47 protein-coding genes (2 of these 47 cut by a window edge) are annotated in these 57,671 nt (G+C 46.7%); 41 read left to right on the top strand and 6 right to left on the bottom strand.

Annotation, left to right across the window (positions count from 1 at the left end; all coding sequences use genetic code 11):
- The 11 genes from NE638_RS07070 to glpK form a co-directional block, all read left to right on the top strand.
- Positions 1-567, top strand: the 3' portion of a protein-coding gene (locus NE638_RS07070) for a carbohydrate ABC transporter permease (protein ID WP_022426943.1). 300 nt of this gene lie to the left of the window's left edge; 567 of the gene's 867 nt are visible here — the last part of the coding sequence; its start codon lies beyond the left edge, outside the window; its stop codon occupies positions 565-567.
- Positions 567-1,385, top strand: a complete 819-nt coding sequence (locus tag NE638_RS07065) for a carbohydrate ABC transporter permease (protein ID WP_021651865.1) — start codon at positions 567-569, stop codon at positions 1,383-1,385. Before NE638_RS07070 ends, NE638_RS07065 begins: the two co-directional genes overlap by 1 nt.
- Positions 1,386-1,474: 89 nt before the next feature.
- Entirely contained in the window at positions 1,475-2,797 is a 1,323-nt protein-coding gene (locus NE638_RS07060) for an ABC transporter substrate-binding protein (protein ID WP_173722516.1), read from the top strand.
- 288 nt (positions 2,798-3,085) lie between these two features.
- On the top strand, positions 3,086-3,802 hold the full coding sequence (locus tag NE638_RS07055) for an MgtC/SapB family protein (RefSeq protein ID WP_015527451.1): 717 nt from the start codon (positions 3,086-3,088) through the stop codon (positions 3,800-3,802).
- Between the two features lie 474 nt (positions 3,803-4,276).
- Positions 4,277-5,734 (top strand): NAD(P)/FAD-dependent oxidoreductase, encoded by a 1,458-nt coding sequence (locus NE638_RS07050; RefSeq protein WP_015527449.1) that lies wholly within the window; start codon positions 4,277-4,279, stop codon positions 5,732-5,734.
- Positions 5,735-5,741: 7 nt separating this feature from the next.
- Positions 5,742-7,028 (top strand): NAD(P)/FAD-dependent oxidoreductase, encoded by a 1,287-nt coding sequence (locus NE638_RS07045; protein ID WP_119248200.1) that lies wholly within the window; start codon positions 5,742-5,744, stop codon positions 7,026-7,028.
- A 5-nt stretch (positions 7,029-7,033) separates the two neighbouring features.
- Entirely contained in the window at positions 7,034-7,405 is a 372-nt protein-coding gene (locus NE638_RS07040; protein WP_173745944.1) for a DUF1667 domain-containing protein, read from the top strand.
- 298 nt (positions 7,406-7,703) lie between these two features.
- Complete coding sequence (locus tag NE638_RS07035; RefSeq protein WP_021976755.1) at positions 7,704-8,435, top strand: glycerophosphodiester phosphodiesterase; 732 nt, start codon at positions 7,704-7,706, stop codon at positions 8,433-8,435.
- Positions 8,436-8,576: 141 nt separating this feature from the next.
- Entirely contained in the window at positions 8,577-9,695 is a 1,119-nt protein-coding gene (locus NE638_RS07030; protein ID WP_015527445.1) for an Ldh family oxidoreductase, read from the top strand.
- Positions 9,696-9,908: 213 nt separating this feature from the next.
- Positions 9,909-10,484, top strand: a complete 576-nt coding sequence (locus tag NE638_RS07025) for a glycerol-3-phosphate responsive antiterminator (protein ID WP_015527444.1) — start codon at positions 9,909-9,911, stop codon at positions 10,482-10,484.
- A 51-nt stretch (positions 10,485-10,535) separates the two neighbouring features.
- Complete coding sequence (gene glpK, locus NE638_RS07020) at positions 10,536-12,035, top strand: glycerol kinase GlpK (RefSeq protein ID WP_022426947.1); 1,500 nt, start codon at positions 10,536-10,538, stop codon at positions 12,033-12,035.
- 125 nt (positions 12,036-12,160) lie between these two features.
- Here the strand turns inward: glpK and NE638_RS07015 are convergent, their stop codons facing one another.
- The gene (locus NE638_RS07015; RefSeq protein ID WP_015527442.1) at positions 12,161-12,568 is read right to left on the bottom strand and encodes a DUF6465 family protein; all 408 of its coding nucleotides are present in this window, start codon (positions 12,566-12,568) and stop codon (positions 12,161-12,163) included.
- Positions 12,569-12,739: 171 nt separating this feature from the next.
- Here NE638_RS07015 and holA point away from each other — a divergent pair, with 171 nt between their 5' ends.
- Complete coding sequence (gene holA, locus NE638_RS07010; RefSeq protein ID WP_022426949.1) at positions 12,740-13,735, top strand: DNA polymerase III subunit delta; 996 nt, start codon at positions 12,740-12,742, stop codon at positions 13,733-13,735.
- A 3-nt stretch (positions 13,736-13,738) separates the two neighbouring features.
- On the opposite strand, the gene NE638_RS07005 is transcribed toward holA, so the two are convergent.
- Together NE638_RS07005 and rpsT are read right to left on the bottom strand one after the other, a co-directional pair.
- Entirely contained in the window at positions 13,739-14,311 is a 573-nt protein-coding gene (locus NE638_RS07005) for a M48 family metallopeptidase (RefSeq protein ID WP_173740721.1), read from the bottom strand.
- Between the two features lie 114 nt (positions 14,312-14,425).
- Positions 14,426-14,689 carry a 30S ribosomal protein S20 gene (rpsT, locus tag NE638_RS07000; RefSeq protein WP_022426951.1) on the bottom strand — a complete coding sequence of 88 codons (264 nt, stop codon included), beginning with the start codon at positions 14,687-14,689 and terminating at the stop codon, positions 14,426-14,428.
- Between the two features lie 70 nt (positions 14,690-14,759).
- Between rpsT and NE638_RS06995 the strand changes: the two genes are divergently transcribed.
- The 17 genes from NE638_RS06995 to NE638_RS06915 all read left to right on the top strand — a co-directional run bounded on the left by NE638_RS06995 (position 14,760) and on the right by NE638_RS06915 (position 36,839).
- Positions 14,760-14,978, top strand: coding sequence for a hypothetical protein (locus NE638_RS06995; protein WP_173745943.1), 219 nt, complete (start codon positions 14,760-14,762; stop codon positions 14,976-14,978).
- A gap of 4 nt (positions 14,979-14,982) precedes the next feature.
- The gene (gene gpr, locus NE638_RS06990; protein WP_015527438.1) at positions 14,983-15,912 is read left to right on the top strand and encodes a GPR endopeptidase; all 930 of its coding nucleotides are present in this window, start codon (positions 14,983-14,985) and stop codon (positions 15,910-15,912) included.
- A 23-nt stretch (positions 15,913-15,935) separates the two neighbouring features.
- Positions 15,936-17,306, top strand: a complete 1,371-nt coding sequence (locus tag NE638_RS06985; RefSeq protein WP_243113513.1) for a stage II sporulation protein P — start codon at positions 15,936-15,938, stop codon at positions 17,304-17,306.
- 82 nt (positions 17,307-17,388) lie between these two features.
- On the top strand, positions 17,389-19,197 hold the full coding sequence (gene lepA, locus NE638_RS06980; RefSeq protein WP_021651884.1) for a translation elongation factor 4: 1,809 nt from the start codon (positions 17,389-17,391) through the stop codon (positions 19,195-19,197).
- Between the two features lie 11 nt (positions 19,198-19,208).
- Positions 19,209-19,595: a hypothetical protein gene (locus NE638_RS06975; RefSeq protein WP_021651885.1), complete on the top strand. Its 387-nt coding sequence runs from the start codon at positions 19,209-19,211 to the stop codon at positions 19,593-19,595.
- Positions 19,585-20,721 carry a radical SAM family heme chaperone HemW gene (hemW, locus tag NE638_RS06970; RefSeq protein WP_173745942.1) on the top strand — a complete coding sequence of 379 codons (1,137 nt, stop codon included), beginning with the start codon at positions 19,585-19,587 and terminating at the stop codon, positions 20,719-20,721. Before NE638_RS06975 ends, hemW begins: the two co-directional genes overlap by 11 nt.
- A 155-nt stretch (positions 20,722-20,876) precedes the next feature.
- Complete coding sequence (uvrA, locus tag NE638_RS06965; protein WP_173745941.1) at positions 20,877-23,726, top strand: excinuclease ABC subunit UvrA; 2,850 nt, start codon at positions 20,877-20,879, stop codon at positions 23,724-23,726.
- 132 nt (positions 23,727-23,858) lie between these two features.
- Complete coding sequence (locus tag NE638_RS06960; protein ID WP_015527433.1) at positions 23,859-24,842, top strand: rod shape-determining protein; 984 nt, start codon at positions 23,859-23,861, stop codon at positions 24,840-24,842.
- Between the two features lie 125 nt (positions 24,843-24,967).
- Entirely contained in the window at positions 24,968-27,241 is a 2,274-nt protein-coding gene (recD2, locus tag NE638_RS06955) for an SF1B family DNA helicase RecD2 (RefSeq protein WP_015527431.1), read from the top strand.
- Entirely contained in the window at positions 27,238-27,945 is a 708-nt protein-coding gene (locus NE638_RS06950; RefSeq protein ID WP_243113512.1) for a ComF family protein, read from the top strand. The genes recD2 and NE638_RS06950 overlap by 4 nt, the downstream gene beginning before the upstream one ends.
- 147 nt (positions 27,946-28,092) lie before the next feature.
- Positions 28,093-28,527: a hypothetical protein gene (locus NE638_RS06945; RefSeq protein WP_129975786.1), complete on the top strand. Its 435-nt coding sequence runs from the start codon at positions 28,093-28,095 to the stop codon at positions 28,525-28,527.
- Complete coding sequence (locus NE638_RS06940; protein WP_021651892.1) at positions 28,524-29,633, top strand: hypothetical protein; 1,110 nt, start codon at positions 28,524-28,526, stop codon at positions 29,631-29,633. Before NE638_RS06945 ends, NE638_RS06940 begins: the two co-directional genes overlap by 4 nt.
- Before the next feature lie 42 nt (positions 29,634-29,675).
- Complete coding sequence (gene cdaA / locus NE638_RS06935) at positions 29,676-30,560, top strand: diadenylate cyclase CdaA (protein WP_021651893.1); 885 nt, start codon at positions 29,676-29,678, stop codon at positions 30,558-30,560.
- Entirely contained in the window at positions 30,541-31,842 is a 1,302-nt protein-coding gene (locus NE638_RS06930) for a CdaR family protein (protein WP_021651894.1), read from the top strand. The genes cdaA and NE638_RS06930 overlap by 20 nt, the downstream gene beginning before the upstream one ends.
- A 58-nt stretch (positions 31,843-31,900) precedes the next feature.
- Positions 31,901-32,164, top strand: coding sequence for an HPr family phosphocarrier protein (locus tag NE638_RS06925; RefSeq protein ID WP_015527424.1), 264 nt, complete (start codon positions 31,901-31,903; stop codon positions 32,162-32,164).
- A 52-nt stretch (positions 32,165-32,216) separates the two neighbouring features.
- Positions 32,217-35,120 carry a L,D-transpeptidase family protein gene (locus NE638_RS18035; RefSeq protein ID WP_173745940.1) on the top strand — a complete coding sequence of 968 codons (2,904 nt, stop codon included), beginning with the start codon at positions 32,217-32,219 and terminating at the stop codon, positions 35,118-35,120.
- 171 nt (positions 35,121-35,291) lie between these two features.
- Positions 35,292-36,839 carry a GH25 family lysozyme gene (locus NE638_RS06915; protein ID WP_147602824.1) on the top strand — a complete coding sequence of 516 codons (1,548 nt, stop codon included), beginning with the start codon at positions 35,292-35,294 and terminating at the stop codon, positions 36,837-36,839.
- A 43-nt stretch (positions 36,840-36,882) separates the two neighbouring features.
- On the opposite strand, the gene NE638_RS06910 is transcribed toward NE638_RS06915, so the two are convergent.
- Positions 36,883-37,221 (bottom strand): EamA family transporter, encoded by a 339-nt coding sequence (locus tag NE638_RS06910; protein ID WP_015527421.1) that lies wholly within the window; start codon positions 37,219-37,221, stop codon positions 36,883-36,885.
- Positions 37,214-37,564, bottom strand: a complete 351-nt coding sequence (locus tag NE638_RS06905) for an EamA family transporter (RefSeq protein WP_015527420.1) — start codon at positions 37,562-37,564, stop codon at positions 37,214-37,216. The genes NE638_RS06910 and NE638_RS06905 overlap by 8 nt, the downstream gene beginning before the upstream one ends.
- Before the next feature lie 168 nt (positions 37,565-37,732).
- On the opposite strand from NE638_RS06905, the gene NE638_RS06900 reads away from it, so the two are divergent.
- From NE638_RS06900 to NE638_RS06850, 11 genes are all read left to right on the top strand, one after another.
- Entirely contained in the window at positions 37,733-38,665 is a 933-nt protein-coding gene (locus NE638_RS06900) for a glycosyltransferase family 2 protein (RefSeq protein ID WP_129975792.1), read from the top strand.
- Positions 38,665-39,636 carry a hypothetical protein gene (locus NE638_RS06895; RefSeq protein ID WP_173745939.1) on the top strand — a complete coding sequence of 324 codons (972 nt, stop codon included), beginning with the start codon at positions 38,665-38,667 and terminating at the stop codon, positions 39,634-39,636. Before NE638_RS06900 ends, NE638_RS06895 begins: the two co-directional genes overlap by 1 nt.
- Positions 39,633-40,925 (top strand): ATP-grasp domain-containing protein, encoded by a 1,293-nt coding sequence (locus tag NE638_RS06890; RefSeq protein WP_147602825.1) that lies wholly within the window; start codon positions 39,633-39,635, stop codon positions 40,923-40,925. The genes NE638_RS06895 and NE638_RS06890 overlap by 4 nt, the downstream gene beginning before the upstream one ends.
- Positions 40,926-41,013: 88 nt before the next feature.
- Entirely contained in the window at positions 41,014-42,144 is a 1,131-nt protein-coding gene (rffA, locus tag NE638_RS06885; RefSeq protein ID WP_015527415.1) for a dTDP-4-amino-4,6-dideoxygalactose transaminase, read from the top strand.
- An 18-nt stretch (positions 42,145-42,162) separates the two neighbouring features.
- Positions 42,163-43,479 (top strand): D-alanyl-D-alanine carboxypeptidase family protein, encoded by a 1,317-nt coding sequence (locus NE638_RS06880; protein ID WP_173745938.1) that lies wholly within the window; start codon positions 42,163-42,165, stop codon positions 43,477-43,479.
- 27 nt (positions 43,480-43,506) lie between these two features.
- Positions 43,507-44,064, top strand: coding sequence for a dTDP-4-dehydrorhamnose 3,5-epimerase (rfbC, locus tag NE638_RS06875; RefSeq protein WP_173745937.1), 558 nt, complete (start codon positions 43,507-43,509; stop codon positions 44,062-44,064).
- 11 nt (positions 44,065-44,075) lie between these two features.
- Complete coding sequence (locus tag NE638_RS06870) at positions 44,076-44,882, top strand: ABC transporter permease (RefSeq protein WP_015527413.1); 807 nt, start codon at positions 44,076-44,078, stop codon at positions 44,880-44,882.
- 132 nt (positions 44,883-45,014) lie between these two features.
- Entirely contained in the window at positions 45,015-46,337 is a 1,323-nt protein-coding gene (locus tag NE638_RS06865) for an ABC transporter ATP-binding protein (RefSeq protein ID WP_173745936.1), read from the top strand.
- Between the two features lie 14 nt (positions 46,338-46,351).
- Entirely contained in the window at positions 46,352-51,991 is a 5,640-nt protein-coding gene (locus tag NE638_RS06860; RefSeq protein ID WP_173745935.1) for a glycosyltransferase, read from the top strand.
- Positions 51,967-54,414, top strand: a complete 2,448-nt coding sequence (locus NE638_RS06855; protein WP_118752906.1) for a glycosyltransferase family 2 protein — start codon at positions 51,967-51,969, stop codon at positions 54,412-54,414. The genes NE638_RS06860 and NE638_RS06855 overlap by 25 nt, the downstream gene beginning before the upstream one ends.
- A gap of 11 nt (positions 54,415-54,425) precedes the next feature.
- A complete protein-coding gene (locus tag NE638_RS06850) occupies positions 54,426-55,865 on the top strand; it encodes an ArnT family glycosyltransferase (RefSeq protein WP_243148622.1) in 1,440 nt (479 codons plus the stop codon).
- 109 nt (positions 55,866-55,974) lie between these two features.
- Here NE638_RS06850 and NE638_RS06845 read toward each other — a convergent pair whose 3' ends face one another.
- Entirely contained in the window at positions 55,975-57,222 is a 1,248-nt protein-coding gene (locus NE638_RS06845) for a D-alanyl-D-alanine carboxypeptidase family protein (protein WP_118608661.1), read from the bottom strand.
- A 181-nt stretch (positions 57,223-57,403) separates the two neighbouring features.
- On the opposite strand from NE638_RS06845, the gene NE638_RS06840 reads away from it, so the two are divergent.
- Positions 57,404-57,671, top strand: partial view of a glycosyltransferase family 2 protein gene (locus NE638_RS06840; RefSeq protein WP_022426968.1) — the 5' end (the start) only. 1,592 nt of this gene lie beyond the right edge of the window; only the first 268 of its 1,860 coding nucleotides appear in the window; it begins with the start codon at positions 57,404-57,406; its stop codon lies off the right edge, out of view.

Below are 57,671 nucleotides of genomic sequence, written 5' to 3'. Positions count from 1 at the left end.
AGGGCAAAGGGATTTTTCCGTACTGTATATGCACTTCCGATGGCTATTTCCGCAGCAGCGGCATCTGTAGTGTTCATGTTTATTTTCCACAGCTCTCTGGGTATCCTGAACAGGGCGCTCGGAACTCATATCGGATGGCTGACAGATAAGAAATATGCACTGATCGCAGTTACGATCGTTAGTGTATGGATGGCGATCGGTATGAATTTCATTTACCTTACTGCAGCGATCCAGAGTGTACCGGCTGAGCTTTATGAGAGCGTTGCCCTGGATGGAGCGAATTTCTTCCAGAAGCACCGCCATGTAACGATTCCGTCAATCTCTCCGACACTGTTCTTCCTTCTCATCATCAATGTCATCAACTCCGTACAGGCATACGCAGAGTTCAAGATGATGACCCAGGGCGGACCGGCAGAGAGTACCAACGTTATCGTGTATGAGATTTACCAGGAGGCATTTATCAACAGCCGTTTCGGTGTGGCCTGTTCAGAATCCGTAATTCTGTTTGTTATTTTGATCATCCTGACTGCACTGCAGTTTAGACTGGAAAAGAAGGTGACCTACTGATGAAAGAAAAACCATATGTAAAAGTGGCGATGTATGCGCTGAATATTATTTTTGCAATTATTATTATTGTTCCTGTTATCTACTGTTTCAATGTTAGTATGATGGATCTGAAGGAGATCTACGGCGGAAAGTTCTGGCCATCCCATCTGACTATCGAGAACTACACAAGAGCATTTCAGCTTGCACCGTTCTTTACCTTCATTAAGAACTCACTGATCGTATCCGGTGTTATCACATTTGCTCAGGTTGTCACAGGTGCTCTTGCAGCATATGCTTTTGCAATGATGGAGTTCAAAGGCAAAAAGGTCCTGTTCTATATTATGCTGGCAACCATGATGATCCCGAGCCAGGCGATCATCATCGCAAACTACCTGACTATTGCTGACTGGGGTATCCGTAATACATACGCAGCACTGATCCTTCCTAATGCAGCAGCAGCTTTTGCAGTATTCAACATGCGCCAGGCATTCCTGACACTGCCGAAGGAGATCCATGAAGCGGCAGAGATTGACGGATGTACAAATTTCAAATTCTTATATACCATCGGTGTTCCGCTTATCAAACCATCACTGGGTGCTCTGATCATCTATGTATTCCTTCAGAGCTGGAATTACTATCTGTGGCCACTGCTTGTAACTGACAGTGTAAATATGAGAACAGTTCAGATCGGTCTTGGTATGCTTCAGGGGGCTGAGGCAACAGACTTCCGACCGGTTATGGCTGGTGCTATGGTTATCCTGATTCCGTCGATCCTTGTATTTATCATTGGTCAGAAGCAGATGATCAGTGGTCTGACAGCAGGTGCTGTTAAGGGTTGATCCAATCACATAAGAGCAAGTAGCAAAAATGTTAATTTGTCCGACTTGTATTGGGGCGGGTCGGACCATTATAAAAGGAGGGTTTCTATATGAACAACAAAAAATGGATGGCGATTCTTTTAGGAGGAATCATGGCTGCATCTCTGGCAGCTCCGTGCTCAGTAAGTGCAGCTGAGAAAACAACACTTACATTCTGGCATGCAATGGGCGGCACAAACGGTGAGGTGCTTCAGCAGATCGTGGATGATTTCAACGCATCCCAGGATGAGATCGAGGTTAAAGCTGAGTATCAGGGAACCTATGATGATACCATCACAAAACTGAAAGCTGCTATGCAGAGTGACTCTGGTCTTCCGGATGTTTGCCAGATGTATGACGTAGGAACAAAGTTCATGTATGACAGTGGTGCTGTCATTCCTGTAGAAGACAAATTTGAAAGCACAGGCTATGATAAGAGCTCTGTTATGGGGGTTATCAGCAGTTACTATACCGTAGACGGCAAGCAGTATTCAATGCCATTTAACGTATCCACACCTATGCTGTATTACAACAAAGACGTATTTGAGGCAGCAGGACTTGATCCTGAAACTCCGCCGACAACTTATGATGAGGTTCTTGAGGATGCCAAGAAGATCGTAGAGAGCGGAGCAGCTCCGGTTGGTTATTCACAGGCTATTTACGGATGGTTCTTTGAGCAGCAGCTTGCAGGACTTGGTGTAACATACGGAAACAATGACAATGGACGTAAAGAGGCAGTTACAGCTGTTGATTTTGATTCCAACGGCGGTGGCCTGAAAGTATTTGATATGTGGAAAAAGCTGTATGATTCCGGATGTTTCGAAGATTACGGAACAACAACAGCAGATACTCAGACAGCATTCTTCTCCGGACAGGTTGGTATGATCATCGAGTCTACTGCTATCCTGAAAAATGCAGTTGATTCTTCTCCGTTCGAAGTTGGTACAGGATATCTTCCGAGAATCGAGCAGAATGATGAAGGCGGTGTTATCATCGGTGGTGGATCCCTGTGGCTTACAGATACAGGCAACGAAGCTAACGAAGATGCAGCATGGAAATTCATCGAGTACATCACAACTCCTGATGTACAGGCTAAATGGTCCATGGGTACAGGATACTTTGCGATCAACGAGAAAGCTTATGAGACAGAGGATATGAAGGCTTACCTCAAAGAAAACCCGAACTTCGAGACAGCTATCAACCAGCTGAAGGATTCTCCTGTAAACTGCAATACAGCAGGTGTTCTCTCAGGTGTACAGACAGAAGCCCGTCTTACATTCAACGAGATCATGCCGCAGGTATATGATGGCAAGCTTACAACTCAGGACGCTGTTGATCAGCTTGCAGCTTCTGTAAACAAAGCGATCGAGAACTATAACGAGTCTATTAAATAATCAGAATGCCCTCTGATCAGTAGATAGAGCAACAGATAGGGATACCGCCGCTGGGCGCCGGTATCCCTGCTGTTTTACATGCTGTGAGACTACAGATCATGTATATCCGGGGTATAGGATCATATGAAAAACTGCGTAGTGAGACGGACGGAGTGAGTCCGGCTGACTAGACAGCTTTCGAATGGAGTGAGTGTGGCCTGCGGCGTTCGTGCAAGGCAAAATGAAGTGATGCGCTATTGGCGTTATCACCGGCAGAAAATAATGTTACAACAGGAAAGGAGCAAATTTATGGGCGGAATTCTCGGAGCATGTAATGCAATATCGGATTATTTGCACACTTTAAATATGGGATCGACGCTGTTTCGGCTGATTCTTGCGATGTTTCTTGGATGTCTGATCGGTATTGATCGTGGAATGAAGAAGCGTGTGGCAGGTGTAAAAACACATATGATCGTCTGTATGGGGGCAACTTTGGTTATGATGACGGGCGATTTTATCCATGTATATTCTAATGGGGCAGGAATCGGAGATACTGCACGACTTGGCGCACAGGTTGTCAGCGGGATTGGTTTTCTTGGAGTGGGAACTATCATTGTGACCGGACAGAGACATGTATCCGGTCTTACGACAGCGGCCAGTCTTTGGACTTCTGCGTGTATCGGACTTGCTGTGGGAATCGGCTTTTACAGCGGTGCGATCTTTACCACGCTGGGGCTTATTCTGGTGTTCAAATATGCGAAATATATAGAGGTTTATGTGGAAGAGCATTCCAATACCTATGACGTATATATGGAGTTTGAAAATGAAGACAAGATGAGTATGGTCATAAAGAAGCTCCGGGAAGAGGACATCCTGATCTCCAACGTAGTTATCATCAAAAAGAGATCCAAAACACAGAGTGTGGTGATCCAGGCAACAATGGAGGCTGCCAAATGGAAAGCACGCCATACTGTATTTCGTGAGGTAAGACAGCAGGAAGGAGTTATTTCTGTGGAGGAAATATGATCGGGAATCGGGAATACAATGAAACTTATCATGTTTTTGAGAAAGTTAAGAGCATGTTAAAGAAAAAACGATGTATTTTACGAAAAATGCACTTGAAATATGAAGAATAGTCTGATACAATGAATACAAAGTGAAGAAGGAATCTGATTCAGCTTGCTGAATACAGAGAATGCCATTGAGAACAGAGACCGGCATGAAGACACATGGATAAGTGTGTTTTTATGCCGGCTATTTTTATGCGCAAATGTTAATGTTTCAAAAGGATTACAAGGATTACAAGGGTTACAAAGGGTTACGGCATAAAAATAATGGCATATTCACTTGAAAGATTGCTGTTCGTAAGCAGTACTCCTCGCAGAATATATACCTGCGGACGGCAATGCTTGTGTTGCAACGGATATTCTGCTGTTTCCGGCGCAGAGAAAGCCGGGGACAGTTCAGAAGATCCGCAAACAGGAAAGGAGAAACAGATCTATGTATGATGTGATCATTATCGGAGCAGGAGTTTCCGGAGCGGCAGCGGCGAGAGAGCTTTCAAGATATCGGCTGAAAATCTGCGTTCTGGAGCGAGAAGAGGATGTATGCTGTGGAACTTCCAAGGCAAACAGCGGAATCGCTCATTCCGGTTATGATGCAGAACCGGGAAGCCTTATGGCGGAACTGAATGTGAAGGGCAGCAATATGATGGGACAGCTTTCGAAGGAACTGGATTTTCCTTTTAAACAGACTGGTTCACTGACTGTCTGTACGACTGAGAATGGAATCGCCATGCTGCATAAGCTGCGTGAAAGAGGACTGAAAAACGGAGTAGAGGGACTGAGGATCCTTGACAGAGAAGAGGCACTTGCCATGGAGCCGAATCTGTCTGATCAGGTGCTGGCAGCGCTGTATGCACCGACAGCCGGAATTGTCTGTCCCTTTGAGCTGAACATTGCAATGGCAGAGAATGCATATAACAATGGTGTGGAATTTAAATTTGACACAGAAGTAAAGAACATCCGAAAACAGGAAAAAGGTTTTGTTGTGGAAACCTCAAAGGGTGATCTTGAGACAGGCTGTATCGTCAATGCTGCCGGTGTCTATGCGGATGTTTTTCATAATATGGTAAGTGAGAAAAAACTGCATATCACTCCTCGTAAGGGTGAGTATATGCTTCTTGATAAAAGTGCAGGAACACATGTGAATCATACGATCTTTGCACTTCCAAATAAGAACGGAAAAGGAGTTCTGGTAACACAGACTGTTCACGGTAATCTTCTGATCGGGCCTACAGCTACGGATCTGGAGGATCGGGAGGAAACAGCGACTACATCAGAGGGGATGGAGGAAGTAAGTGCCAAATCCCGGAAAACAGTAAAGGATATTCCACTGCGGAAGGTGATCACAAGCTTTGCAGGGCTTCGAGCTATCGAGGACGGTATGGATTTTGTGATCGAAGAGGTGGAGGATGCTCCCGGATTTATCGATTGTGCAGGAATCGCATCCCCGGGACTTACCAGCTCACCGGCCATTGGCTGTATGGTTGCTGACATCGTAAAAGAAAAATTACATCCGGAAGTAAATCCGGATTTTGATCCGGTGAGAAAAGGGATCCTGGATCCGTCAGAGCTTTCTCTGGAAGAAAGAAATGAGCTGATCAAAAGATCACCGGAATATGGAAATATCATCTGCAGATGTGAGATGATCTCTGAGGGAGAGATCCTGGATGCGATCCGAAGACCGCTTGGAGCGAAATCCCTGGACGGAGTAAAACGTCGTACAAGAGCAGGAATGGGAAGATGTCAGTCAGGCTTCTGCTCTCCCAGAACAATGGAAATCCTCAGCCGAGAGCTTGGCATTTCCATGGAGGAGATCACAAAAACAGGCGGAGCTTCCAGACTGATCGAAGGAATCAACAAGAAAATTGCAGAGGAGGGCGAGAACCATGAATGATAAGATTATGGTGAAGAGAGATATCGTGATCATAGGCGGAGGCCCTGCAGGACTGGCAGCAGCCCTGGCTGCAAAGAAAGAGGGAGCAGAGAGTATCCTGATCCTGGAACGTGATAAGGAACTGGGCGGGATCCTGAATCAGTGTATCCATAATGGATTTGGCCTTCATACATTTCAGGAGGAGCTGACAGGACCGGAATATGCGGCACGTTTTATCCGGATGGTAAAAGAGCGGCAGATCGAGTACCGGCTGAACACCATGGTCATGGATATCAGCCAGGATAAGGTGATCACTGCCATGAGCCGCCAGGAGGGAATGTATCAGATCCAGGCAAAAGCTGTGATCCTTGCCATGGGCTGCAGAGAGAGACCGCGAGGTGCACTGAACATTCCGGGATATCGACCGGCAGGCATTTATTCAGCAGGAACAGCACAGCGCCTTGTAAACATGGAAGGATTTATGCCGGGAAAAAAAGTAGTGATCCTGGGATCCGGTGATATCGGACTGATCATGGCCAGACGTATGACGCTGGAAGGCGCAGAGGTTAAGGCAGTGGCAGAGCTGATGCCATATTCCGGAGGCCTGAAGCGAAATATTGTGCAGTGCCTGGATGACTTTGGAATCCCGTTGAAGCTTAGTCATACAGTGGTTGACATAAAAGGAAAAGAGCGCGTGGAAGGAATCACTCTTGCAGAGGTAGATGAAAACAGACGCCCGATTCCCGGTACAGAGGAATTTTTTGAATGCGATACGCTTCTTCTTTCTGTTGGTCTGATCCCGGAGAATGAGCTTTCCGGACAGGCAGGTGTGAAGCTGAGCAATGTGACTTCCGGACCGGTGGTAAACGAAAGTCTGGAGACAAATGTAGAAGGTATTTTTGCCTGCGGAAATGTTCTTCATGTTCATGATCTGGTGGATTTTGTTTCGGAGGAAGCCGGCAATGCAGGAAGAAATGCGGCTCTCTATGTAAACAACAATGGAGAGGACAAAATACCGGAAGAGATAAAGATCACGCTTTCGCCCCAAAACGGAGTCCGCTATACAGTGCCGTCTGAGATCCGTATCGGTCACATGGCGGAGGAGCAGCTGGTCCGCTTCCGTGTGGGAAATGTATATAAAAATTGTTACATCCGTGCATATCTGGATGGAGAACGGATCTTTTCCAGAAAAAAACAGGTGGCAGCACCCGGAGAGATGGAACAGATCAAATTGAAAAAAGAGCAGCTTCTTTCCATTCTGGAAGGAAAACAGAAACAGGATAAACATGAACTTGTGATCCAGGTGGAGGAGTGATGAAAATGGAAAAAAGGAATCTTACTTGTATCGGATGTCCTATGGGATGCGCCCTTCTGGTGGAAATGGATGGAAAAGAAATCATTTCCGTCACAGGAAATACCTGTAAAAAAGGTGCGGAATATGCAGTGAAGGAAGTGACAGATCCGACCAGGATCGTGACAACGACCGTTCGTGTGAAGAATGGAAGCATGCCGGTGGTGTCAGTAAAGACAGCACAGGATATTCCGAAAGGAAAGATTTTTGACTGTGTGGAAGCGCTGCGGGATGTATGTGTGGAAGCGCCGGTTCAGATTGGGGACGTGATCCTGGAGAATGCAGCAGGTACAGGTGTGGATATCGTGGCTACAGGAAATGTGAAGCAGATCATACAGTGATCTGCAAAGGATATATATGGCGATCTGTATGCTTATAATATGTCAGCCCTCCGGCAGACAAAGCGAATAAAATAAACCTGAAAAGGCGGTTTTATCGCTTTGTTTGCCATGAAATAAAATATGCAAAATACACAAAAAATAATAAGAAGAAAAAGAATAATTAATTAAAAAGCAACAAAAAAACGTAAAAAAACAGACAAAAAATGTTGAAAATAAATAAACGCTATGATATAATCAGAAATATGAATTAGCAAAAATGCTCACAACGATGTAATGCATTGAATGGAGGATGATTAGAATGAAAGTATTTGGACATCGTGGTTTCAGCGGAGAATATCCGGAGAATACAATGCTGGCGTTTCAGAAGGCTGTGGAGGCTGGTTGCGAGGGGATCGAGCTTGATGTGCAGCTGACCAAGGATCTGGTTCCGGTGATCATGCACGATGAGAAGGTTGATCGTACCACAGATGGAAACGGGTATATCTATGATCTTACATATGCTGAGCTGTGTAAACTGGATTGCAGTTATCCGGATAAGTTTGCCGGAAAATTCGGCAGACTTCAGATTCCGACTCTGAGAGAGTATTTGGAGTGGATGGCAGAGGAGGAAGATCTGATCACAAACATCGAGCTGAAGAACAGTGTTTATTATTATGGTGGTATGGAAGAGAAGGTCATTGATATGATCTGCGAATATGGTCTGGAGGATCGGATCATTCTTTCCTCTTTCAATAACGCATCCATTGTATTGTGCAGACAGAGTGATGAGACTATTGCAGGAGGTTTTCTGGTAGAGAAATACGTGGATAATGCAGGGGTTTATGCAAGAACCTGTGATGTGCAGTATTATCATCCGAATCTGGAATACCTGAAGGAAGAACATGTACGCAGCTGTTCCCAGAACGGGATCGGGGTGAATGTCTGGACTGTAAACGAGGAAGAGGATATGAGAAGGATGAAGAAATGGGGAGTAAACTCCATCATCACCAATTATCCGGACAGAGGAAGAGCAGTGGCAGACGAGGATTGAAACTGTAATGCAAAGACGCTTTCTGTAAGGTACATACAGGAGGCAGGATAAATTTGAAATCTCCGGCAGGAGGGGGTCCTGCTGCAGATCTATATAAGCAAAATAAAAAAACTATAATAATGTATATGGAGGATTTTTACAATGGAGAAAGAAACAAGACCTTTTATTTCCTGGCAGCTTGCAGATGATTTTATGACTGCAGTATTTGAGAAAATGGGAGTTCCGACGGAGGATGCAAGACTTTGCGCTGATGTACTTCTGGAGAGTGACAGACGTGGAATCGAGAGCCATGGCTGTAACCGCTTTAAACCGATCTATATCGACCGTATCAAATCCGGAATCTTAAATCCAGTAACAAAGATCGATATCCTTAAAGAGACACCAACAACTGCAGTTCTCGATGCCAACGATGGTATGGGAATGGTAGCCAGCAAGAAGGCTATGGACATGTGTATTGAAAAAGCACATAAATACGGCATGGGTATGGTTGCAGTCCGTAACTCTTCCCATTATGGAATCGCAGGATATTGGACAGGTCTCGCTGCAAAAGAGAATATGATCGGTATCAGTGGTACCAACGCAAGACCATCCGTTGCACCGACATTTGGTGTTGAGAATATGCTTGGAACCAACCCACTGACATTTAGTATGCCTACAGATGAGCCGTTCCCGTTTACACTGGACTGTGCAACATCTGTTATCCAGAATGGCAAGATCGAATACTACGCACGTATCAACCATGATACTCCTAAGGGTCTTGTTATTTCCAGAGAAGGAGAGGAGCTTACAGATAGTGCAGAGATCCTTAAGAAGATCAGAAGCCAGCAGGCAGCACTTGCTCCTCTCGGTGGATTTGGTGAGACAACCGGAGGATATAAGGGATACGGATACTCTACTGTTGTTGAGATCCTTTCCGCTGCTCTTCAGTCCGGTCTCTTCCTGAAAGCTCTGGATGGTAAGGATGAGGAAGGAAAGATCCGTCCATATCATCTTGGACATTTCTTTATTGCTATCGACACAGAGGCATTTATGGGTGCAGAGGCATTCAAGAAAACATGCGGTGATATCCTGAGAGACCTGAGAGGCTCCGAGAAGGCTCCTGGACAGGAACGTATCTACACAGCAGGCGAGAAGGAATATGATGTATGGATGTATCGTAAGGATAAGGGAGTTCCGGTGACAGAGGCAGTTCAGAAAGAGTTTATCGGACTTCGCGATGAATTCGGACTTACACAGTTCAAATTCCCGTTTGAGAAATAATGTATCTGCAGAAGGGAAGTCCATAGGGGCTTCCCTTCTTTTACCAGAGAAGAAGATTGTCTGAGAATTGTAATACAGCCGGAAATAAAACAGATATATTTGGCAAATGCGTCTGGTCTTTGAAGCAATAAACTGATACAATAAGAATAATATCTTCAAATAATGCGCGGAGATAGGATGATATTGTGTGAACATTGCGGAGGAAGAGAGAAGATGAACAAAGAATTTCTGGACGCGATCGAGGCGAACCCGATCATAGCGGCTGTAAAGGATGAGCAGGGACTTCAGAACTGTCTGGGCAGGGAGGAGCTTACCGTGATCTTTATCCTGTATGGAGATATCCGTTCTATTGGGGGAATTGTGGAGCGGATCCACCAGGCGGGGAAGATCGCGATGGCACATATAGACCTGATCACAGGTTTAAGCTCAAAAGAGGTTTCTGTGGATTATATTTGTAAAAATATCCATGCAGATGGGATCATTTCAACAAAAGCATCCATGATCAACAGGGCGAAGAAGCTTGGAATGTATACAGTTCTGCGTTTTTTCCTTATTGATTCCATGGCGATCAAGAATATTGAGAATCTGGGAAATCAGCATGAGCAGCTGCCGGATGTGGTAGAGGTTCTGCCGGGGCTGATGCCGAAGATTCTTAAACAGATATGTAAAACAAGCAAGGTGCCTGTGATCGCAGGCGGTTTGATCTCCGATAAGGAGGATGTGATGGGAGCCCTGGGTGCGGGGGCAGCAGCGGTTTCCACTACAAATCAGAAGGTATGGGAATTATGAGGCTGCAGAGGCATTGAACCGCAGCCAAGAAATGTATTGGAGGATTTTTATATGGCAAAATATGTTATGGCGCTGGATTCCGGAACGACCAGTAACCGCTGTATTCTTTTTGATGAAAGCGGAAGGATCCGCAGTGTGGCGCAGAAGGAGTTTATCCAGCATTTTCCGAAACCGGGATGGGTAGAGCATGATGCAGGTGAGATCTGGTCCACACAGCTTTCTGTTGCCAGAGAGGCTATGAACCAGATTGAGGCAACGGCAGAGGATATTGCAGCGATCGGTATCACCAATCAGAGAGAGACCACTATTGTCTGGGATAAGAATACGGGACAGCCGGTTTATCATGCCATCGTATGGCAGTGCAGAAGAACTTCAGAATACTGCGACAGTCTGAAAGCAAAGGGACTGGAAGAAAAATTCCGTCAGAAAACAGGACTTGTTATTGATGCGTATTTTTCTGCCACCAAGGTAAAATGGATCCTGGATAATGTGGAGGGTGCCCGCGAAAGAGCAGAGAAGGGAGAGCTTCTGTTTGGTACCGTGGAGACCTGGCTGATCTGGAAGCTGACCAAGGGAGCTGTTCATGTAACAGATTATTCCAATGCATCCAGAACGATGATGTTCAATATCAATACACTGGAGTGGGATGATGAGATCCTGGAGGAGCTTGATATTCCGAAATGCATGCTCCCGCAGGTAAAAGAGTCCAGTGAGATTTATGGTGAGACAGATCCGTCCTTTTTCGGTGGAAGGATCCCGGTAGCCGGTGCTGCCGGGGACCAGCAGGCGGCGCTGTTCGGACAGGCTTGCTTTGAGAAAGGTGAAACCAAGAATACATACGGAACCGGTGGCTTTCTTCTGATGAATGCAGGAGATAAACCGGTATTTTCCAATAACGGGCTGGTTACAACCATCGGATGGGGACTTAACGGAGAGATCACTTATGTTCTGGAGGGATCCGTATTTGTGGCTGGTGCTGCGATCCAGTGGCTTCGTGATGAGCTTCATCTGGTGGATTCCGCATCGGATACCGAGTATTTTGCGGGAAAGGTACCGGATGCAAACGGCTGCTACGTCGTGCCTGCATTTACAGGACTTGGAGCTCCTTACTGGGATCAGTATGCCCGTGGCACGATCGTGGGATTGACCCGTGGTGTAAATAAGTATCATATTGTGCGTGCGACTTTGGAATCCCTTGCATATCAGGTCAATGATGTGCTGGAGGTTATGAAGGAAGATGCAGGAAGTGACCTTGCAGTTCTTCGTGTAGACGGCGGAGCAAGTGCAAATAATCTTCTCCTGCAGATCCAGGCCAATATCAGTAATGTGGCTGTAGAACGTCCGGAATGTATTGAGACAACTGCTCTTGGTGCCGCATATCTGGCAGGTCTTGCTGTGGGATTCTGGGAAAGCAAGGAGGCAGTACTGGAAAGTCGTGATGTGGAACGTATTTTCCGCACGGAGATCGATGACGAGAAGCGAAATGCCATGGTAAAAGGCTGGAGAGCTGCAGTAGGCTGCTCCAGAGACTGGATCAAAAAGATCCAGTAAAAGATAAAAAAGAAAAGTCATGCAGCGGGACCGGATGAAAATGTCCTGTGCATGGCTTTTTTGCGTTTCCGGAATGTCACAGACAGACCGGCATATAAGCGATCGCGGAACAGATCCGCCGGAGCTTACAGAGTGGTCAGATCGATCCTGTAATCGTCGGAACCCTCTCCGTCAGCAGTGTAGTAAGCTGCTCTTTCTTCTGCATTTACATAGATGTGGAGCTCTTTGCCTTTCAGGCCCTTTGCTTCTGCATCTTTCTTAACAGCTGCCTCAAGGTCGGCAACTGTGATGGATGTCTCAAAAATTTCAAGTGTGATGCCGCTGATCTTATGATTTTTTACAGTGTTCTTAACTTCTTCTACTACTTCTGGTGCCTTGGCTGCTACAGTCTCTGTTGCCTTTTTGACTGCTTTAACGGTTTTTTCAGCTGCAGGTGTTTTTTCAATCTTTTCTACAGTTGATTTCACGGTAGCTTTGGCCTTGGTGGTTGCGCTCTTCAGGTTGCTTGTTCTGCTGTTTCTTCTTTTTTCCATAATGGAACACTCCCTTCCGCATATTTCGTTGACAGAACGGATCTGCCGGAATATGTACCTGTTTACAGTATCATGAATCTGGTGGAAAGTCAAATTTTTGCTTGGGTGTTGCATTTCCGGCAGTTGTCGTATAAACTGGATTACAGAGAAAATCAGACAGGGGTACAGAGATTGAAGAATATTCAGGAAGATATTAAAACAGGAAAATTTAAGCAGGCATATCTCCTTTACGGTGAGGAAGCCTATCTGAAACAGCAATATAAAAGAAATCTGGTGAAGGCTCTGAACCCGGACGATGATACCATGAATTTTACCAGATATGAGGGGAAGGGGATCGATGTCCGGGAGCTTTTGAGTCTTTGTGATACCATGCCCTTTTTTGCAGAGCGAAGAGTAGTCCTTCTTGAGGATACGGGATTCTTTAAGAACAAATGTGAGGAACTGGCAGATTATATGAAAGCGCTGCCTGATTATCTGTATCTGGTGTTCTGCGAGTCTGAAGTAGATAAAAGAAGCCGTATGTACAAGGCGGTAAAAGCCTGCGGCAGCATCGGGGAATTTAAACAGCAGGATGAAAAGACTCTTATGCGGTGGGCGGCAGGGATCCTTGGAAAAAATGGCCGCAGGATCACCCAGAGAGATGTGGAGCTTCTGCTGACCATGACGGGAACAGATATGGGAAATATAAGGATGGAGCTGGAAAAGCTGATCTCCTATACGGTCGGAAGAGATGTTGTGACGGCTGCAGATATTCAGGCTGTCTGTACCACACAGACAACCAATAAGATCTTTGATATGGTGCGTGCGGTGACGGAGAAGAACCAGAAGCGGGCCCTGGATCTGTACTATGACCTTCTGACTCTTCGGGAACCGCCGATGCGGATATTGTTTCTTTTGGCGAAACAGTTTCGTCAGATCTGCCTGACCAAGAAAATGTCACAGGAGGGTCTTTCTCAAACCGAGATCGCTTCCAAACTGGGAGTACCCTCTTTTGTTGTGCGGAATCTGGCATCCTGTGCCAGATCCTACACTGTGGAAGAGCTGGAGAATGCTGTGCGGGATTTTGTGGATGCGGAAGAGGCGGTAAAGACAGGTACACTTGGAGATGTGCTCAGCGTGGAGCTTCTGATCGTGAAGTACAGCTCGGCGAGAGCAGTGAGAGCCTGAGTTTTACGGAGACGGGTTCTGCCACAGGGTCGCTCCGTTGTCCCTGAGCCATTTTTCGCAGGCTTTATACTCCGGCATCACAGATGCCACCACTGCATAAAAGGCAGGGGAATGATTCATTTCTTTTCTGTGGGAAAGTTCGTGTACTACAACATAATCCAGGACTTTTTCCGGGGCGAAGATCAGCCGCCAGTTGAAGTTCAGGTTTCCTTCGCTGGTGCAGCTTCCCCAGCGGGTTTTTTGTTCCCGGATCGTGATACGGCCGTAGGTTACGCCCATTTTTCTGGCGTAGGCTGCGGTTTTTCTTTTGAATATTTTTCTGGCGGATTCCATATAATAACTGCGGCGGAATTCCGAAAGAGGCGGGTTTTCTTTCGGGGGCTGTGCCGGCCTGGAGGCGGCGTGGGAGAGGTGCTTCAGGATCCAGCTTTCTTTCTGTGAGAGAAAACGATGGATGGTGGAATCTGGCATTGTGTGTGGAGCGCGGACAGTTACCTGACCGGAAACGCTGACCTGGATCGCCAGGGTTTTCCGGCTGCTGCGGATAATGCGGTAGGGAAAGGGATGGGATATCATAAAAAAACTCCTTTTGGTCAATGCAGAAATCTATATACAAAAAAGACAGTCGCTGACGGTTCGACTGTCTTTCCTTTTACTTATAAGCTTATAACTAAAATATTCCGTGGTCTATTACGCAATGCTGTTGACAGCTTTGGAAAGACGGGAAATCTTTCTGGCGCAGTTATTTTTGTGATAAACGCCCTTGGATGTAGCTTTGCTGATTGTGGAGATTGCGTCCTTAAGAGCAACCTCTGCAGCTGCCTTATCCTTATTCTCAACTGCTGTCTCAACTTTCTTGATGGAAGTCTTAACTGCAGAACGGATTGCTTTGTTTCTTGCAGCCTTAGTGCTGTTAACTAAGATTCTCTTCTTTGCGGATTTAATGTTAGCCAATTCGTACACCTCCGATTCCTTAAAAATATAATATTAAATTACATTCACAGGAACAGACACGGGCGCTCCTATGAAACATGCTTATATATATTATTATACGTGCACAGGAATGTCAAGATGTTTTTCGCAAAAATTCCAAAAAAATATGCAAAAAATACCAGATGCTGTGTGGAAAATGGGAAATGATACATATTTATGGGAAAAAGGGGAAATAATAAAAGGGAAAACACCGGAAAAGCTGCAGGCAGCAGCGAAAAAGTCTTTGCAATCTTACAGAAAAAGAGGATGAGAGTATGGCTGGAAGGAGCAGAATCAGAACAGACCTGGCACTGGAAGCAACGGAACGCTTTCAGGCGGAAAACGTAGAAGTACGTGGAGTAGAGATCAGGGAAAGATACGATGAGGAAAAGGATGTTCGGACTACCGTAGTGCGGATCACAACGGAAAACGGAGCCAGGACCATGGGAAAACCACAGGGAACCTATATTACCATTGAGGCACCGGATCTTTCCGTTCCGGATGAGGATTATCACAGAGAGATCTCGGAAGAGGTGGCACATCATTTAAGGGAGCTGATCGATCTTGGACGGCAGCAGTCGATCCTGGTGGTAGGCCTTGGAAATCAGGAGATCACTGCGGATTCCCTTGGCCCCCGTGCAGTTTCCAATCTTCATATGACAAGGCATGTGATCCGGGAATATGGGCTGAAGAGCAATGAACATATGAAAATGCATCAGATCAGCGGGATCGTTCCGGGTGTGATGGCACAGACCGGAATGGAAACTCTGGAAATTGTTCGGGGTGTTGTTTCTGAGACAAAGCCGGATTTGGTGATCGCCGTAGATGCGCTGGCGGCCAGAAGTACGACAAGACTTAACCGGACGATCCAGATCACGGATACCGGGATTAGTCCGGGCTCCGGCGTGGGGAATCACAGGGAAGGCCTGAATGAAGAAAATCTTTCGGTCCGTGTGATCGGGATCGGTGTTCCGACTGTGGTGGATGCGGCTACCATTGTCCATGATTCCATGGCAGAGCTTCTGGAGGCGCTGGAGGAAGATGAGCAGAAGGAGTTTCTGGAAGAAATGATCTCACCGAAGCTTTACACCATGTTTGTAACACCAAAGGATGTGGATGAAACGGTACGATATTTAAGCTTTACCATTTCCGAGGGACTGAATCTGGCTTTTTCCGATAGTCTAATCGAAGAGGACAGGTCATAAAATACCATAAGAGGTGATCGTTGGTGACGAATATCCAGAGGGCTTTCTGCGTGGTTTTGAGCCTGATCTTCCTGGGTGTGGTGGCTGTCCTTCCGGGAGATTTTTTCAGGCATGGTGAGATCTACAGACAGCTGCCGCTGTATTGCTTTCTGGAAAAGAAAGCTCTGCAGAAGGAAAATGGCAGAGACCGGGAAACAGAGATGCTTTTGCAGAAAAAAAACGCAGAGCATCTGGGTGAAGAAGTGGAAGCAGAGAACCGAAAAGAGCAGGAGACGCTGCTGATGGCCGAGGCGGAAGAAGTGGAAAAGAAAGAAGCCCTTCAGAAGAAAGAAGAGCTTCAAAAGAAAAAAGAAATTCAAAAGAAAGAAGCGGAAGAGGCAGAAATGGCAGGGAAAAAATCCTCTGCCGGCAAAAAAAATGAAAAGGAGACTGTTAAGGGAAATACAGAACAGGAAGTTGCTGAGCCAGAAATTACAGAGCCGGGAGGTTCAGAACAGGAAGCTACGGAGCCGGGGGACACAGAACCGGAGACTCCTCCGTCAGAGGAGAACCGATCCGGTGAAAATACTGCGAAGGAACAGGAGACTGTGGCACTGCCACATCCGCAGATTGACTTGTCTCAGGCGAAACTGGCAGATTTTGACTATGTGATGAATCAGTTTTTTATATTGGATTCCAATACGGAAACGAATGCGCAGCAGATCAGTGCGCCCCGTTTTCTGAAGGAGGATCTGTCCGTTAAAAAGGATTCATCGGTACCCCAGATCCTGATCTATCATACCCATTCCCAGGAGGCTTTTGCAGATTCAAGAGAAGGACAGACTGAGGACACCATCGTAGGAGTGGGAGATCATCTTACTGAACTTCTGGAAAAAACATATGGATACCAGGTCATTCATATAACAGATGCCTTTGATATGATGGGAGGAACACTGGACAGGAGCAAGGCTTATGATTATGCCAGGGCATCCATAGAAAAAGTGCTGGAAGAAAATCCCACCATTGAAGTTGTGATCGATCTTCACAGAGATGGTGTGCCGGATGAGCGTCATCTGGTAACGCAGGTGAATGGAAAACCTACTGCTCAGCTGCTTTTTTATAATGGATTAAGCTATACAGTCAGTCAGGGGGCAGTGAGTTATCTGCCCAATCCTTACATAGAAGAGAATCTGGCATTTTCCTTTCAGCTGGAATATCAGGCGGCACAGTATTACCCCGATCTTTACCGGGGGATCTATCTGGCAGGTCTTCGCTATAATCTGCATCTTAAGCCACGGGCCCTGCTTCTGGAGGCCGGAGCACAGACAAATACCGTAGAGGAAGTCCGAAATGCCATGGAACCATTTGCAGATATCTTAAACAGAGTTCTGAAAGGCAGTGACAAAGAAGGCTGAAATATGATATGATAAAGAGCAGTATGGAAAAATATGCGTTCTGAACGCTTTATACGAGAGAAATTTAAGGAGGACTTCCTGAATGATAGACCAGAGTAAAATTCGGAATTTTTGTATCATTGCACATATCGACCATGGCAAGTCAACACTTGCGGACCGTATCATCGAGATGACGGGACTTCTTACCGAGAGGGAAATGCAGGCCCAGGTTCTGGATAACATGGACCTTGAGAGAGAACGAGGGATCACCATCAAATCCCAGGCGGTTCGTATTGTATACAAAGCCAAGGACGGAAATGAGTATATTTTTAACCTGATCGATACCCCGGGACATGTGGATTTTAACTATGAAGTTTCCCGAAGCCTTGCTGCCTGTGACGGAGCGATCCTTGTTGTGGATGCAGCACAGGGAATCGAAGCTCAGACACTTGCCAATGTATATATGGCACTGGACCATGATCTGGATGTGGTTCCGGTGATCAACAAGATCGACCTTCCAAGTGCGGATCCGGAGCGTGTTATCAATGAGATCGAGGATGTGATCGGAATTGAAGCGCAGGATGCACCGCAGATTTCCGCAAAAACAGGACTGAATGTAGACCAGGTCCTGGAGCAGATCGTCAATAAGGTCCCGGCGCCGGCGGGGGATGTGGATGCACCTCTGAAGGCTCTGATCTTCGACTCTGTTTATGACCCTTATAAGGGTGTTATCGTATTTTGCAGAGTGAAGGACGGACGTGTGAAAAAGGGCACGAGGATCCATATGATGGCGACCGGATTCACCACGGAGGTTGTGGAGGTTGGATATTTTGGAGCGGGTCAGTTTATCCCGTGTGACGAGCTGACAGCAGGTATGGTCGGATATATCACAGCCAGCATCAAGAATGTCCGTGATACCCGCGTGGGTGATACGGTAACGGATGCGGACAACCCCTGTGCAGAGGCACTTCCGGGATATAAGAAGGTAAACCCTATGGTTTATTGTGGCCTTTATCCGGCAGATGGTGCCAAGTACGGCGATCTCCGTGACGCGCTGGAGAAGCTTCAGCTCAACGATGCTTCCCTTTATTATGAACCGGAGACATCGGTCGCCCTTGGATTTGGTTTCCGCTGCGGCTTCCTGGGACTTCTTCATCTGGAGATCATCCAGGAGCGTCTGGAGAGAGAGTATAACCTGGATCTTGTAACTACAGCACCGAGTGTTATCTATAAGGTCTATAAAACCAATGGTGAGATCATCGAGCTGACCAATCCCACCAACCTTCCGGATCCTTCAGAGATCGAATACATGGAAGAGCCTATGGTGAAGGCGGAGATCATGGTAACCACAGAGTTCATTGGTGCGATCATGGATCTCTGCCAGGAGAGACGTGGTCAGTATGAAGGCATGGAATATATGGAAGAAACCCGTGCACTCCTGAAATACAGACTGCCGCTGAACGAGATCATTTATGATTTCTTTGATGCACTGAAATCACGTTCCAGAGGTTATGCATCCCTGGATTACGAACTGGACGGATATGAGAGAAGTGAGCTTGTGAAGCTGGATATCCTTGTGAATAAAGAAGAAGTGGATGCTCTTTCCTTTATCGTGCATGCAGATACTGCCTACGAGCGTGGAAGAAAGATGTGTGAGAAGCTGAAAGACGAGATCCCGAGACAGCTCTTTGAGATCCCGATCCAGGCAGCTATCGGAAGCAAGGTCATTGCCAGAGAGACGGTAAGAGCCATGCGTAAAGACGTACTTGCCAAGTGTTACGGTGGAGATATCTCCCGTAAGAAGAAGCTTCTGGAAAAACAGAAGGAAGGTAAGAAACGTATGCGTCAGGTAGGTAACGTGGAGATCCCGCAGAAGGCATTTATGAGTGTCCTGAAGCTGGATGATAAATAGGAGATGACTTTTTGAAAAAAAATATAAAAAAACTGTTTCTGGCAGCAGGACTTCTGGCTATAACAGGAGCTCTGCTTACCGGATGTGGTTCAAAGAAGAAAAATGCAGAAGAGGAAAGTGTGATCAAAATCAGTACAGCGCCGGAACCGACTGCCACTCCTGATCCGAAAACCGTAGATCCGGATGCAGTGACGAGCAATGGAAATCTGACAATGGTCAATGAGTACCTGGCAGAAAACGGCAGTGAGGCATTGGGGATCGATGGCGTGACACCGACACCGGCTGCTTCGGATGGAAGCACGGATAATGCGGATAGTGCCGGTGAAGATACAAGCTCCGATGAGGATAATGATACATCAGGTAGTGGTGGAGAGGAAGGAGCCATGGATGGAGAATGAGGCGAAAAAACCGCTGGAGCTCTATATCCATATTCCGTTTTGTGTAAAAAAATGTGATTACTGTGATTTCCTTTCCGGACCTGCCGGAAAAGAGAGGCAGCGTGAGTATTTCCAGGCTCTGGAAAGGGAGATCGCCGCTGTTCCGGATTTTTCGGAAAGGGAGATCACCACAGTTTTTATCGGCGGAGGAACACCTTCCGTGCCGGATCCGTCTCTTGTTGGAGAGATGCTGGATCAGATCAGAAATAAGTTTTTTGTGGCCCCGGATGCTGAGATCACCATCGAAGCAAATCCGGGGACTTTATATAAAGAAAAACTTCAAATATATCTGGAACACGGGATCAACCGGCTGAGTCTGGGGCTTCAGTCCCCGCAGAATCGGGAATTAAAGATCCTTGGAAGGATCCATACGTGGGAAGAGTTTCAGGAGAGCTTTTTTATGGCAAGGGATGCAGGCTTTTCCAACATCAATATCGATCTGATGAGTGCCATTCCGGAACAGACCTATGCAGACTGGGAAAAAAATCTCCGCACGGTGGCAGGGCTTTCGCCGGAACATATTTCCGCCTACAGTCTGATCATTGAGGAAGGCACTCCTTTCGGGGAAAGAAAGCTGAAATTGCCGGATGAGGATACGGAGTACCGTATGTATGAGAATACGGCAGGGATCCTAGCGGAATATGGGTTTCATCAGTACGAGATCTCCAATTATGCGAAAGGCGGACGGGAATGCCGTCATAATAAGGGATACTGGCAGAGGATCGATTATCTGGGACTGGGACTTGGGGCGTCTTCACTTCTGGATCATATGCGTTTTTCCAATACTGCGGATATGAAGGAATATATTGGAAACAGTGCGTTTCCGGATAAGATCCGCCAGAATACGGAAAGCCTTACAGAGGCAGATGAGATGGCTGAGTTTATGTTTCTGGGGCTTCGGATGACCGAGGGCGTTTCAATGGAAGCGTTTGCGGAATATTTCGGAAAAAATATGGAAAACGTTTACGGAGAGGTCCTGAAAAAACATCTGGAGATCGGAATGCTGGAACAAAAAGGAGACAGGATATATCTTTCGAGAAAGGGAATCCATGTGAGCAATGGAGTGATGGCGGATTTTCTGCTGTAGAAAAATTTGTCGATTTTTTCACCTTGACGAACGGATGTTCTGGCAGTATACTGATAAAAAATCAGAAATTTTACAGCGGAATAAGAGAGGTAGATTCTGCTGTTGAGAAGAATACCGGAGTATTTTTGTATGACCGGACAGAGTAGGAGGCTTTCATGTCAGCAGAAGCAAACGATAAGAAGCGTTTTATCAGGATACGCGGAGCCAATGAGAATAATCTTAAGAATCTTAGCGTCGATATTCCCAGAGACCAGTTTGTGGTACTTACCGGACTCAGTGGCTCCGGTAAGTCATCTCTTGCATTTGATACCATTTATGCAGAGGGACAGAGACGTTATATGGAGTCACTTTCTTCCTATGCGAGGCAGTTTCTGGGACAGATGGAGAAACCGGATGTGGAGAGTATCGAGGGCCTTCCGCCGGCAATCTCCATTGATCAGAAGTCAACGAACCGGAATCCCCGTTCTACAGTGGGTACGGTAACGGAGATCTACGATTATTTCCGACTTCTGTATGCCCGTGTGGGAATCCCGCACTGTCCCAAATGTGGAAGGGAAATCCGCAAACAGACGGTAGATCAGATGGTGGACCAGATCATGACGCTTCCGGAACGCCAGAAGATCCAGCTTCTTGCACCGGTAGTGCGGGGCCGCAAGGGAACCCATGTTAAACTTCTGGATCAGGCCAGAAGAAGCGGATATGTGAGAGTGCAGATCGACGGAAATCTCTATGAGCTTTCTGAGGAGATCAAGCTGGATAAGAATATCAAACATAACATTGAGATCGTTGTGGATCGACTTATTGTGAAACCGGGAATAGAGAAGCGTCTTTCCGATTCCATTGAAACCGTGCTGGATCTGGCGGATGGTCTGCTGGTAGTAGACACTATGGACGGGAAGCTTCTGAATTTCAGTCAGAGTTTTTCCTGTCCGGATTGCGGCATCAGCATTGATGAGATCGAACCCAGGAGCTTTTCATTTAATAATCCATTTGGTGCCTGCCCGCAGTGTCTGGGTCTTGGATATAAGATGGAATTTGATATCGATCTGATGATCCCGGATAAGAAACGGAGTATCAATGAAGGGGCTATCGCTGTTCTCGGATGGCAGTCCTGTACCACGCAGGGAAGCTTTTCCAGAGCGATCCTGGATGCCCTGGCAAGGGAATATGAATTTTCTCTGGATACACCTTTCTGCGAGTATCCGAAGAAGGTCCAGGATATCCTCATCCATGGTACCGGCGGTCATTCTGTGAAGGTTTATTATAAAGGACAGCGGGGAGAGGGCGTTTACGATGTGGCGTTCCCGGGACTGATCCGCAATGTGGAGCAGAGATACCGTGAAACCGGTTCCGAGGCCATGAAGCAGGAATACGAGAGCTTTATGCGGATTACTCCGTGCACCACATGTAAGGGACAGAGGCTGAAGAAGGAGTCACTGGCAGTGACCGTGGCGGATAAGAATATTTATGAAGTGACCAATATGCCGGTACAGAGGCTGCAGGGCTTTCTCCGCGATCTGAAGCTTTCAAAGCAGCAGGAGCTTATTGGAAGACAGATCCTGAAGGAAATCCGCGCCAGGGTTGGATTTCTGGCAGAGGTTGGCCTGGAGTATCTTTCACTTGGAAGAGCTACCGGAACCCTTTCCGGCGGAGAGGCTCAGAGGATCCGTCTTGCCACACAGATCGGATCCGGGCTCGTGGGGGTTGCATATATCCTGGATGAGCCGAGTATCGGGCTTCACCAGAGAGATAATGACAAGCTTCTGAGGGCACTGATGCGTCTCCGTGATCTTGGCAACAGTCTGATCGTGGTGGAGCATGATGAAGATACCATGCGTGCTGCAGACTGTGTCATCGATATCGGCCCCGGAGCCGGAGAACATGGCGGACAACTGGTCGCAATGGGGACAGCTGAGGATCTGATGAAAAATGAGCAGTCTGTGACAGGAGCTTATTTAAGCGGAAGGCTGAAGATCCCGGTACCGGAAGTGAGGAAGGAACCAACCGGATTTCTTCATATAAAGGGTGCGGCAGAGAACAACCTGAAGCATATCGACGTAGATATTCCTCTGGGAGTGATGACCTGTATCACAGGTGTTTCCGGCTCCGGTAAGAGCTCTCTGATCAATGAAATCTTGTACAAGAGACTTGCCAGAGACCTGAACCGTGCCAGAGTGATCCCCGGGAAACATGATGACATTCTGGGTATCGATCAGCTGGATAAGGTGATCAATATCGACCAGTCCCCGATCGGAAGAACTCCCCGTTCCAATCCTGCCACATATACCGGAGTTTTTGACCAGATCCGTGATCTTTTTGCAGCCACCGCAGATGCCAAGGCAAAGGGCTACAAGAAAGGCCGTTTCAGTTTTAATGTCAAGGGCGGACGGTGCGAGGCCTGCAGCGGTGACGGAATCATCAAGATCGAGATGCATTTTCTTCCGGATGTATATGTGCCTTGCGAAGTCTGCAAGGGCAAACGCTACAATCGTGAGACTCTGGAAGTGAAGTATAAGGGCAAGAGTATTTATGATGTATTGAATATGACTGTGGAAGAAGCACTGACATTTTTTGAGAATGTACCGTCGATCCGGAGAAAGATCGAGACCCTGTATGATGTAGGGCTTTCCTATATCCGTCTGGGTCAGCCCTCCACCACTCTTTCCGGAGGAGAAGCACAGCGTATCAAGCTTGCCACAGAACTCAGCAAGCGCAGTACCGGAAAGACGATCTATATCTTGGATGAGCCTACCACAGGACTGCACTTTGCGGATGTCCACAAGCTGATCGAGATCCTGCGCCGTCTGTCTGAAGGAGGAAACACCGTTGTGGTCATTGAGCACAATCTGGATGTGATCAAGACGGCGGATCATATTATTGATATCGGACCGGAAGGCGGTGACAGAGGCGGAACGGTAATTGCCAGAGGAACTCCGGAGGAAGTAGCAGAGAATCCGGTTTCCTACACCGGTAAATATGTGAAAAAATATCTGGAACAGAAATAACCGGTAAAAGTTCTTTTCAATTTCTGTGGTTTTGTATATAATGAAGTGCGGGAACGTTTCGGCACAGACCGGAACAGAATAAGTCAGAAATGCGTCAGCATATGAACGTGTATGACGCAGGCGGGAGGATTTATGCCGGCAAAGGATATAGGAATCGATCTGGGAACCAGAAACAGTCTGGTGTTTTCCACAGGCAAGGGAATCGTTTTAAGAGAGCCCTCTGTGGTTGTTTATGATAAAGATACAGAGAAGATCAGAGCAATCGGTGAGGAAGCCAGACAGATGGCAAGCCATCTGACTTCCAATATGGAAGTGATCTGGCCAATCCGAAGAGGTGTGATCGTAGATTATAATGTAATGGAAAAGATGCTGAAATATTTTATTTCACAGGCTATGGGACGGAGAGCGTTCCGGAAACCGAGAGTCAGCATCAGTGTTCCGAGTGGGATCACGGAGATTGAGCGTAAAGCAATTGAGGAAGCTGCCTATCAGTCAGGAGCCAGGGAAGTTTTTCTTGTGGACGAGCCCATCGCTGCTGCTATCGGTGCAGGTGTAGATATCACCAAGCCATTTGGTAATCTGATCGTGGATATCGGTGCAGGGACCACGGATGTTGCGGTCATATCGGTAGGGGGAGTGGTTGTTTCCGCTTCTGTGAAGGTTGCAGGAGATAATTTTGATCATGCGATCATGAATTATGTACGTGAGAAGCACAGCCTCTTTATCGGGGAAGATGCAGCGGAGAATATCAAAATCAAGATCGGAACAGCCAGTGAAGAAGCGGATCTTCGCACGATGGAGGTCAAGGGCAGAAATATCATCACAGGACTTCCGAAGGTGGCAACACTGACTTCTGAGGAGATCCGGACCGCTTTGAGGGAAACGACCGGGCAGATTGTGGAGACTGTACATGGTGTTCTTGAAAAAACACCGCCGGAGCTGGCGGCAGATATCATGGACAGAGGAATCGTTCTTACAGGCGGAGGTGCCATGCTGCATGGAATGGATGCATTGATCGAGCAGAAAACAGGAGTCAGCACACTGACGGTACAGGATGCAATGCTTGTAGTGGCTGCAGGAACAGGAAAATATGCGGAAATCATGTCAAGGATGTAAACCGTTATGAGTCGTCCGGACGGCACAGGAGCAGAGAAGAGACTGCCGCAGGAAACTCATACAGATAAGGCGCTGCAGCTGCAGTGCCTTTTGCTGTTATCAGAGGTTTACAGATGGAGAAAAAAATGAGTGAGACAGTTACAGGATATATAGATCATGTGATCTTCCGAAATGAAGATAATGGATATACGGTCATGGTACTGAAAGGGATGGAAGAGGAACGGGAACTGACCTGTGTGGGGACATTTCCTGCGATCACCCAGGGGGCTGCCATTGAAGCTTCCGGAAATTATACAACACATCCGGTGTATGGCAAGCAGTTTCAGATAGCCTCCTACGTAGAAAAAATGCCGGAGGATGCACTGGCCATGGAGCGTTATCTGGGTTCCGGTGCGATCAAGGGGATCGGAGCGGCACTGGCAGCCAGGATCGTACGTCGTTTCGGTGATGATACTATGCGTATTGTAGAGGAAGAGCCGGAGCGGCTGGCTGAGATCAAGGGAATCAGCGAAAAAAAGGCCATGGAGATCGCAGAACAGATGACGGAGAAAGCAGATATGCGCCGCGCTATGATCTTTCTCCAGAAATACGGGATATCACTGAATCTCGGCGCAAAGATCTATCAGAAATATGGGCAGACTGTATATGGAGTCCTGCAGGAGAATCCGTATCGCCTTGCAGAGGATATCAGTGGTGTGGGATTCCGTATCGCAGATGAGATCGCTTCCCGGATCGGGATCCATACAGATTCAGATTACAGGATAAGAAGCGGAATGTTGTATACTCTCCTACAGGCTTCAGGAGAAGGCCATATCTATCTCCCGAAGGAGGAACTTTTTTCCAGGGCATCCGGACTTTTGGGAGTAGATTCCTCCTACATGGAAAAACATCTCATGGATATGGTAGTAGACCGGAAACTGATCCTGAAAGAAACAGAAGACGGTGCAGTTGTCTATCCCACACGATATTATTATCTTGAGCTGAATTCAGCCAGAATGCTCTGTGAGCTGAACATCCTCTGCCCGGAAGATGAGGAGATGATGGAGAAACGGATCAACAGGATCGAAAAGGAGACAGGAACCCGGTTAGATGAAATGCAGAAACAGGCAGTGGCGGCAGCTGCCAGTCATGGTCTGTTCATTCTGACCGGCGGGCCGGGAACCGGAAAGACTACAACGATCAATGCGATTATCCGTTATTTTGAAGAGGAAGGCGCTGAGCTGCGGCTTGCAGCTCCCACCGGCCGTGCAGCCAAGCGAATGACAGAGGCTACCGGATACGAGGCTCAGACGATCCACAGACTTCTGGAGCTGAATGGAATGCCGGAGGAAGAGCAGGAAGGCCGTGCAGTTCATTTTGACAGGAATTCGGAGAATCCGCTGGAAGCGGATGTGATCATCATTGATGAGATGTCCATGGTAGATATCGCACTGATGCATTCATTGCTTCTTGCAGTGACAGCAGGGACCAGACTGATCCTGGTAGGTGATGAAAATCAGCTTCCCAGTGTAGGCCCGGGAAATGTTCTGAGGGATATTATCCGCAGCGGCTGTTTTCCGGTAGTAGAGTTGAAAAAGATTTTCCGCCAGGCATCTGAAAGTGATATTGTGGTGAATGCCCATAAGATCAACCGGGGCGAGCAGGTGACCATCAATAACAAGAGCCGTGATTTCTTTTTTCTGAAAAGATATGATGCGGACATCATTATCCGTGTGGTGATCGCGCTGATCCAGGAGAAGCTTCCGCGTTATGTAGATGCAAAGCCCTATGAGATCCAGGTGCTCACGCCTATGCGTAAGGGACTTTTAGGTGTGGAGCGGCTGAACCAGATCCTTCAGAGATATCTGAACCCGCCGGATGAAAAGAAAAAGGAGAAAGAGATCGGACAGCGTCTTTTCCGTGAAGGGGATAAGGTGATGCAGGTGAAGAACAATTACCAGCTGGAGTGGGAAATCCTTGGACGATACAAGATTCCTGTGGATAAAGGTGTGGGCGTGTTTAACGGAGATACCGGTATTATGACGGAGATCAATGAATTTGCGGAAACGGCTACCGTGGAATTTGAGGATGGCAGACAGGCAGAATATTCCTTCAAACAGCTTGAGGAACTGGAACTTGCCTATGCAGTGACCATACATAAGTCCCAGGGCTCAGAATATCCGGCAGTGATCCTTCCGATCCTTTCCGGACCAAGGATGCTGATGAATCGGAATCTTCTGTATACAGCAGTGACCAGAGCCAGAAAATGTGTTACCGTAGTAGGCAGCGAGACCACTTTTGCGGAGATGATCCGTAATGAAAAACAGCAGCAGAGATACAGCTCTCTGGACAGACGGATCCGGGAGCTGGATGAATCTGAACAGAAAGAGAGCGCCATCGGGGAGAAAGGACTTTCTTGAAAAAAACAGCAGATTTTTTACTGGACATGCTTTACCCGAAAAAATGCCCGCTGTGTCATCAGATACTGAAAGAAAAAGACCGGCTGATCTGCCCGGAGTGTTCCGGAAAGGTCAGGCCTATATCCGGTCCCAGGTGTATGAAATGCGGAAGACCGGTAAAAATGGAAGAGGAATACTGTGAAGACTGCCGCAAGGGTGCCCATCATTTTACGGAGGGCAGAAGTATTTTCTGGTACGGAGAGGTCTGGAGACAGTCTCTGGTACGATTTAAGTATTACGGATGTCGGGAATATGGGGATTTTTATGCAAAGGCAATGAGCGTCTTCGGAAAAAAATATCTGGAACGGTGGAAGCCTGATCTGATCGTTCCCGTTCCTCTGCATCCCAGAAAAAAAAGGATGAGAGGTTTTAACCAGGCAGCATATCTGGCAGAAAGGCTCAGTGTTCTTACAGGGATCCCATGGAATGGGCATCTGGTAAAGAAGATACGAAGCACAAGATCTCAGAAAAAACTTAATGCCATACAGAGGCGTCAGAACCTGAAAAATGCATATCAGGTAACCGAAAGGATCCCGGGTTTTTCTGTACTTGTGGTGGATGATGTATACACAACAGGAAGTACGGCAGATGCCATGGCAATGTGTCTTCTTGAGGCCGGTGCAGAGAAAGTTTATTTTCTGACAATATGCGCAGGAAGGGCATGAAACAGCCGAAAAAACACTTTTCATAGGTATGGAACTATGCTACAATAAATTTGATTGCAGTTAAACAGTATAACTGTATGGAAAGCGTAATGCGGATCATATATTGGGGATTTTCCTGATAAAGAAAGCTTATGAGGAGTTATTTTTATGGTAAATGAAGAAAAAGTGAAGATCATGAACCGTCTGGCTATGTATGAACATGGCGAAGGCAGGAAGTATCTTCCGGTGAGCAGATATTATCGAAGTGATTATATTGGACTTGCACTGATCAGAAACTTTTTTCTGGTAACGATCGGATATGTATTGGGACTTGCAGGCGTTGCCGCATATTTCAGCGAATATCTTATGGATAATGTGAATAAGATTAATCTGGTCAAGGTTGGAATCTATATCATCGTCGGTTATCTGATCGTGCTTGTTGTATATTCGATACTGACCTACATCCAGTATTCTGTGAAATATTTCCGGGCAAAAAAAAGTGTCAGGGAATATTATCAGGATCTTACAAGACTGGAAAAAATCTACGGGCGGGAGGAAAAAAGAAATCCGGTCCGGAGAAATGCAGGAGGACATAGAAAATGACAGCTTTACTTGAGATCAAACAGAATATCAAAAGATTTTACGGACAATATGAAGTATATATACTGCCGGTCCTGAAGTTTGTTCTGGCATTTGCCTATTTTCTCTGGATCAACAGCAATATGGGTTACATGAAACAGCTGGATAATATTTTTGTTGTCCTGATCCTGGCGCTTGTATGTTCGATCCTTCCGGTTTCCGTGATGATGTTTCTGGGATTTGCGTTGATGATCGGGCACTGTTATGCAGTCGGGATCGAAACGGCAGGATTTATGCTGCTTCTTATTCTGTTGATGCTGATCCTGTTCCTAAGATTCAGCAGGTCACAGAATCTTGCAATGATCCTTACACCACTTTCCTTCGGATTTGGTGTTCCTGCACTTATGCCGATCGGAGCAGGCCTGCTGGGTAGCGCATTGTCAGCGCTTCCGGCCGGATGCGGTGTTGTGATCTATTATTTTATACGGTTTGTACATGCACAGTCGGCGGCACTCAGTGATCCTGCTGCAGAGATCACAGAAAAACTGAAGCTGATCTCTGACGGACTTGTCCACAACTGGGCAATGTGGATCACGGTGATCGCGTTTGTGGTAGTGATCCTGTTTGTGAACCTTCTGAGAACACGGGCGTTTGATTATGCATGGAGGATCGCTGTCATTGCCGGTGGCGTGATCTATATCCTGGTTATCCTTGCCGGAGATTTCTGCCTTAGTATTACGGTAGCCATGGTGCCGATGATCCTGTCCACAGTGATCTCCGTACTGGCAGGATTTGTTCTGGAGTTCTTTGTTTTTGGCGGAGATTACAGCAGAACAGAACGTCTGGAATATGAGGATGATGAGTACTATTACTACGTAAAAGCCGTTCCGAAGGCATCAGTCGCCACTTCTGAGAGAAGTATCAAAAAAATCAATGCGGAGCCGGTAAAAGAAGAAAAAAAAGAAGACAATGTTGTGTCTTTCAGTGATGATGTATTTCCTGAGAAGAACGAAATGCATACAGTAAAGATGCCGGATATGGTTTCCGAAAATACAGTAAGTGAGAAACCGCAGGGATTGGACAAGATCGATTTCGAAAAACAGCTGGAGGAATCGCTGAAGGATCTTTAAACAGGAACGATTGGAATAGCTCAGGAAGAAAGGAGGAGACTTATGCAGAATGTGCTGACAGTTGTGGTCGGATATCTTGGGAAAATTTCCCTTCCGGGACTTGGCGTGATAGATATCATTGAGATCGGACTGATTTCCTTTTTTGTATATCAGTTTATGGCATGGATCAAATTTACACGTGCATATACCCTTCTGAAGGGCATTTTGATCGTCCTTGGATTTATCCTGGTCGCATATATCTTCAAAATGAATACGATCCTCTGGATCTTCCGGAACCTGGCTAATGTGCTGGTGATCGGTGTGATCGTAATCTTTCAGCCGGAGCTGAGAAAGGCGCTGGAGCAGCTGGGACAGAAGAAGTTTGTTTCCAACATTATTCCCTTTGATTCCGGCAGGGAAGTGCAGGAGCGTTTTAATGACAAGACTATCAACGAACTGGTAAAGGCCTGTTTTGATATGGGTGAAGTTAAGACCGGAGCACTGATCGTAATCGAGGAAGAGATCCGGCTTGATGAATATGTGAGAACCGGTATCAATATTGACGGTATCCTTACCAGTCAGCTACTGATCAATATTTTTGAGCATAATACACCTCTTCATGACGGAGCGGTGATCGTGCGGGGGAACCGCGTAGTAGCAGCAACCTGCTATCTGCCTCTTTCAGATAATATGGAACTGAGTAAACAGCTGGGAACAAGACACAGAGCAGGTGTGGGTATCAGCGAAGCTACGGATTCTCTTACGATCATTGTTTCGGAAGAGACAGGACAGGTTTCTGTGGCCAGAGGCGGTGAGTTATCCAGAGGGCTTAACAGTAAGCAGCTTCGTGAAGTACTTGTTTCTGCTCAGAATAAAAAGGTTGTTGACAACGGTAAGCTGAGAAATCTGCTGAAAGGGAGAGTGAAACATGAAGAAAAATCTGACTAAGAACATCCCTTTGAAAATCATGTCGATCATTGTGGGAATCCTGGTGTGGCTGATCGTAGTAAATGTTGATGACCCTATCATTACGAAAGGCTTTGTGATCTCAGATGTGCAGATCATCAATGAAGCTTATGTGGATCAGCTGGGCAAGATGGTCATGCAGGATGATCGTGAAAATTCAGTACGTGTTTATATTACAGGTGAGCGGAAGATAGTCAACCGTCTCACCTCAAGTGATATTAAGGCAGTTGCAGACCTGCAGCAGGCTCAGTCTACCGATACAGACCCTGTAATGATCCCCATTACAGCAACCTGTTCCGGGATACTTCCAGAGAATATCCAGGTGTCACCGCAGAATCTAAGTGTCCATCTGGAAAAAAAGGTGACCAAGGAATTTGCGATCAACGTTACCAGTGATGACAGCAAGCCTGCACAGGGGCTGGAGGTTGCTTCGCTTACCGCAAATCCGGAAAAAGTCCGTATTACAGGACCGGAATCCCTAGTTGGTAAGATAGACAGTGTGAGTGTGGATGTAAGTTCAAAGCTTGAGGGAATCGACCAGGATACGACGATCACAGGCGCAGAACTGACCATTACAGATAAGAATCAGGATACACTTTCATCAAATTCCATGAGCTATCTGAAATTTGACAACAACGGAAAGGTCAATGTCACGGCAAAGCTCTGGAAGGTGCGTTCTGATATACGGATCAGTGCGGGATATACGGGAGAACCGGCAGAAGGTTATGTTGTGGACAGTGTCACGACAGTACCGGAGACTTTCAGCGTAGCCGGAAGTGAAGAAGCACTGAACAATCTGAAACTTCAGGGAAATACTATTTATCTTGACAATGAGAATGTGGATATTTCAGGAAAGAGCAATGACGTGGAAAAGAAAGTAAACCTGTCAGAGCTTCTTCCGGATGGCCTTAAGCTGACATCCGGATCCAGTACGGACCTCTGGATCACAGTCAATATCCTGCCGGAGGGCAGTAAGATATACAGCTTCCCGACAGAGGATATCAAAGTAAAGGGTCTGCCTGATGATCTGCAGCTGGCATTTGAAGTTGCGGATATTGAACTGAAGGTGCAGGCGGAAGACGGAGATCTTTCCCAATTTGATCTGAAGTCGGTAGGAGCAGCACTTTCCATGGATGACTGGGAGGAGGGCAGCTACGAAGTACCGATCAAAATCAGCCTTCCGGAAGGCTACAAGCTGCTGGAGGATGTAACCGCCGAGATCAAAATCTCCAAGGTTTCCAATGTAGACAGCAGCAGTCAGTAAGTAATCACAGCTTTGGACAAGGCTTGAAGGATAAGTAATATAAAGGGAGACAGCAGCAATGTTAAGTTATAAGGTAACGGTCAGGAACCCGTCAGGGCTTCATCTTCGTCCCGCAGGGCTTTTGTGCGGCGAGGCAATAAAATACAAATCGTCCATAACATTTCAGTATGCCGGAGGTACAGCGAATGCCAAAAGTGTTCTGAGTGTTCTGGGTGCCTGTGTTAAAAGCGGGGATGAGATCACACTGGTCTGCGAGGGTGAGGATGAACAGGCTGCGATAGATGCGCTTGTGGCTCTTATCGAAGGCGGACTGGGCGAATGATACGTAACAGATACAATAATTATTTACAGCAGCATGATCAGGAGGGATTATCGTGAAGAGAAGAGTTGTGGCAATTTTTCTCAGTCTGACATTATGCATGGGCGGAACTCTGGAAGCCGGCGCTGCGGCTTTGGGAAGTACAGACGTGCAGATGGCAGCAGAGACAGCCGGCGATCCGGCTGAGGATGTATTCAGTGATGAAGCGGAAACGACTGTACAGCAGCCGGAAACAGAAGCGGATCAGACAGGTAGTACTGACAGTACAGACAGTTCAGAAGAAACACCTGTTACACCGGAGAACCCCGCAGAGACACCGGATGTTATAGAAACACCGGAGATTACAGAGACACCGGAAACTACAGAAGCACCGGATGCGACAACAGAAGACAGTACAGATCCGGGCGATGATTTCAGTGCAGGTGATGCACAGGAACTGGATGCACCGTCAGCAGATACCGCAGTAGAGAACAAAGTAGAGAACAACAAGGCAGAGGAAACTTCTGCTACCGGAGCATCACTGGTAAACGGTGTAGTCGTTGCCAAGACAAGTGACTGGGTTTCTGCAAACGGTTTTTACAGACTCCGCAAAAAGAAGGTTGCTGCATCTGCAGCCCCGGAGGGAAAAGCTTCTGAGGATCCTGCAGAAAGTAGCGAAGAAGAGCAGAAAACAACAGTTGATGAAACAGCTGCAGCAGCACAGGAGGTACAGCAGACTGAAGAGCTTCCGGATGGTGCAGCAGAGAGTGAGCAGGCTCAGGTACTCCAGAATGAGTCAGCAGAAGGAGAGCAGGAGACTGCAGCAGAAGAAGTTTCTACAGAGGAAGTATCTGTAGCAGAAGCTTCTGCAGAGACAGCATCTGCAGATGTAGTGTCTGCAGAGGAGACATCCGCAGAGACAGCACCTGTAGAAACAGAGACGGCAGTCGAAACATCAGAGAGCGTAGATAACGCAGAGACTCTTGCCCTGGATGAAGGGAACGCTTCTCAGGTATCAGAAACAGGTTCCATCGAAGATAATTATTTTACTGCGCAGGATGGTCTTCTTAAGATCAATACCAACGGACATGTGGGATATTATCTTTTTAATGAAGACGGATATCTGGTAACCGGTCGTATGACCCGTGAGCCAGGTGCAGCAGGTTATACCGGAACACAGAAGACAGAATGGTATTTCCTCGAAAACTCCAAAGCTTCCCTGTATTCGGATTCCACCGGAAAAGCAATCACACCGTGGACATCCAATCTTGGCCAGCAGAAGAGAAATTACTGGTTATGGACAGGAACTGTTTTCCGCTATTATAATTCCCAGGGTGATTACAAATCCATAGAGGCTCAGAACCTTGTAGGCAAGATCAAGAAGATCGGAAATGCTTATTATACACTGATGCGTAACGGAAAACCGCGAACAGGAATCCTGAAGCTGACAACTGGTTCTACAACATATCAGTATTACTTCCAGCCGGCATCAAAGGCAGGAGAGATTCCAGGAAAGCTTTTTTATGGCGGATGGACATATGTTTTAAACAGCAAAAATCAAAAACGTTTTATCTATTGTAGTCCGAAGGCTGCCACACGTGGACAGATCATGAAACATGGAGTTTATGTATCACCTGTAATGTCCAAGAAATATCGATATATGCTGAATGCCAGCGGCTATGTTATGACGAATACAATGGCGAAGGCGCAGAATAACGCATATTATGTTTCAGACAGCAAGGGCCGCATCATTACAAAAAAACTTGTGAAGTATAAAGGCAGCAGATATTATTTCGGAGGCAATGGCCAGAGAGTTTCCTGGAAGAACTGCTGGCATGGCTGCCCGGGTGCATCCAACAAGATTTATTATTTCGGAAGCACAGCAGGAAAAGTTGTTGAAAAATATGGCTGGCAGAAGGTGACCGACGCAAAAGGCCAGTTCTTCGGATGGTTTTACTTTGACAAAAACGGAAACCACTATAAGAGCCAGATGATAACAAACAAGTCCTCCAAAAAGAGCTATTACTTTAATAGCACAGGACAGCTTGCAACAGGAAAAACAAAGATCGGCAAAAAATACTATTTCTTTGCAACATCAGATGCCAATGCGCACAGAGGCTGGATGTACAAGAGTACATTGATCCGTTACCAGAATAAGTGGTATTATGCAGGCGGCAACGGTGTTCTGAAAAAGTCAGGCTGGCAGAAGGTAGGTAAATACTGGTACTATCTGCAGAACTATACCGTTGTGACAAATAAATCCATGAAGCGTGGTTCCGTAAATGGTTATCTGGACAGCCAGGGACGTTTTTCCACCGGCTGGGTGATCGTCAGCGATTACTATGATCAGGTCAAATATATCGATCCGGACAGCGGTTCCAAGTATCTGACCAATACAAGCAGATGGATCGATGGAAAACTGTATTACTTTGATAAGGATGGTTACCGCCGTAATGATGTTTCCAGTATTTACGGAGGACCATATTACCTGGAGGTTGATAAGACCAACGGTGTTATGACTGTATACACAAATAGTAGCAAGACGATTCCGGTTAAGACAATCCGTGTTTCTGTAGGTCTCTCCGGAACACCTACATGGGATGGTACATACAGACTGACCCGCAGTCTGAGATGGCAGCCACTGATGGGACCGTCCTGGGGACAGTATGGAACACATGTTGACGGATGCGGACAGGGAGGAATCTTTATCCATTCCGTAGCCGGATCGACCAGGAGTGTTTACAATCTTCCGGCAGGCGAGTACCTGAAGCTTGGGCAGCCTGCATCTCACGGATGTATCCGTACCTGTGTGGCTGATGCGAAGTGGGTATTTGAGAACTGTAACGGTTCTACGATCCACATTTACAGCAGCGGAAATTACGTTAACAATGAATCCTTCAAGGGACCGTTAGGCCGCAGACCGCTGGCAACCTTCCGTGGAGCCGGAAACTTTGATCCTACAGACCCGGAAGTTCCGTGATCTTTACCGAACAGTACCAGAAAGAAATATATAGAATAACCGAAGACCGATGTTCAGCTGTATGAAGCTGACATCGGTCTTTTTCCATATATGGCTTTACTTTCCATTTTTTCATATGTATAATAAAAGTCATGCACAAATAAACAACATAATTTATGGAAGGAAACTAAAATGAAAAACTGGAAGAAATGGTTGGTGGCAGGCTGTATGGCAGCACTGCTGGGAATCGGAACAATGGGAACTACAGCGATGGCCATGGGCGGCGGAGGCGTAGACCGAAGCGAGGCAGTTGCTGAGGAAGAAAAGGTCCCCAGCGGGAAGGCAACACAGGATTCCAGGGCAAGCTCAAAGGCCTGGAAGAAGATCAACGGTGTCTGCTATAACGGAAGCGGCCAGAAGCTGGAAGGTGCTGTCACACGTGGAATCGATGTTTCTGAGTGGCAGGATACCATCAACTGGAGCCAGGTCAAAAAATCTAATGTAGATTTTGCCTTTGTCAGGATCTCCTATGGTCTGAACCATCTGGATAAGACATATGATTACAACATGAAACAGGCAGAGAAGGCAGGTGTTCCGACAGGAACCTATGTGTACAGCCTTGCACTGAACACACAGCAGGCACTGAAGGAAGCGCAGCTTGCTATCCGTAAAATGGATGGATATAAAGTATCCTATCCGGTGGTTTATGACATTGAATATGATCAGATGCGCAATCTTTCCGCATCACAGATCGCGGATCTGGCAAAGACCTTCTGCAATGAGGTAAAAAAAGCCGGATATCATCCAATGATCTACTGCAATACAGACTGGTATGACAACAAGCTTGACTGGAGCAAGATGACAGGTTATGATGTATGGCTTGCGCGGTATGGTGATACGATTCCGGCTCCTGACAAGAAAAAGTACAAATATACCATCTGGCAGTCCACCGATGGTGACGGTGGCGGATATCTGAATACCACCAAGGGTCTGGTTGCGGGAATTCCGTCTTATTCTACTGTAGATATTGACTTCGGTTATGTTGATTATACCAAGATCATCACACCCAGATGGCATGTACAGACCGGATACAAAGCATCCACCAGACCGGATACCAGCAACTATAAAGGAAAAACCGGCTGGGCAACAGAGAACGGAAAGAAATTTTATTATGTCAATGGTGTCAAAAAATACGGCTGGGTTCAGGTGAAAAATAAGAAATATTATATCCATAAGACCGCAGGAATGTGCCGTTCAAAGCTGATCAGAGATTCCAAGAATATTTCCAGGTATGTAGATAAAAATGGAGTCCTTGTGAAAAATACCTGGATCACCTATAAGGAGAAAAAATATTATTTTGACAAAAACGGACATGCGTTAAAGGGCATGAAAAAGGTTGGAAAGGACTATTATTATTTTCAGGCCAAATACGGATACATGATGAAACACGTGCGGTACATGAACAGCAGGAATGATGTATATTATTTTGGCGGTGACGGCGTTATGGTCAAAAAGGTATTCTATACATGGAGCGGAAACAATGAAAGCCATACCTATTATTTTGGCTCCAATGGAAAGATGCAGAGAGGCTGGCTCAAACTGGACGGAAAGAGATATTATTTTGATCCGGAAACAGGAATCATGTACAAAAACTGTACTATTGAGAAAAACGGAAAGAGCTATACATTCGATGAAGATGGTATATACACAACTGTATCCGCAGCAAATAAGAAAAAATAAAAAAATGCCGGCAGCTTTACGTACGCTGCCGGCATTTTTATGATCATAAGGTATAAACAAGGATTCCTAGAATGATGATCAGATTTCCAATAATCTTTCCGCGGGAAATCTTTTCTTTCAGGATCCGCCAGGAAAACAGCAGGACAAAAACATAGGCGGCAGTATCGATCACCGGTCCGAATTTCATATCCACTTTGGTGTAGCACCAGGTATTCAGGAGCAGCACTCCAAAAAAGATACCATAGGCCAGGATCACCCGCCAGTTCAGATATTCCCGGAGGGGATTTTTGTATTCCATATTGGCACTCTGCTTCAGAAGTACCTGGGAAATTGCCGAAAAAAAGGTTCCGGCCAGCATGATCAGCATAAATGTTCTATTCATATCTCTGCACCATCCAGACTCCGATCAGAACGATCAGGATGCCGATGATGTTCTGAAGCGAAAGATTTTCGTGAAAAATGATCACAGCCCATACCTGGGACCACAGAAGATAGACGCTTTTGTTGGCGTAGGCCGTGGAAAGGGAAAATTTTTTGATCACCTGCTGCCATGCAATGGCGTAGATCCCACAGTTTGCGATCATAAGAAAAAGAAATACATAGAGAAGAGGACTATGAAGCCCTTCTTTATTGTAATAAACCGATGCAAGCTTGGAAAAAACGCTGGTAAGAGAAAACAGCAGGATATTCAGATGAAGCTGAATATAATCTTTAATTTTTGTCATGTTTCCTCCATATCATAAATGCGATTATCATAGACTGATAATCAATATATATCATCCGGCAGGTTTATGCAAGAAAATGTTTGAACAATGTAACGGTTTACAACAGGAAATGAAAATGATAAGATTAAACGATAAGTGTCAATTGATACAAAAGAGAGGAAAAACGATATGTGTTTATATTCAGTGGTTGTTCCTGTATACAATTCAGAACATACGCTGCAGGAACTGTACACCCGTCTGGAAAAAGTATTCCGGGAAACGATAAAAGAAGAATTTGAACTGATCCTTGTAGATGACGGGTCCAGGGACCGGTCTTTTGCGGTTATGCAAGAACTCCGGGAAAAAGATCCCCGTGTCAAGATCATCCAGATGGCAAGGAATTTTGGACAGCATCCTGCGCTTCTGTGCGGATTTGCCCACGCAAAGGGAGAGTTCATCGTAACTATGGATGATGACCTTCAGCATCAGCCTGAGGAGCTCCCCAAAATGATCAATGTAATGAAGGAACGTGACGATGTGGATGTGATCATCGCAAGCTATGAAGGACGTAAGCATAATCTGATCCGGAAGCTGGGCACAAAGCTGTCTGTATGGGCAACTTCCAAAATGCTCGGCAAGGATCCGAACCTTCAGATCACCAGTTATCGACTGATCCGCCGTTTTCTGGTGGAAGCCATGCTGAAGACCAATACATATCTTCCGCAGATTGGAAATCTTCTGGTTTTAAGCTCCAACCGTATCATCAATGTTCCGGTGCAGCATGCAGCACGTGCATATGGAAAGAGCGGATATTCTTTTCGCCGCCTTGTGAAGGATCTCATCTATGATATTACTGCCCATACGGCATTTCCGTTGCTTATGGTGCGAAACATCGGCATTGCCAGTTTTCTGGTAAGCTTTTTACTGGGGATCTATTATCTGGTGAGATATTTTCTGTGCGGGATCTCAGTAGAAGGCTGGACATCTCTGATGCTTGTGATACTGGCATTTTTCGGACTGACATTGCTTTCGATCGGGATCATCGGTATTTATCTCATGAATATTCTCAATGAGGCCAAAAAGATGCCGCACTATGTGATCCGTCAGGAGGAGACAGACTGATGAAAAAAGAGATCGGCGGCTATCTGGAACTGGAAGAACCGGCGGGACAGGAATACTATCCGGATCTCTGCGGCGTGAATCTCGGAAGAACAGCGCTTTTGTGGCTGATGGAAGCACGCAGGTGCAAAAAGATCTACATGCCATTTTTTCTCTGCGATTCCGTAACCGGTGCCTGTGAGAAATCCGGGGCAGAAATCGAATTTTATCATATGGATGAAGGTCTGCATCCGATCCTTGAGGAGAGAACGCTTCCGGAAGGAGAATATCTGTATCTGGTAAATTATTATGGACAGCTTACCGATGATAAGATCCGGAAATATAAAAAAATCTATGGAAATATCATTGTGGATCATACGCATGCGTTTTTTCAGAAGCCGCTGCCGGGTGTGGACACTCTGTACTCCTGCAGAAAATTTCTCGGAGTTAGTGACGGAGCATATCTGTCTACCGATGCGGAACTGGAACCGGAAAAGAAGCCTCTGGACCATTCCATGGGAAGAATGGAGCATATTCTGGGACGTTATGAATATGATGCCGGAACCTTCTATCAGAAAATGCTGGATAATGCAGCAAATTATCATGAGATGGAGATCCGCCGAATGTCCCGTCTGACCGGAAACCTCCTCAGGACTATGGATTATTCCGGTATCAAAACAAGAAGAGAACAGAACTACCGTCTGCTGTCGCAGCTTCTTCCTTCAAGGAATGCTTTTACAGGGGAGGTGCCGGAGGGACCGTTTGCCTATCCGTATTATCATAAGAACGGATTAGAGCTTCGACGCTGGCTGGCAGGTCGGAAGATTTTTGTGCCGACAAACTGGCGCAATATCCTGGAAGAATTTGACAGGGATACCATGGAATATGACTGGGCTGCCAATGTGCTGCCGCTTCCCTGTGACCAGAGATACGGGGCAGAAGAAATGCAGTATATCGCGGATTCCATAAGAGAATGGGAGGAAACGGAATCATGAAACACAGATTGCTGATACTGGGAACGTTGGGAGAATTTGAGCAGCTGGTGCAGAAGGCCCGCGAAAAAGGATACTACACCATTGTCTGCGACGGATATCCGGATGGTCCGGCAAGAAAATTTGCAGATGAGGCATTTCAGATCCCGGTAACAGATACGGAACGGATCGCCTGTCTCTGCTGGGAAAAAGAGATCGATGGGATCATCACATCCTTTTCCGACCTTCTTCTGGAATGTATGGTAAAGATCGCGGACCGGGCAGGAATCCCCTGTTATCTGAAACCGGAGCAGCTTCCCTGGTATCGTGATAAATCAGCGACCAGAGCACTGCTTACTGAACTGGGACTTCCCACTCCGGGCTTTCGAAAAATCCCGATTGCATATTTTAAAGACAGGTCCAAAAGAACTCAGCTGAAAGAGCTGCTTGAGGGACTTCGTTATCCGGTAGTCAGCAAGCCACTGGATAAATACGGCTCCCGCGGGATCTATATATCCGAAGATCTGGAGGAGCTGATAAACGGGGCAGAAAAAACAGCAGGATTTTCTGATATGCCGGAGATTTTGGTGGAAGAATATAACGATGGCTATGAATTCAATATGATGACCTGGGTGCAGCATGGAAAGGTCCATGTGATCAGTATTGCAGACCGTGAAAAGACATTTGTTGCCAAAGGGGAGATCCCCATCAGCACAAGAAATGTGTATCCTTCCAGATTATTGTCAAAAGTTGAAAAGCCTGCCACAGAACTTCTTCAGGCATATGCGGACAGAACCGGTCAGAAAGACGGAGCCCTTTCCATGCAGTTTTTCTGGAAGCCGGGAGAAGGTATCCAGGTCTGCGAGATCGCCGCACGATTTTTCGGATATGAGCATGAATTGACCGATATGGTCTATGGATTTAATATGGAAGAGCTTCTTCTTGCATCTCTCTATGATCCGGATAAGCTGGAAAAAATGCTGGCAGAACACGATGTTCATAAACCACAGTGCTGTGGAGCTGTCATTTATTTTCAGGGAAGGCTTCTTACCATCGGGGATCAGTCTGCGGCAGTCCGGCTGGGAGAGAAAGAACAGGTGGAAAAGCCCTGGATCTTTTATCAGGAAGGAGAGAAGGTCATTGAGCATGGTCCTAATCCGTATCTGGCATTATATTATGTAAAAACAGAGAATCGTAAGGAAATGGATCTTCTCACAGAAGAGTTTTATGAGGAAATGCATATTCTGGATCCCAACGGCCAGGAGGTGGCATACCATAATCAGATCCCAGATTATGCACCGGCAGAAAAATAGGCATTGAATTTACAACATGAGTGTGAGAAAATGAAATGTGCAGTTAATGTAGAAAAACCATGAAGAATAAGAAATAAAGAGGAAATACATGATTGATTTTAACAGACCTGCGTTTACAGGTAAGGAATTTGAGTACATCCGTGACGCAGTAGAACGGGGAATGCTCTGCGGCGACGGGATCTACACGAAGAAATGTTCTGCATGGATGGAAGAGCGCTTTCATGTGGGTCATGTGATGCTGACAACCTCCTGTACCCATGCACTGGAGATGGCTGCTTTTCTGGCAGATATCCAGCCTGGCGATGAGGTGATCATGCCGTCTTATACTTTTGTATCAACGGCAGATGCATTTGTGCTTCGCGGTGCAAGGATCGTATTTGTGGATATCCGGCCGGATACCATGAATATTGATGAGAAGCTGATCGAACAGGCAATCACAGATAAGACCCGCGCGATCGTTCCGGTCCATTATGCAGGAGTAGCCTGTGAGATGGACACGATCATGGAGATTGCCGGAAGACATGATCTGAAGGTAGTGGAAGACGCGGCCCAGGGTGTGGATGCCTACTATAAGGGAAAAGCCCTTGGTACCATTGGAGATTTTGGCTGCTACAGCTTCCATGAAACTAAGAACTATACCATGGGAGAGGGCGGTGCGATCCTGTTCAACGGGGATCAGTACCTTGAGAAGGCAGAGATCCTGAGAGAAAAAGGAACGGACCGCAGTAAGTTTTTCCGTGGTCAGGTAGATAAATACCGCTGGATGGATTATGGATCATCCTATCTTCCGAGCGAATTGAATGCGGCATATCTTTATGCCCAGCTGGAGCAGCATAAGAAGATCAGCGATAAGCGGATGCAGATCTATGATTTTTACAATGAGAACCTTAGATTTCTGGCGGAGGAAGGAAAGATCCAGCAGCCTTATGTACCGGAAGAATGCACACATAATGCACATATGTACTACATTAAGGTACATGATATTCAGGTACGCACAAGGCTTCTGAAATATCTCCGCGAAAAGGATATCTGCAGTGTGTTCCATTATGTACCCCTTCATTCCGCACCGGCAGGAAAAAAATTCGGAAGATTTTCCGGAGAAGATGTTTATACTACAAAAGAAAGCGAGCGTCTTATGCGACTGCCCATGTTCTATAATCTGGATATGGAGGATGCGAAGAGAGTTGTGGATGCGATTGCTTCCTTTGACGGGTTTTAACAGAAGAAGGGGAGAGCTATGAAAAAAACAAAAAAATTACTGGCAGTTTTCGCAGCAGTCAGTGTGGCGTTGATGCTGCCGTTACAGACCATGGCTGCAGTGGATCTGAATGCGAAATATGATATCAGCACCAACCAGATCCAGGGATGGCCGGCAGGACCGGATATTACCTCAGATACCGGTATCCTGATGGATGCAGACACAGGAGTTGTTCTTTATAACAAGGGCGGAGATGAACAGAGATATCCGGCCAGCATTACCAAGATCATGACCTTGCTGGTGGCAGTGGAGAACTCCACCATGGATGAGAAGGTGACCTTTACAGAGACCGGGGTGCGTAATGTTACGGCAGATTCCAGTAATATCGGCACAAAGGTGGGCGAAGTCCTGACTATGGAGGATTGTCTTCATGCTCTGATCATCCAGTCTGCCAATGACGTTGCGGCACAGATCGCAGAGCATATCGGCGGGACAGAGCAGGCATTTATCGATATGATGAACCAGCGCGCCAGTGAGATCGGATGTACCAATACACATTTTGCAAATTCCAGCGGACTTCCGGATGATAATCATTATTCTTCTGCGCGGGATATGGCGCTGATCTTCCGAGAAGGCCTGAAAAATGAAACATTCCGTACGGTTGTGGGCACACCGGACTATATCATCCAGCCTACAAATATGAACAGCCAGCAGAGGATCCTGCATACCCATCATCCTATGTTTGCACCGGAAAGCGGATTTTACTATGAAGGCTGCATTGGCGGAAAAACCGGAACTACCGTTGCGGCAGGGCATACACTTGTCACAGGAGTGACCAGAGATAATACCACATATATTGCAGTGACCATGCGTGGAACAGAGCTTTCCAATTCCTGTATGGACAGTACAGCTATGTTTAATTACGCATTTGAGAATTTCACAAAAACAGAAGTAAATGGCGGCTATGTATTCCTTCCAAAAGGGGTGGAGCTGAATTCCCTTACCGAGAAGTCAGAGAATACCAATGGGAAAACAGAAACCGGTTACTATTTCGGAGATTATCTGATCGGTACCGCAAGTGTTGCACAGGCAACTGATACACCGGTACCGGAACCGACCGCTGCAACAGAGGACAGCCAGGAAGCGGACAGCTCCGAAGCGGAAGCTTCCACAGAATCAGCAGAGGAAGATAACAGCAAAACAACAGAGAAGAGTACAGCCGGAGAGGACTCCAGCGAAAAAAAGAGCATTCCTGCCCTGCGTAAGATCCTTCTTATGATCATGGCAGCGATGATCCTGGTCCTGATCGCCCTTCTTGCGGCTCTCAGAATAAAAGAAAAGAAACATCACAAATAAATCAAAACAGAAAAGGAGAAAGAAAAAATGGGAAAAATAAGAGTAACACAGTGCGGAGATATTGAAGGATTAAAAGTGATCGAGCCAACTGTATTTGGTGATTCCAGAGGATATTTCATGGAAACATACAATTATAACGATTTCAAGGAAGCAGGCATTGATGTGGAATTCGTTCAGGATAATCAGTCCAGCTCCCGTTACGGTGTTCTCCGCGGACTTCATTTCCAGATCAGCTATCCCCAGGACAAGCTGGTACGTGTGGTAAACGGAGAAGTGTTTGATGTTGCGGTTGACCTTCGTGAAGGCTCCAAGACCTTTGGAAAATGGTATGGTGTAGTCCTTTCCGCAGAAAACAAGAAACAGTTCTTTATTCCTAAGGGATTTGCTCATGGCTTCCTGGTACTTTCCGAGAATGCAGAGTTCACTTACAAGTGCTCTGATTTCTATCATCCAAACGATGAGGGCGGACTGATCTGGAATGACAAGGACATTAACGTTGAGTGGCCGATCCCGGAAGGCATGGAGCTTATTTTCTCCGACAAGGACCAGAAGTGGGGAAGCTTCGAGGAATATAAGAATCGATAGGGAATTGCAGAATGAAGAAAATATTAGCTTTGCCGGCGGAGCTGTACCAGAATCGAAAGCTGGTTTTAAGCCTTGCAAAAAATGATTTCAAAACAAAATATGCAGGATCCTATCTTGGTATTGTCTGGGCATTTATCCAGCCTATCGTAACGATCCTGGTCTACTGGTTTGTATTTTCCGTAGGACTGAAGGCCGGAACGGTATCGGATTACCCTTTTGTACTCTATCTGGTATCCGGTATCGTGCCGTGGTTTTTCTTCCAGGATGCATTAAACGGTGGAACCAATGCCCTGATTGAATACAATTATCTTGTGAAGAAGGTTGTATTCAAGATCAGCATCCTTCCCATCGTAAAGATCATCTCCGCACTTTTCGTGCATGTTTTCTTTGTGGCCTTTGCGCTGATCTTATGTGCATGCTACGGATATACACCAAGCCTTTATACATTGCAGATCATTTATTACTCTGTCTGCACCTTCCTTTTTGTACTGGGACTCGTGTATGCTACAAGTGCGATCGTCATTTTTTTCCGTGATCTGACCCAGATCATCAGTATTTTTCTTCAGGTGGGTGTATGGCTTACACCGATCATGTGGGATATCAATATGCTTTCTTCACATCCATGGCTGATCAAGCTGTTTAAGCTGAATCCGATGTACTATGTAGTTACGGGCTACCGTGATTCCATGCTTGGTCATATCGGGATCTGGAACCATGCTTCATGGACGATCTATTTCTGGGTAGTTACGATCCTGCTTTTCGGACTGGGATCTGTGATATTCAAACGTCTGAAGCCGCATTTTGCAGATGTGCTTTAATTGAATGCGGATGGCGGATATCCGCCTGATCCGGACCGGACAGTTCCCATGGGGGATTTGCTCTGTAAGGATAAAAAGCAGAACGGCGGCAGATTGTGAGAGTGAACGATTTACACAAAAGTGAGGTTGAAAATGGCAGAAGATATTGCGATTTCAGTAAATGATGTCAGTAAGATGTACAAGCTTTACGATAATCCTATGGATCGTCTTAAGGAGTCCCTGGGATTATCCAGAAAAAAGAAATATAAAGAGCATTATGCGCTCAACCATGTATCCTTTCAGGTGCATAAGGGAGAAACAGTGGGAATTATCGGAACAAATGGTTCTGGTAAATCCACGATCCTGAAGATCATCACCGGCGTACTTTCGCCTACGGCCGGAGAAATAGCCGTAAACGGAAGGATTTCAGCGCTTCTGGAGCTGGGAGCCGGATTTAACGGAGAATATTCCGGACTTGAAAATGTATATCTCAACGGAAGCATGATCGGTTTTTCCAGGGAAGAGATCGATGCCAAGCTGCAGTCTATTCTGGATTTTGCAGATATCGGTGATTTTATCTATCAGCCGGTAAAAACATACTCCAGTGGTATGTTCGTGCGTCTGGCTTTTGCGGTAGCTATCAATATCGATCCGGAGATCCTGATCGTTGATGAGGCTCTTTCCGTGGGAGATGTATTTTTCCAGGCAAAATGTTACCGGAAGTTCGAAGAGTTCAAGGAAATGGGGAAGACCATTCTGTTTGTTAGCCATGACCTGAGCAGCATCGGAAAATACTGTGACCGTGTTGTACTTCTAAACAAAGGTGAGAAGCTTGCAGAGGGTGGTGCCAAGGAGATGGTCAATCTTTACCGTCGTGTGCTGGTCAATCAGTATGACGATGCAGATCTGGAAGAAAACACAGACGATGCAGAAGAGGGACAGACGACGGAGAACCAGGCAGCCAGAGCAGACGTTTCACTGAAAGCACATACCGGAAGCGGTAAAGCTATGAAGGACAGCCTGAACCTGAATCCCAAGGTCCTGGAATACGGCAGTAAGCTTGGCGAGATCGTGGATTTTGCCATCCGGGATGATACAGGTATGATCACCAATGTGATCGAAAAAGGCAAGGAATTTTCCGTTCAGATGAAAGTGAAGTTCCAGGCAGATGTCAGCGATCCGATCTTTGCATTTACCCTGAAAGATCTGAAAGGTACCGAGATCACAGGAACCAATACCATGTATGAACATACGCCTCTGAAACCGCAGAAGGCAGGCGATGTCCGTGAGATCACCTTCAAACAGGTGATGCCTCTGGAGGCAGGGGAATATATGCTGTGTCTGGGCTGCACCGGATATAAAGACGGCGATTTTACCGTATTTCATCGTCTTTACGATGTGTGTAACCTGACCGTGATCACAGATAAGAAAGCAGTGGGATATTTTGATCTGTTTTCCAAAGTATCTGTGAAATAAGTGGAGGAACGACTATGGCGGAGTTGAATTTAGATTATTATACGGCGAAGGATCATTATTCCGATGGGGATATCGAGGAAACACTTCTGAAAATGGCACAGGAAGGCAAATCTTTTGAAGACCTGCCGGAGGAAGAGGTGAGTTTTCCAATGGTCTACCATTTTTCAGGGCTGCGGGAGAATATCTTAAGCTGGTATCCTCTGAAAAAGGCGGATTCCGTTCTGGAGATCGGAGCCGGATGCGGAGCCATTACCGGAATGCTTTGCCGCAAGGCCGGTCATGTGACTTCCGTGGAGCTTTCCAAACGTCGGGCAGATATCAATTATGCGAGAAACAGGGATAAGGAAAATCTGACGATCATGGTTGGAAACCTGAATGACATGACTTTTCCAGAAAAATTCGACTATGTGGTAGTAAACGGTGTGCTGGAGTATGCCATGAGCTTTACCGAGGGAAAAACTCCTTACGAGACATTTCTTCAGCGTATGGGCGCTTATCTGAAGCCGGAGGGAAGACTTCTGATTGCCATTGAGAACAGACTGGGATTGAAGTACTTTGCCGGAGCACCGGAGGATCACACAGATCTTCACTTTTTCGGGATCAATGGATATCCGGGAAATCAGTCTGTGCGCACCTTTTCCAAGAATGAACTGGGAGAGCTGCTGGAAAACAGCGGCTTTCCTTTTCTGCGCTTTTACTACCCGTATCCGGATTATAAATTTCCGACAGAGATTTTTACAGATGAGAGCCTTTATACCAATTCCTACGGAAGAAGCTATCCTGTATACACAGATAAGACAGCAGATCTTTTTGCAGAAAGTGAAGGCGTAAAGGCCTTCGAAAAAGAGAAGATCCTGGACAGCTTTGTGAATTCTTTTCTTGTGGAGGCAGGACGTACCGAGAATCAGGACCCGGAGGAAATCCTTTATGTGAAGCTGAACCAGGAGCGAAAAGAAAAGTTCCGTCTTCTGACCAGGATCGTCCGGGAGAACGGAGAGGTCCGTGCGGAAAAAGAGGCTATGGTGCCCCAGGCTGAGGAATTTGTGGAAAAACTGGAAAAAACCGGAACAGAGAGTACCGGATCCGATAAATACAAGAATCTTCCCTGCAGGGCAGAAAACGGAAAGATCTCTTATCCGCTCCTTACTGGAAAAACTCTTCATCAGGAAATCGCAGAGCTTGCCCATAAAGAAGATCTTGAAGAGATCAAGGCCCTTCTTAAAAAATTCTATCAGGAATTTTTCGGGGCTCGTCAGGCTGCGGATTACAGGACTGGAGAGTTCCGCGAGGTATTTGGTGATCATCCGGGAAGAGAGGATTACGAATGTGTCTGCCCGGCCAATGTGGACCTGATCTGCAGCAACATCTTTATGGGAGAAAAGGAAAATCAGATCATAGATTATGAGTGGATGTTTGATTTCCCTGTGCCTGTGAATTTTATCATGTGGCGCCTGATCCATGAACTGTATACACATATTTCTGAGCTGCCGCGGTTATGTCATGAGGATGAGATGATGGCGGAGTTTGACATCAGCTATACAGACTATGAGATATTTATGGATTGGACCATGCATTTCGTCTATGAGTATGTGGGCTGTGGTTCCCTGATCCCGTTTGAACAGAAAAAGGTGCCGGTTTCCGTAACAGAGCTGGTGAACAGAGAAAGAGAAAAGCACCAGATGCACAGCAAGATATACTATGATCTTGGTGAGGGATTCTGTGAAGAGCATACACTTTATGCAGAGGGAAAACTTTCCGGAAACCGTTTCCGGGTAGAGTTTGCGCTTTCCGGTATCAAAGGAATACGCAATCTCCGCTGGAATCCTGCAAACGGTCATTTCCTGAAAGTGAGGATAGAGCGTCTGGATTGCGGATGCAGTGCGGAGCTTGTGCCTCAGGGTGTCCATATGAAGGTGGATAACAGTACCACTGCGTTTTTTACCACCGATGGCTTTTATCTTATCGATGTTACGCACCCGGAAAATGTGGACAGGATCGTAATAGAGGGAAAACTTGACTGCCTTGAGCTTCCGGATGTGGAAAAGCTTCTGGCCTTTGAAAAAGAGCGGGAAGTACGCAGAGAACAGGAGCGTGTCAGAAAAGAAGCTGAACGTGCCGCAAAGCAGGCAGCAGAGGAAGCAGCCCGTGCGCAGGAAGAGGCCCTTCGTCATCCAGGCAAAAAAGCGCAGGTAAAGAAACTGGTCAAAAAAGTTCTTCGTTATCATACAGAGCCGGCAGCAGTGATGGGAGTGGAGACAACTCCTACCTGTATGGGCAGTGTTGATTTCTTCCATTATGAGAATGGCACCTTAAATGCCATTGGCTGGGCCTTTGATCCGACGTTTGCGTCTATGGGACAGCCAAGGATCGTATTTTATCAGGGAACACAGAAGCTTCAGGAGGCTTCCTGTACTACGATCTACCGTACGGATGTGGCTAATGCCATTGGAAATCCGGATGCGGAAAGTGCCGGATTTTCTTTCCTGGCAACGGTTCTTGCGCCGGCAGAGACTTCTGTTTTCCTGGAATACGGAACCGCAGCGGATACCGGAAGATTCCTTATCGGAAAGATCCCGGGAACCAGGGATCAGAAAGAGCTTCTGGTATACGCGATCGAAGATCCGAAGAGTATCGGAAATCTCCGCCATTTCAAACAGCGTCATGTACGCAGCACGAGAAAGGCATATCCACAGGCAGTCTATCAGCAGAAGGTGGATGTGATCGTGCCGGTTTACAACGGACTGGAGTATTTTGATGCCCTGTTTTCCGGAATTGAAAAGACGAAGGTTCCTTATCGTCTGATCCTCGTAAATGACAAGAGCCCGGATCCTGAGGTAGGAAACTATCTGGAAAAATATGCCGCAGAGCATGACAATGTGGTACTTCTGAATAATGAGACCAATATGGGCTTTCTTCCGTCTGTAAACCGTGGATTAAAGATGGCGGAAAATCATGTGGCTCTTGTAAATACAGATGTGGAGGTTCCGGAAGAGTGGCTGGAGCGCCTGATGCTTCCGATCTTTGCAAAGGAAAATATTGCAACCACTACACCGTTTACCACCTGCGGAACCATCTGCAGCTTCCCGGATTTCTGCCGGGATAACAAACTGTTTGAGGGAATGCCGCTGTGGGAGATCGATGATGAATTCCGCATGATCCGTCCGCAGTATCCGGCTATGCCTACCGGTGTGGGCTTCTGCATGGGTATGAACCTGAAAGCGATCCAGGAGGTTGGCCTTCTGGATGAGGAGAATTTCGGAAAAGGCTACGGTGAGGAGAATGACTGGTGCCAGCGTGCCATAGCTGCAGGCTATGAGAACGTGCATGTGGATAACCTGTTTGTATATCACAAGCATGGTGGAAGCTTCCCGTCTGAGGAAAAGCAGAGACTTCTGAAAGAGCACAGTGAGGCGCTGCTCCGCAAGCATCCGGATTACAACAAGGATACTGCGGATTACTGCAGAAGAGACCCGCTTCGTCCAGTAAGACTCTACGTGGAAATGAAGCTTCTCAACAGGAAGCTGGATGTGCCTACCATTGTGGCTTTTGACCATGATCTTGGCGGCGGTGCAACGGCTTATCTTGTGGAGAAAAGACGTCTGGCTCTGCGGGAAGGATACCGTTTTGTGACCATCCGCTATAATATCGTAAGCAATCGTTTTTACTTTACGTATCAGTATAAGCAGTATGAGATGGAATTTTTTGCAAATGATCTGGAAACTGCCCTTGGTGAGCTGATGCGTGTGGATGAGATCTGGATCAACGAGCTTGTGACCTATCAGAATATTTACGGAACCCTGGAACGTATCCTGCGTCTTAAGAGAGAGCAGGGTGCGAAGCTCCTTATGCTTCTTCATGATTTCTTTGCCCTTTGCCCGGCAGTGAATCTGATCGATGCAGAAGGAAAATACTGTGGTGTTCCATCCTGTGAGGTCTGCGATAAATGTATTCCGGATAACCGCAGCAATGCCTGCACAGAATACGGAACCGGAACGCTCTGGCGTACAAAATTCCGGGAATTTCTGTCAAACTGTGATGAGATCCGTGCATTTTCCGATGATACGGCAAGGCTGTTCAAGCGTGCTTATCCGGATGTATACAATCTCCATGTGATCCCGCATGCACCCCATTACCTTCCGGCAGTGAAAAAAAATAAAAAAACCACAGAGACCTTTAACATTGGTCTTATCGGCGTACTCTGCTACAAAAAAGGCCTGGAGGTTGTGAAGGCGCTTGCAGGATATATCGAAGAGAATGAACTGAATATCCGTCTGAGACTGATCGGTACTTCCGACGAAGAGATCGAAAGTCCGGTATTTTCCCAGACAGGAAGATATACAAGAGAGGAGATCCCAAGACTTACCCTGGAGCAGGATATTGATATGTTCCTGATCCCGTCCGTATGGCCGGAGACCTTCTCCTACACAACCTCGGAGATCATTTCCATGGGATTTCCGGTAGCGGTACTTCCGGTAGGTGCACCTGTAGAACGTGTGAAACGCTATGCCAAGGGCCTTGTCCTGAAAGATGAGAAGCCGGAGAATATTGTGGAAGAGATGATTTCTCTGTGGAAAACTCTCGGCGAAAGTGAGCTCCCTGTGGAAAAACGCAGGCTTCTTTTCGTAGGAGAGGAGATTTCCTTTGCTTCCAGATATCGTGTGGAGCATTTCCGGGAGCAGCTGATCCTTAAAGGCTATGCATCGAAGTTTATCCAGATAGACCAGGCAGAGCAGGAAAAGATCGAGGAATATACAGCGATCGTGATGTACCGCTGCAGCAAGCTGATGGAAGCAGAACTGCTTGACAACCGGGCGAAAGCAGCCGGAATCCCTGTTTACTATGATGTGGATGACCTGGTATTTAATTACGAAAAAATTTCCGGGCTGCATTTCCTGAAGGGAAGCGAGTACAGTGACTTCCGCACAACTACAGACCGTATCCGCGGATGTATGGGATTCTGCGACGGATATTTTACATCCACGGAGACACTGGCAGGAGAGATCCGGGAAGAATTTCCGGAAAAACCGGTGGTGATCAACCGCAACTGTATGAGTATGGAGATGGAGATCCTGTCTCACGAGGCTGTGGAGCAGACAGACAAGGCTAAAGACCGGATCTATATCGGATATTTAAGTGGTTCCAAAACCCATGATCAGGATTTTGCCCAGGTGGAGGCAGCACTTCTGGAGGTGATGGAGCGCCACCCGGAGGTTTACCTGAAGCTGGTGGGTGTGCTGGATGAATCCGGAATGGAGCCGGTACAGAACCGCATCGAGAAGCTTCCGTTTATGGACTGGAGACAGCTGCCTGCCGTGATCGCAGGACTTGATATCAATCTGATGCCGCTGGAGAACAGCCTGTTCCACTGGTGTAAATCCGAGAATAAGTGGACAGAGGCTGCCCTTGTAAAGGTTCCGAGTGTCATGAGCCGTAACTGTGAGATGGAATACGTGGTCGAAAACGGAAAAGATGGCTGGATGTGCACCACAAAAGAAGAGTGGGTCAATGCCCTGGAAGCTCTGGTTACTGATGAGAAGGCCAGAAAAGCCATGGGTGAGGCCGCACATCAGAAGGTTATGGAACATTACCTTACAGTAAATACCGGAAAGGATGCAATGGAGGAATTGTTATGCAGCGAGAGCTATACGAAGTAGAAAAGGACAGGTTTGACCTGAAGGACAGTTCTCTGTATCACCTTCAGGGAACCTGGCCGAAGGATCATAAGCCGGAAGCCGTTCTTGACGGGGAAAAGCTTCCGGCAGCCATCAGTGCCCAGGAGCGTGTCAGCGCCCTGGAGCGCTTTAAGGATCTGGATCTGGTAAACGGAGAACGTGTGCAGATGGAAATCTGCCTGCCGGATCTGGAGGGCAAAAAGAAGCTTGTTGTTTATGCGGTAAAGGGTGAAAAACGTGTCCGGTGGTTTTCTGTTTCGGCAGCACAGCTTTACAGGAAACAGGGAAAACCGCAGTACTTTATCGAGAGTATCGAGGTGGAAGCCGGGGAAAAGATCTGCCGTGTCCGTGGCTGGGCAGCTTTTAACAGCCCCCTGACCATACGCCTGGAGGATCGCAGCCGGAAGGAAATCCCCTGCGAGATCACCAGACTGAAACGTGTGGATGTACAGAATCAGTACCAGGAAACAGAAATCGATGAGAAGAGCGGTTTTTTCTTTGAATTCCATTATGACAGTGTGAAGGAATTCTACATTGTATTTGAGGCAGGCAATGTGCGGACGCTTCGTCTGGTACATCTGCAGCCACAGAAGCGCCTTGCGGAGAAAGCTGCGGTATATTTCCGTAAGGGAAGCCGTTACATGAAGCTTCACGGGGCAGCAGCCCTTACCGGAAAGGTATTTGGAAAGGTGCTGGACCGTAAAAACCGTCCGGTGGATTATTCCAAATGGATCGTGAAGCATCTGCCGGACAAGGCAGAGCTTGCAGAAGAAAGAAAAACGAAATTTTCCAGGAATCCAAAATTCAGTATTGTGATCCCGCTTTACAAAACACCGGAAAAATATCTACAGCAGCTGGTAGATTCCATAGAAGCCCAGACCTACGGGAACTGGGAGCTTTGTCTTTCCGACGGAAGCGGAGCAGATTCTCCTCTTACCGATTATCTGAACAGGCTGGAAAAAAGTGATGACAGGATCCGTGTGATCCGCAACGACCAGGCACTTCAGATCGCAGAGAATACCAATGCGGCCATGAAAGCGGCAACAGGAGATTTTATCGTGTTTGCAGATCATGATGATGAGCTGACGCCGGACGCCTTGTTCCGGTGTGTGAAAGCGCTGAATGAGGATCCGGAGCTTAAGGTTCTGTATTCCGATGAAGATAAGATGTCCATGGACGGGCACAAATTCTTTCAGCCGCATTTCAAACCGGACTTCAATATTGATCTTTTGTGTACAGTAAACTACATCTGTCATCTTTTTGTCGTAAAAAAAGAAATCGTGGATCAGATCGGAATGCTGAAAAAGGAATTTGACGGTGCACAGGATTATGATTTTGTGTTCCGCTGTGTGGAAGCTGCGGGAAGAGAGCAGATCCATCATATCCCCAGGATCCTTTATCACTGGAGATGCCATGAGGATTCCACAGCAGAGAATCCGGAAAGCAAGATGTATGCCTTTGATGCAGGAGCACGTGCCATCAAGGCTCATTATGACAGGCTCGGAGTTCCGGTGGAAATCGAAAAGGGTGAATATCTTGGACTTTACCGTACAAAATTCCTCTGGGAGGAAAAACCGCTGATCTCCATCATCATCCCAAACAAGGATCACATCGATGATCTGAAGAGATGTATTGATTCCATTGAAGAAAAGGCAACTTACCGCAATTATGAGTATGTGATCGTAGAGAACAACAGTACGGAGGATGAGACCTTTGCTTACTATAAAGAGCTAGAAGCATCCAATCCGAAAGCCCATGTGGTGTACTGGGATGGTATTTTCAACTATTCTGCCATCAATAATTTCGGAGCTGCTCATGCTAAGGGTGACTATCTGCTTCTTCTCAACAATGATACGGAGATCATCAGCCCGGACTGTCTGGAGCAGCTTCTGGGATACTGTATGAGACCGGATGTGGGAGCTGTAGGAGCGCGGCTCTATTATGAGGATGATACCGTGCAGCATGCAGGAGTAGTCGTTGGCTTCGGCGGCATTGCGGGACACTGCTTTGTGCAGCAGAAGAGAGACGCTACCGGATACTGCCACAGGATCATCTGTGCCCAGGATTACAGCGCTGTAACCGCAGCCTGCATGATGGTGAAGCGTGAGGCCTTTGATAAGGTTCACGGATTAAGTGAGGAATTTCAGGTTGCCTTTAATGACATAGATTTCTGCCTTCGTCTGGGAAAAGCCGGATATCTGGTTGTATACAATCCTTATGCGGAGCTTTATCACTATGAATCCAAATCCAGAGGTCTTGAGGATACACCGGAGAAGGTGGCAAGATTTAACCGCGAGATCGCTTCCTTTGAGAAGCACTGGCCGGAGATCCTCCGTGACGGAGATCCTTACTATAATCCGAACCTTACACTGGAGAGCCAGGATTTCTCTCTGAAGCGGATATAGGAGGTTATATTTTGGAAAAGAAAAAAATCTGGAAGGATGAGAGAGTTCAGGCAGGGGTTCTTGTCCTGGCAGCATTTCTGCTCCTGACTGCATGGGCGTTCATGCAGCCCTTGGGGGCAGGCCCCGATGAAAAAATGCGCTACATGGTGGCACAGTATCTTCATGAGCATCCGGGAAAGCTGCCTCTTGGAGATGAGCCAACCATCCGTGATGCGACATGGGGGATTTCCTATGCCTATTATCCGATCCTTTCCTATATGGTATCTGCTGTATTTATGGGGATCGCAGGTCTGTTCCATGCTTCTGCAGACGGATTACTCCATGCGGCGAGAATGGCAGATGTGCTCTTTGTGACCGGAGCGGTATATTTTGTGGTGAAAGCATCCGGAAAGCTTTTTCCGAAAGAGGGAAGATGGCTGTTTGCCGCACTGGCAGGCTTTATGCCGCAGGCATTGTTTCTGGGAACTTATGTAAACACGGATTCCCTGGCACTTTTATCCATGGCGATGATCCTGTATTCCTGGTCCTGTTATCTGGAAGCGGGAGACTGGAGCTTCAGAAATTCGATCCTTCTGGCTGTTGGAATGGCGGTCTGTGCACTGTCCTACTATAATGCCTACGGATGGATCTTATGCAGCTTTCTGTTTTTCTGCCTGACAGTCCTTCTGTGCAGGGAAGAGCCGGTAAAACAGAGAGTTGCATTTCTGTTCCGGAGAGGGATCGTGATCGCGGCAGTAACCTTTGCCTTATGCGGCTGGTGGTTTATACGAAATGCCGTTCTCTATGACGGAGATCTTATCGGAAGAAAAGCCTGTGCACAGTGTGCGGAAAAATATGCGGCTGTTGATTACAGGCCGTCCAGATACCCTACACCGGAGAAGCTGAACTGGTCATGGAAGGATATCCTTCTGTATCAGGATCCGGGCTGGCAGCATAACTGGCTGCTGACAGTACTGGTAAGCTTTATCGGAACCTTTGGTCTGATGCAGATTTATATGCCTTATAATGTGAGCAAGGCATATTTCCTGTTCTTTGGAATGGGTGGGATCGGTATTTTGACCATGCTGGGAATATTTTATCCGAAGAAACGTACTGTGGTAAAAGAACGAAAAGCAGCAGGAAGTGAAAAGCTGAAGATAAAAACAATAACCGTGTACGATAAATGGGACAGAAAAGGGATCTTTCATCTGCTGCTGATCCTTCTGATCCTGATCCCTGTGGGTCTGTTTATGTATTATGTATATTATAGTGACAACCAGGCACAGGGACGTTATATCATGCCGGCACTGTATCCGGCCATGTATTTTGTGACAGCCGGCTGGAATCGTCTGCTTGAGCGTTTTGTAAAAAAGGAAAATATCAGAATGTGGATATACCGGGTCCTGACAGCACTTCTGGCTGCTTCGCCGTTTTTATGCTATATCTTCCTGGTAGTTCCGTTTTATGGCTGACACCCCGATGGGTGAGATGGCAGAAAAAAATCCCTTCTATGTATCCGGATATGACCGGTACATAGGAGGGATTTTTTGATTCTGAAATATATTTGCCTGGGAACCAAGATCAGGAACGGATGATCCGGATCATGCGCCACAGCAGAAGGATAAGGAGCAGGATGCCCACACCGCCAATGGCAAAATACGGGATCTGGGATCTGGATTCGGAATAAGCTTTTGCAGAATCCATGTTTTCATCATTTTCCAGTACATCGGAAGAGCTTTCCTGGGAGGAATCCTCGACAACTGCAGTTCCCACCTGAGTTCCGCCAAAGGAATAGGTGCGTAAGATCTGACCATCAGATTCCGTATCTTCCGTAGTCAGGTCGTCTGCGGTCGCACCGGATGGAACCATTACAGTGCCGCCGGACAGGATGTGAAAATCATCCTCGCTGAGATTCAGAAGCTGGAAATTGGAAAAACCGTAATCCAGAAGTGAGATCGCTTCGTTGGCTGTCTGACCGGTCGCTCCGTTCATGACTACTGCGATCAGAGTAGTACCATTTCGCTGTGCAGCTGTGACAAGAACGCTTCCGGAAGCAGTGGTGGTACTTTCACGACCGCCGATACATCCTTCATAATAGGAAGCGGATGCAGGATCTGTCATGGTAAAAGAGCTTGTCAGGTTACGGGTACCGCCGGAAACATTGGTAGCCGGGATCGTATAGGAGGTGGCTCCGGAGATGGTGCGGAAGCTGTCATTACGGATAGCCGCCTGCATGATCAGAGCCAGATCATGTGCTGTGGTATGCTGGTTGTCATCCGGGAGACCGGTAGGATTGGTAAATACCGTATTGGTGCATCCAAGTTCTCGGGCACGGTCGTTCATTTTCTGGACAAAGGCATCCACAGATCCGCCGATCTGTTCTGCGACCTGGAGAGCAATGTCATTGGCAGAGGCCAGCATCAGAGCGTAAAGGCACTGCTCCATGGTAAATACCTCTCCGAGCTGTGAGGAAATATGAGCGCCTCCGTCTGTAACACCGGATACACCGGTTTCTGTCATGGTAACCTGATCGTCAAGCTGGCTGTTCTCCAGTGCCAGAAGACAGGTCATGATCTTAACTGCGCCGGCCGGAGAAAGCGTGGTGTCCATATCCTTGGCATAGAGAATCGTATCGGAAGTATCTTCCATGATCACGGCAGATGCGGAAGTGATCTCAGGCCCCTGAGGCCATCCGCTGATCCCATTGGTGGTAACACCGGAGGATACAGCAACAGCGGTTTCTTCTGTGGCGAAAACTGGAGTCTGGAACACCATGGAAGCGGAGATCCCAATAGCCAGAAGCGCTGTGGTTATTCTTGATTTTTTCATGATAAATGGTACTCCTGTATAAAAAATAATTCTTATGTAAGCAATACATACGTAAGCTCAGTATAACACATTTCCTCTCTTCCTTGCAAAAAAAATGATGGAATGGTAAAATATGTTCATCAAACTGTTACTGAGAACAGAGTGAACAGTAACAGCAAACTGAGTAATACGGAGATAATATATGAGTAAAGATGATTCTACAGGAAAGATCCAATGGGACAGACTTATAAAGAAGCTTTCCCCCTATACAGTACAGAAGGGCTTAAGATACCTGAAGCATTATGGTCTGAAAGAGTTCTGGATCCGGCTTCATGAACGTTTTGAACCGGAAGAGGTTCCTTACGGACCATGGTATGAGGCATACAGACCTGACGAGGAAACACTGGAGAAGCAGCGGAAACGCAAATTTCCGGATGGGCCGTTGATCAGCATTGTGGTACCTGCATATC

It is taken from the genome of Blautia sp. MSK.18.38 (assembly GCF_024460535.1).
GTDB lineage: Bacteria > Bacillota > Clostridia > Lachnospirales > Lachnospiraceae > Blautia_A > Blautia_A fusiformis.
Note: the sequence above shows the minus strand (reverse complement) of the source record. Positions and strands in the feature narration are given on the sequence as shown.

Coding starts and splice junctions, on each gene's coding strand:
- NE638_RS07065 (WP_021651865.1), top strand. CDS start 567: ATGAAAGAAAAACCATATGTAAAAGTGGCGATGTATGCGCTGAATATT.
- NE638_RS07060 (WP_173722516.1), top strand. CDS start 1,475: ATGAACAACAAAAAATGGATGGCGATTCTTTTAGGAGGAATCATGGCT.
- NE638_RS07055 (WP_015527451.1), top strand. CDS start 3,086: ATGGGCGGAATTCTCGGAGCATGTAATGCAATATCGGATTATTTGCAC.
- NE638_RS07050 (WP_015527449.1), top strand. CDS start 4,277: ATGTATGATGTGATCATTATCGGAGCAGGAGTTTCCGGAGCGGCAGCG.
- NE638_RS07045 (WP_119248200.1), top strand. CDS start 5,742: ATGGTGAAGAGAGATATCGTGATCATAGGCGGAGGCCCTGCAGGACTG.
- NE638_RS07040 (WP_173745944.1), top strand. CDS start 7,034: ATGGAAAAAAGGAATCTTACTTGTATCGGATGTCCTATGGGATGCGCC.
- NE638_RS07035 (WP_021976755.1), top strand. CDS start 7,704: ATGAAAGTATTTGGACATCGTGGTTTCAGCGGAGAATATCCGGAGAAT.
- NE638_RS07030 (WP_015527445.1), top strand. CDS start 8,577: ATGGAGAAAGAAACAAGACCTTTTATTTCCTGGCAGCTTGCAGATGAT.
- NE638_RS07025 (WP_015527444.1), top strand. CDS start 9,909: ATGAACAAAGAATTTCTGGACGCGATCGAGGCGAACCCGATCATAGCG.
- glpK (WP_022426947.1), top strand. CDS start 10,536: ATGGCAAAATATGTTATGGCGCTGGATTCCGGAACGACCAGTAACCGC.
- NE638_RS07015 (WP_015527442.1), bottom strand. CDS start 12,568: ATGGAAAAAAGAAGAAACAGCAGAACAAGCAACCTGAAGAGCGCAACC.
- NE638_RS07005 (WP_173740721.1), bottom strand. CDS start 14,311: ATGATATCCCATCCCTTTCCCTACCGCATTATCCGCAGCAGCCGGAAA.
- NE638_RS06995 (WP_173745943.1), top strand. CDS start 14,760: ATGAAACATGCTTATATATATTATTATACGTGCACAGGAATGTCAAGA.
- gpr (WP_015527438.1), top strand. CDS start 14,983: ATGGCTGGAAGGAGCAGAATCAGAACAGACCTGGCACTGGAAGCAACG.
- lepA (WP_021651884.1), top strand. CDS start 17,389: ATGATAGACCAGAGTAAAATTCGGAATTTTTGTATCATTGCACATATC.
- hemW (WP_173745942.1), top strand. CDS start 19,585: ATGGAGAATGAGGCGAAAAAACCGCTGGAGCTCTATATCCATATTCCG.
- uvrA (WP_173745941.1), top strand. CDS start 20,877: ATGTCAGCAGAAGCAAACGATAAGAAGCGTTTTATCAGGATACGCGGA.
- NE638_RS06960 (WP_015527433.1), top strand. CDS start 23,859: ATGCCGGCAAAGGATATAGGAATCGATCTGGGAACCAGAAACAGTCTG.
- recD2 (WP_015527431.1), top strand. CDS start 24,968: ATGAGTGAGACAGTTACAGGATATATAGATCATGTGATCTTCCGAAAT.
- NE638_RS06945 (WP_129975786.1), top strand. CDS start 28,093: ATGGTAAATGAAGAAAAAGTGAAGATCATGAACCGTCTGGCTATGTAT.
- NE638_RS06940 (WP_021651892.1), top strand. CDS start 28,524: ATGACAGCTTTACTTGAGATCAAACAGAATATCAAAAGATTTTACGGA.
- cdaA (WP_021651893.1), top strand. CDS start 29,676: ATGCAGAATGTGCTGACAGTTGTGGTCGGATATCTTGGGAAAATTTCC.
- NE638_RS06930 (WP_021651894.1), top strand. CDS start 30,541: ATGAAGAAAAATCTGACTAAGAACATCCCTTTGAAAATCATGTCGATC.
- NE638_RS06925 (WP_015527424.1), top strand. CDS start 31,901: ATGTTAAGTTATAAGGTAACGGTCAGGAACCCGTCAGGGCTTCATCTT.
- NE638_RS06915 (WP_147602824.1), top strand. CDS start 35,292: ATGAAAAACTGGAAGAAATGGTTGGTGGCAGGCTGTATGGCAGCACTG.
- NE638_RS06910 (WP_015527421.1), bottom strand. CDS start 37,221: ATGAATAGAACATTTATGCTGATCATGCTGGCCGGAACCTTTTTTTCG.
- NE638_RS06905 (WP_015527420.1), bottom strand. CDS start 37,564: ATGACAAAAATTAAAGATTATATTCAGCTTCATCTGAATATCCTGCTG.
- NE638_RS06900 (WP_129975792.1), top strand. CDS start 37,733: ATGTGTTTATATTCAGTGGTTGTTCCTGTATACAATTCAGAACATACG.
- NE638_RS06895 (WP_173745939.1), top strand. CDS start 38,665: ATGAAAAAAGAGATCGGCGGCTATCTGGAACTGGAAGAACCGGCGGGA.
- NE638_RS06890 (WP_147602825.1), top strand. CDS start 39,633: ATGAAACACAGATTGCTGATACTGGGAACGTTGGGAGAATTTGAGCAG.
- rffA (WP_015527415.1), top strand. CDS start 41,014: ATGATTGATTTTAACAGACCTGCGTTTACAGGTAAGGAATTTGAGTAC.
- NE638_RS06880 (WP_173745938.1), top strand. CDS start 42,163: ATGAAAAAAACAAAAAAATTACTGGCAGTTTTCGCAGCAGTCAGTGTG.
- rfbC (WP_173745937.1), top strand. CDS start 43,507: ATGGGAAAAATAAGAGTAACACAGTGCGGAGATATTGAAGGATTAAAA.
- NE638_RS06870 (WP_015527413.1), top strand. CDS start 44,076: ATGAAGAAAATATTAGCTTTGCCGGCGGAGCTGTACCAGAATCGAAAG.
- NE638_RS06865 (WP_173745936.1), top strand. CDS start 45,015: ATGGCAGAAGATATTGCGATTTCAGTAAATGATGTCAGTAAGATGTAC.
- NE638_RS06860 (WP_173745935.1), top strand. CDS start 46,352: ATGGCGGAGTTGAATTTAGATTATTATACGGCGAAGGATCATTATTCC.
- NE638_RS06855 (WP_118752906.1), top strand. CDS start 51,967: ATGCAGCGAGAGCTATACGAAGTAGAAAAGGACAGGTTTGACCTGAAG.
- NE638_RS06845 (WP_118608661.1), bottom strand. CDS start 57,222: ATGAAAAAATCAAGAATAACCACAGCGCTTCTGGCTATTGGGATCTCC.